This window comes from Streptomyces sp. NPDC048192 (assembly GCF_043202415.1).
Taxonomy (GTDB): Bacteria; Actinomycetota; Actinomycetes; order Streptomycetales; family Streptomycetaceae; genus Streptomyces.
This window is the reverse complement of sequence record NZ_JBIDAL010000009.1, coordinates 114755-172425: the sequence shown is the minus strand read 5'-3', so window position 1 is coordinate 172425 and position 57671 is coordinate 114755. Positions and strand designations below refer to the sequence as shown.

The following is a 57671-nucleotide window of genomic DNA, read 5'->3' as shown; positions in this document are numbered from 1 at the left end:
ACGACCATTCCGGTGACCGATTCACTCCGGTAGGGTTTGTATGTATGAATACGCGGAGTGACGGGCGGAACGAGGCCGCCGTGGCGGCCGGTGGCGAGCACCCCGACGGCCCTCGCGGAGAAGCCCGCGAGGGCGCCGCACCCGAGCCCGCCACCCGCCGCGGGCTCGGCTCCCGGGCGCCGGAATTCATCAGGGCCCGCCCGCTGCTGCACCTCGGCTGGCAGGTCTGCGTGTTCCTGGTCGGCCTGGCCGTCGTCGCCGCCGGGATCGTCATGCTGCCGTTGCCGGGACCCGGCTGGGTGGTGATCTTCGGCGGCATGGCGATCTGGGCGACCGAGTTCGTCTGGGCGCAGCTCGTGCTCCGCTGGACCAAGCGCAAGGTCACCGAGGCCGCCCAGCGCGCCCTCGACCCCAGGGTGCGCCGCCGCAACATCGCCGTGACCGTGATCGGGCTGGTGATCGTGGCCGTGCTGGTCGCGGTCTACACGTGGAAGTTCGGCTTCGTCATGCCGTGGAAGATCAAGCACCAGTGACCCCGGCTGCTCCGCCCGGCCGCCCACCGCTCCGGCCCCTGGTCGGAGGCACCCGCTGACATGGGGTAATGTTCTTCCTGAGCCCGGGCGATTAGCTCAGTGGGAGAGCGCTTCGTTCACACCGAAGAGGTCACTGGTTCGAACCCAGTATCGCCCACCCGAACCGACGGCCCACCTGCGACAGAGCGGGTGGGCCGTCGGCGTATGCGGGCCGTGGGACTCGGGGCCGGCGCTGCCGTGCCGGTCGCCCGCCGCGGGCTTGTGCGGCTCGGCGGCGTCCCGCAGAGCCTCGGGCCCTGGCAGGGCGTGTGCGGGTCCGTGGAGGCCTGTCGTGCCGGTCGCCCGTCGTGGCTGTGCTGCTCGGCGGCGTCCCGCAGAGACTTGGCCCGCCCTGGCAGGGCCTGTGCAGGTCCGTCGAGGCCTCTCGTGCCGGTCGCCCGTCGGGGGCGCGTGCGGCTTGGTGGGCGCCTGCCGCGTCGGCTCGGCTCTGCGGCCCCTTTGCGGCTCGCGAACCCTGTCTGCCGGTCCGCTGCTGCATGTCCTTGTGGCTCGCTGGAGGCCTGGGTGTCGACCCGCCTCTGCCGTCCGTGTGCGGCTCGGCGGAGGCCTGCCGCCCGTCGGCTGCAACGGTTGTCGCGGCTCGCTGGAGGCCTGCCGCCGGTCGGCTGCGGCGGTTGTCGCGGCTCGCTCGAGGTCTGCCATCGATCGGCTGCTGCGGGCTCTCGCGGCTCGATGGAGTCCCGTCGCGCCGGATCGCCAGGTCACCCGTGTGGGCGCGGGCCGCAGAATGCCGGCGCCTGCGGCCTCCGTCCGCCGAGGCCCCGGCGCGGACCCTCCCTTTTGCCGAACCGGCAACATTCCTCGTGCCCACCGGGCCGCCCACCGCACCATCGTCGACATGGGCCACCACGGGCCGACGCCCTCCGCCGATCACTCCGGCCGGGCAGCCGCGAGCCACCCCTGCCCCGCCCCTCCACGCCACCTGATCAGTGCATCAGCGAGAGCACTCCGGCCCACGAGTCGTCCGGCAGAGGCGACAGGGCGACAGATCGGCAAGCCGACATACCGACAGGAGCGACGCCCCACCGCCGTACGCAGGCTCCATGCCCGCCCGGCCGCCACCCGCCTGCGGGCGATGTCCCGCACGCCGGAACCTGGCAAGCCGGTACACCGGCAACCCCGCATCACCGGCCATCCGCCGCCCCCTCCCACCAGCCCGTCAGCCCTTCCGCACACCCATCCGCCTCGGTAGTCCGTGCCCTTGAGCGCCCAGACTCAGAGCCCTCTGCAGGAGACCCCGTGCCCGAGACACCCGCAGCAGACGCCACGCCACACGAGAACCCAGAGCTCGTCCACCGCCTGGTGCCCGCCCCGGCAGGCCGTGTGCACCTCGTGGAGCAGGGCCGCGGGCCCCTCGTGCTGCTGGTGCACGGTTTCCCCGAGTCCTGGTACTCCTGGCGGCACCAGCTGCCGGCCCTGGCTGCCGCCGGTTACCGGGCCGTGGCCGTCGACGTCCGGGGCTACGGCCGTTCGTCGAAACCGGCGGCCGTGGAGGCGTACCGGATGCTCGACCTGGTCGCCGACAACGTCGCCGTGGTGGAGGCGCTGGGGGAGGACTCCGCGGTGGTGGTGGGGCACGACTGGGGTGCCACGATCGCCGCCACGTCCGCTCTGACCAGGCCGGACGCCTTCCGGGCCGTGGCTCTGCTGGGTGTGCCGTACAGCCCTCCCGGCGGTCCCCGGCCCAGCGAGGTCTTCGCGGGGATGGGCGGGGAGGAGGAGTTCTACGTGGCGTACTTCCAGCAGCCGGGCCGGGCCGAGGCGGAGATCGAGCCGGATGTGCGCGGCTGGCTCGCCGGCTTCTACGCGGCCCTGTCCGCCGGCACCATGCCCGGGCCGGGCGCCCCGAACCCGTACTTCACCGGCCGTGGCGGCACCCTGCGGGAGCGTTTCCCCGCCGGTCCGCCGCCCGCCTGGCTGGGCGAGGAGGTCCTGGACTTCCTCGCAGGGGAGTTCGAGCGGACGGGGATGACCGGGGCGCTGAACCGGTACCGGAACATGGACCGTGACTGGGCTGACCTGGCAGGGCACGCGGGCGCGCCGATCCGGCAGCCCTCGCTGTTCGTCGCCGGAGCCCTCGACCCCTCGCTCGCCTGGCTGGCCGACGCGGTCGCGGCGTACCCCGATACCCTGCCCGGCCTGCGCGGCTCGCACCTCCTCGACGGCTGCGGTCACTTCGTCCAGCAGGAGCGCCCGGAGGAGACCAACCGTCTCCTGCTCGACTGGCTGAGGGGTCTGCCCGCCTGAATCCCGGGTGCTCCTTTCCCGTCGACCTGGGTGCCTCCGCCCGCCTGACCCCAAGCGCCCCTGCCCGAATCGGCACCCGCACACCCGCACCCACCCGAACTCACCGCTCCCACCCCCTCACCTGCGCCAACGCCCCGCACCCCCCCCACCACCGCCCCGACCCGTCGGAAGAAAATCCTGTCCGACGCATTGACGCACCCCACACCCCTCCGTAACTTGTGCCAGCAAGCGCTTACTTGAAACGATTCATGAGGCGGCGGAGCGACCTGCGGGGAGGGCCCGACCTATGGGAACCAGCAGAAATCTTGAGCGGCGTACGATCCTGAAGGCGGCCGGGGCCTCGGCGGCCGTGCTCGGGCTCGCCGCGACGACCGGGTGCGGTGGCGGAAGCGGTTCCGGGGACGGGACGGTGACGATCCGTTACTCCTGGTGGGGTGCCGAGGAGCGGGCCAAGAAGATCAACCAGACCATCGCGCTCTTCGAGAAGAAGTATCCGAAGATCAAGGTCAAGACCGACTTCCAGACGTACGCGTCCTTCTGGGAGAAGTTCCAGACGCAGGCCGCCGGCGGAAATCCCCCGGACGTTTTCCAAAACGCCGTCACTTTTCTCCGGAAGTACGACAAGCGCGGAATTCTCCTCGACCTCAAAACTCAGGTGCAGGCAGGTAATCTGACTCTGGATCACTTCCGGTCCGGAGTGACGAAGGTCGGCGAGGTCGACGGAAAGCAGCTCGGAATTCCGGTCGGCTCCAACACCATGGCGCTCGTCATCGACAAGAAGGTGTTCCAGAAGGCCGGCGTCGAGCCGCACCCTGGCTGGACCTGGGACGACCACTTCAAGGCCCTGAAGACCGTCCACGACCGGACGAAGGTCCCCGGGGACACCGGCTACTTCACCATCATGTACCTGTACGACCTCTACCTCCGGCAGAACGGCAAGGCGTTCTTCACCAAGGACGGGCTCGGCTTCGACAAGGCCGATCTGACGGAGTGGTGGACCGACGGCTACAACCGCGTCAAGGCGGGCATCGTCACCGACCCGAAGGTCGTCCAGCAGGACCTGCCCAAGTCCTCCCTGTCCGCCGGCCACGGCGCCTCCGAGTTCACCTGGGACAACTTCACCGTCCGCTACGAGAGCGAGGGCGACAGCACCTACGGCCTCGCGCCGATCCCCACCACGGACGGCAAGCACACCGGGCAGTACCTCGCCTCCCTGATGCTCAGCGCCTCCGCCCGCACCGCACACCCGAAGGAGGTCGCCCAGTTCATCGACTTCATGGTGCACGACCCCGAGGTCGGCAGGATCATGGGCTACGACCGGGGCATCCTCGCGAGCACGGAGCAGTACGCGGCGTACAAGCCGACGGACGCGGTCAACAAGGAGATCGCGCAGTACGAGGCCGACACCGCCGAGGCGGGCGTCCTCGGCACGATCACCCCGCACCCCTCCGGCGCCGACACCGTCGAGGCCGCCTTCCTGCGCATCGGCGGCGACCTCGGCCAGGGCAAGACCAAGGTCGCGGACGCGGTGAAGCAGTTCTTCACCGAGTCCGAGGCCGCCTTCCAGGCCTGATGGGAACCGCCGTGACGCTCGTCAAGGACTCCGTGCCCGCGACCCGCGGGACGCGCCCGGCCGCCACCGCCGCCCCGGGGCGGCGGGGCCGCCGGCGGGAGAACCTCGCCGGTTACCTCTTCATGTCCCCGTGGATCGCCGGCTTCCTGCTGCTGACCGCGGGCCCGATGGTGGCCTCGCTGTACTTCGCGTTCACCGACTACAACCTCTTCAACACCCCGAAGTGGGTCGGTCTGGACAACTTCACGAAGATGTTCCACGACCCCCGCTGGCAGAAGTCGGTGGAGGTGACCGCCAAGTACGTGGTCATCGGCACCCCGCTGAAGCTGCTGCTCGCCCTCGGGGTGGCCCTCCTGCTCGCGCAGAGCCGCCGCGGCCAGGCCTTCTACCGGGCGGCCTTCTACGCCCCCTCGCTCATCGGCGCGAGCGTCTCGGTCGGCTTCGTCTGGCGGTCCCTGTTCTCCGACGGCGCGATCGTGGACCGTACCCAGACGTTCTTCGGCTGGCACGTCGGCGGCTGGGTCGGCAACGCCGACTGGGTGCTGTACTGCCTGGTCGCGCTGACGGTGTGGCAGTTCGGCGCGCCGATGGTCATCTTCCTGGCGGGCCTGAAGCAGGTGCCGAGGGAGCTGTACGAGGCGGCCGAGATGGACGGCGCAGGAACGTTCCGCAAGTTCTGGAACATCACCCTGCCGATGATCTCCCCGGTGCTGTTCTTCAACGTGCTCCTGGAGACCATCCACTCCTTCCAGATCTTCGGCTCGGCCTATGTCGTCTCCAACACCTCCTGTGGCCCGGCCGACGCCACGCTCGTCTACACCTGCTACCTGTACCAGCAGGGCTTCAGGAACGCCCAGATGGGCTTCGCCTCCGCCATGGCCTGGATGCTGCTGCTCGCCGTGGCCCTGGTGACGGCCGTCCTCTTCTGGTCCCAGAAGAAGTGGGTGCACTACGAGGAGGACGCCCGATGAGTACGACCACACCCGCCAGGACCCTCGGCCGCGGCCCGGGAGGCAGGCGCACCGGCTCCCTGGCCTGGCACCTCGGCGCCCTGGTGCTCCTGGCCGTCATCCTCTACCCGGTCGTCTGGGTGATCGGCGCGTCGTTCAAGCCCAGCAAGGACATCATCAACAGCCTCACGCTGGTCCCGTCGCACCCGGTCCTGGCCAACTTCAAGGGCCTCGCCGACGGCATCGCGGACGTCCGGATCTGGACCTTCTTCGAGAACTCCCTCTTCTACGCCCTCGGCGCCGTCGTCGGCGTCCTGGTCTCCTGCTCGCTGACCGCGTACGCGTTCGCCCGCATCCGGTTCGCCGGCCGCAACCTGCTGTTCTCCCTGATGATCGGCACCCTGCTGCTGCCGTACCACGTGCTGCTGATCCCGCAGTACGTGATGTTCCAGAAGCTGGGCTGGGTCAACACCTACACCCCGCTGCTGATCGGCAAGTACCTCGCCACGGACGCGTTCTTCGTCTTCCTCATGGTGCAGTTCATGCGGGCCCTGCCGCGCGAGATGGACGAGGCGGCGCGGCTCGACGGCTGCGGCCACCTGCGCATCTTCTGGTCGATCGTGCTGCCGCTGTCCCGGCCCGCGCTCATCACCAGCGCGATCTTCACCTTCATCAACGCCTGGAACGACTTCATGGGCCCGCTGATCTATCTCAACGAGCCCGGCAAGTACACGGTCTCCCTGGGCCTGATGATGTTCCGCGACTCCGACGGCGTGGCCGCCAACTACGGCGGCATGATCGCGATGTCCCTGGTCGCGCTGCTGCCGGTGCTGCTGTTCTTCCTCGCCTTCCAGCGCTACCTCATCGACGGCATGGCGACCTCCGGACTGAAGGGCTGAGGCGACCGGCATGGCCGAAGCACGCGTGAAACCACGCAAGGAGTCCGTGTTCGCCGAGAGGTTCGCCCTCTTCGCCGAGTCCCTGCTGACCGGCGTCTGGATCGCGGTGGCCTCGCTCGGAGTGGTCACCTGTCCGGCCGCCTTCGCCGCCGGCGCCCGGCATCTGCGCCGCCATGCCGGCCACCGGGCGGGCGGTCTGCGGGAGTTCGCCGCCGACTTCCGGGCCGCGCTGCGCGGGGGCTGGGCGGTGGGCCTGGCCGGCTGGGTGGTGGCGGCGCTGGCCTGGGTGGATGTGCGGGCCGTACGCGCCGGACTGCCCGGCGGGCCGCTGATGGGGGCCGTCGGGCTGTTCGCGCTGATCGGGGTCGCCGTGGCCGGACTGCGCGCGGCGGCCCTGTGGGCGCCGGGGGAGCGGTGGCGGTCGCTGCTCGCCGCGGCCGGGCGCCGTACCGTGCGCGACCCCGCGGGCTCCTTCCTGCTGGTCGGCGGGGCCGTCCTCGTCGTCTGCTCCGCCCTGCTCATCGCCCCGCTGGCGGTCCCCGTGCTCGGGGCCGTCGCGGCGGCGGCCGTCGCCGTGGAGGAGCGGTACCGGCGCCGCTGAGCCGGCGGTGCCCATATCCGGGCCGGCGCCCCGAGCGCCGCGCCTCTCTCTGTCATGCCCCTGACCATCTCTGGAAGGACGGCCATGTCTCCCATCCCGCGCAGATCCCTCCTCAAGGCGGCCGCCGCGGCCGGTGCCGCCGCCCAGTTCAGCTGGGCGCTCGGCGCCCAGAACGCGCAGGCGGCGCCCGCCGCGGCGGACGGCGGCGCCGACCCCGTGACCCTGGACTGGCTGGAGGACGGCGGCCTCGGCGCCGCGCCCGGCTCCACGGTCGGCGTGCCCTGGCCCATGGGCGCCCACCAGGACGGCCAGGCCTTCGCGCTGACCGACGAAGGCGGCAAGGCCGTCCCCGTGCAGACCTGGCCGCTCGCCTACTGGCCCGACGGCTCCCTGAAGTGGACGGCGCACGCGGTCGGTTCGGGCAGCGGCAAGCTGACCCTGACCCCCGGCGCACCCGCCGAGCCCGCCCGAAAGGTCACCGTCGACTCCGGTGGCGGCACCATCGACGTCTCCACCGGGGTCATCACCGCCAAGATCGGCAAGAACGGCGCCACCCTGATCAAGTCCGTCACCCGCGGCTCCACCGAGATCGCCAAGGACGGAAGGCTCGTCCTCCTCCGGCAGCCCGAGATCGAGGACGAGGACCAGGGCACGGTGAAGACCGAACGGTTCGACGGCGCCGTCGACGCGGTGACCGTCGAACAGGACGGCCCGGTCCGCGCGGTCGTCCGCATCGACGGCAAGCACCGCAAGGGCGACCGGAGCCGGCTGCCGTTCTCCCTCCGCCTGTACTTCTACGCCGGCGCCGACTCCTTCCGCATGGTGCACACCATCACCTACGACGGGAAGCAGGAGCCCGGCGAGAGCAGCGGCGACTTCGTCCGCGGGCTCGGCGTCCGCTTCACCGTACCGATGCGGGACGCGGCGTACGACCGGCACATCCGCCTCGGCGGCGAGGGCACCGGCCTGCTGCGCGAGGCCGTCCAGGGCATCACCGGGCTGCGCCGCGACCCGGGCGCCGCCGTGCAGAGCGCCCAGTACGAGGGCAGGAAGCTGCCCGACCCCGCCACCTGGGACCAGCGGGTCACCACCCGCCTGCAGTACATCCCGCACTGGGGCGACTACACCCTCTCCCAGCTCTCCGCCGACGGCTTCACCGTGCGCAAGCGGACCAGGAAGGGCTACGGCTGGATCGCCGCCGGCGGCGGCAGGCGGGCCTCCGGCTTCGGGTACGTCGGCGGCGCGAGCGGCGGACTCTCCTTCGGCCTGCGGGACTTCTGGGAGAAGTTCCCCGCCCAGCTCGACATCCGCGACGCCCACACCGACGCGGCCACCGCCACCCTCTGGCTCTGGTCGCCCGAGGCGCAGCCGATGGACCTGCGCTTCTACCACGACGGCATGGGCCAGGACACCTACGCCGAGCAGCTCGAAGGCCTCAACATCACCTACGAGGACTACGAGCCCGGGTTCGGCACCCCCTACGGCATCGCCCGCACCTCCGAACTCCTCTTCTGGGCCAACGCCTCCACCCCCGACGCCGGCACCCTCGCCTCACAGGTCCAGGCGGTGCGCGTGCTGCCGCAGCTCGCCGCCCCGCCCAAGCAACTCATCAAGGCCCAGGTCTTCGGCCCCGGCCTGTTCTCCGAGCCGGACCGCTCCACCCCGGCCAAGGCGAAGATCGAGGACCACCTGGACTTCCTCTTCTCCTACTACAGGGAGCAGGTGGAACAACGCCGTTGGTACGGCTTCTGGGACTACGGCGACTTCATGCACACCTACGACACCGTGCGCCACCAGTGGCGCTACGACGTCGGCGGCTACGCCTGGGACAACTCCGAGCTCTCACCGGACCTCTGGCTCTGGTACGCGTACCTGAGAAGCGGCCGCTCCGACCTGTTCCGCTTCGCCGAGGCGCTCACCCGGCACACCGGCGAGGTCGACGTCTACCACCTCGGCAAGTGGGCCGGCCTCGGCACCCGGCACGGTGTGCAGCACTTCGGCGACAGCGCCAAGCAGCAGCGCATCGCCAACACCACCTACCGGCGCTTCTACTACTTCCTCACCGCCGACGAACGCGTCGGCGACCTCATGCACGCCAACGTCGACTCCGACGAGACCTTCCTCGTCCTCGACCCCCAGCGCAAGGTCCGCACCGACCCCTACACCCCCGACCGGCACGCCCTGTCCATCGGCTTCGGCACCGACTGGAGCGGTCTGGTGTCGGCCTGGCTGACCGAGTGGGAACGCAAGGGTCCCAAGTGGGAGAAGGCCAAGGCCCGCGTGCTGTCCACGATGGAGGGCATCGCCGCCCAGCCCAACGGGTTCGTCCAGGGCAGCGGGCTGTACGACCTCGACACCGGAAAGTTCGCCGTCGCCGACCAGCCGGTGGTCTCCGTGTCCCACCTCTCGGCGGTCTTCGGACTCAACGAGCTGTGCGCCGAACTGATCCACCTGGTCGACATGCCGAAGTTCAAGGAGGCCTACCTCGACTACTGCCGCTACTTCAACGCCACCAAGGCCGAGCAGAAGGCACGTTACGGCTCCGACTTCGGCACCCTGCTGCTCTTCCAGGGCCACTCGCGCCTGGACGCCTACGCCGCCGCGCAGACCGGCGACGCGAGCCTCGCGAAGCGCGCCTGGAGCAAGTTCTACACCTCGGACGGCTACACCGAGTCGGCGCCGTGGAAGACGGAGAAGCTGACCGGGCCCGTCACCCTGGTCGAGGGCAGCGAGGCGAGCTGGGTGTCCAGCAACGACACCGCGCTGTACGGCCTCGCGGCGATCGAGAACCTGGCGCTGCTCGGCGACAGGATGCCGTCGTAACGGCTGACCTGGGGGGAGCGCCGGCGCACGGGCGGCGGCGCTCCCCGAAGAGTGTGGCCCGCGTCACGGTACGGCGCATGAGTATCCCTACTCAGATTCACCCGCCCGGCCGGGCACACTCCCGGCATGGACTGGAACCACTACCGCTTCCGCAGCCTGTGGCCCCTGCCCGCGTCCCCGGCCGCCGTGTACGCGGTGCTGGAGCGGCCGGAGGACTATCCCGGCTGGTGGCCGCAGGTGCGGTCGGTGACCAGGCTGGACGCCGACACCGGCGTGATCACCATCCGGTCCGTGCTGCCGTACGCCATGACCTTCACCGCACGGCGGATCCGCCGCGACCCCGACGCCGGTGTGCTGGAGGTCGCCCTGTCCGGTGACATCGAGGGCTGGGCGCGCTGGACCGTCACCGCCGAGGGGCCGGGGACCCTCGTCCGGTACGACCAGGTCGTCGACGTGACCAAGCCCCTGCTCAGGCGGCTGGCCGTGCCCGGACGCCCGGTCTTCCGCCTCAACCACCGCCTGATGATGCGGTCCGGGCGCAGCGGGCTGCTGCGGCACCTGCAAGCGGTTTGAAGGATCGGCGCCCGGACCTGTATTGTTCAGTGCGTTCCCGGGCGATTAGCTCAGTGGGAGAGCGCTTCGTTCACACCGAAGAGGCCACTGGTTCGAACCCAGTATCGCCCACGTTCGCGAGAGCGACGTGTGTCCGCCAAAGGCGCGGACCGCGTCGCTCTCGTCGTGTTGTGTGCGGCTTCGCCGCACTGTGTGGGGGCTCCGCCGCCCACACCCCCGTCCCCGGTGTCGCCGTCGGCCGGAGTCGCCTGGGTCACGCCGCGGCCGGCAGCTCCGGCCGGAGTGGCCAGTCCGTGCTGACGATCTCGTCCGAGCCGCTGCGCGCGAACCACGCCTGGAGGCCCCGGGCCTGCGCCGCGTGCCAGTCGGCCTGGAGTGTGTGCAGCTCGGCGGGGGTCAGGCGCTCCAGCCGGGTCGCGAACCGGCGGCCCAGGGCCCGTACGACGTCCAGCGCGGCCAGCGCGTCCGCCGCCGCGTCGTGCGCGCCCTGCAGCGTCACGCCGTAGTGCTCGCACAGGTCGGTCAGGGTGCGGCGGCCCTTGCGGTAGCGGTCCAGGTGCTTGTCCAGCACCCGCGGGTCCAGCACCCTGAGCGGCACCGACGGGAACCACCGGTCCAGCGAGGACGCCCGGTGCCGCCGCAACTCCCGGTCCAGCAAGGTGAGATCGAAGGGCGCGTTCATCACCACCAGCGGGCGGCCCATCGCCGCGTGCTCCGCCAGCTGCTCGGCTATCTCGTACATCACCGGCGCCGGCCAGCGGCCGTTGCGCTGCAGGTGGTCCTCCGTCAGCCCGTGCACCGCCGTGGCCTCCTCGGGCACCGGCACGCCCGGGTTCACCAGCCACCGGCTGATCCGGGGCCGGGTGCCCGGCGCGTCCTGGACGACGACGGCGGCCGACACGATCCGGTCGGTCTCGACGTCCACGCCCGTCGTCTCCGTGTCGAAGGCGGCCAGCGGCCCCTCGTACCAAATCGTCATCCCGACCCAACTCCTCGTTCACCCACGGCAGGTGACATCCCGTCTTCTGCCCGTTTGGTGATACCCGGGCTGTTTGCGCCGTACGCCGGGAGGAGACAACAGGAGTACGGGTCTTTGCAGTTCAGCGGCCCTCAGTGGGGAAACACTTGGCTTGGAAGGCTGTTGGTCATGGCCATAGCGCAGCCCGAGCGGGGCGGGCTGCTGCCCGATCGCACGGGCCCCCTTCGCGGCACGCTCGCCACCACCGCCTGCATGGAGACACTGCAGGTCGGCTATCTCCACGCGGTCGCCGCCGCGGCGGGATGCTCGCTGTCCCAGCCCTTCCCGGACAACGGCATCGACTGGCACGTCAGCCACAGCGCGCCCGGACACACCGTCGACGACGAGGTCACCATCAAGGTGCAGCTCAAGGCCACCTACCAGGTCGCGCCGAACCCTCCGGGACGCTCCTTCTCCTTCACCCTCGACAACGACCACCTGCGCAAGCTCGCCCGCACACCCGTCTCGGTGCACAAGATCCTGGTCGTCATGCTGGTCCCGCGCTCGCAGGACGACTGGCTGCGCGCCAGCCACGACCGGCTCGACCTCAGGCACTGCTGCTACTGGGTCAACCTGGCCGGCCACCCCGTCACCGGACGGCACCGGACCACCGTGCGGATCCCGACCTCGCGCATCTTCGACGACCGGGCGCTGTGCGAGATCATGACGCGGGTCGGGACGGGAGGCAGGCCATGAGGAGCCGTCCGTACGAGGAGCTGCCGCGCCAGGTCCGGCCGCATCCCGACGACCCCGCCTGGCAGCGGCCGCCCGACCCCGCCCGGGTCGACCCCGCCGTGCTCGGCGCCCTGCTGCACCGGCACGGCTGGCAGCGGCGCGGCGGGGCCCCGGGACGCTACGGCCGCTGGACCCCGCCCGGGCCGGGCGGCGGCGGGACCAGCCTGCTGGTGCCGGAGAGCCGGGCCTTCCCCGACAGCGACGACCTGCTCGGCGAGGCCCTCGACGCCCTCTCCCGCAGCACGACGCCCGCCGCCCGCGAGGTGCTGATCCAGCTCGCCGTCCCCAGCGACGAGATCCGCTGGTGGCGCGACACCCCGAGCGGACCCGTCGGCACCGCGCCCTGGGCGGCGGACGAGCAACTGCGCGGCGCCGCACGGCAGATGCTGCTCGCCGCGGCGCTCGCCACCCGCGCGCGTGCCGGCTACCACGGCGCCCGCCACCGCCGCGCGGCCGCCGCGCTCCTGGACGACGTCCTCGTCGGCCCCGCCGCAGAGGGCCGGAGTCTCACCGCCTTCGTGCCCGTGCCCACCGGCCGCCCGCTCGCCGTCCGCCTCCACCAGGCCCTGCACGCCGCCCGGGAGGCCGTCGACTACCGGCGCGCCACCGGCGGCATGGACGCCTTCGACGGCGCCGTCGAGGCCGGTGTCAGCCGTGAGCTGACCGAGGCGCTGTCCGTGCTCGTCCGGGGCACCGAGGGCGCCCGGATCGCCGTCGCCTGGGCGCCCGGCGCCGGGGTGCCCGAGGGCTGCGCGGCCACCTGTGAACCTGTCGAGTTCTCACCCGGTGACCTGCCCGTCCTGCGCGAGGCCGCCGCCCGCTACCTGCGCGAGGAACCGTCCGTGCCGGTCCGGATCACCGGCGCCGTGGTCCGCATGCGCCGCTCCGGACCCGGCGGCGAGGGCACGGTGCGGCTGCGCGTCCTCGCGGGCGCCGACGTGCCCCACGTGCGCGTCACCCTGGACGAGGAGGACTACCGCATCGCCGGCCACGCCCACCTCGTCGGACTCCCGGTGCGGGTGCACGGCCGGCTGGAGCGGCGCGGCGGTTTCCGCCGGCTCACCGGCGCCTCCGGCGTCGTGCCCGTGCAGGTCGACGAGGGGGAGCGGGACCGACTGATGAAGTCCCTGCAGGAGAACCTCGACTTCTTCGAGGAGGCCTGCGGGGAGTCGTACGGGGACGAGGACTGAGACCGTAGGGGGACGGGGACGGAGGGTGACCGTTTAGCGGTCGGCGCCGTCGGGTCGGTACGATCGCCTGTGCGCGCGCTCCTGGTACGGCGCCGCAACCACCTTCAGGCAGGAGAGACCGGTGTCAGACGTCCGTGTGATCATCCAACGCGATTCCGAGCGGGAAGAACGCGTGGTGACGACGGGCACTACGGCCGCCGACCTCTTCGCGGGCGAGCGCTCGATCATCGCCGCGCGCGTGGGCGGCGAGCTGAAGGACCTGGCGTACGAGCTGGCCGACGGCGACGAGGTCGAGGGCGTCGAGATCTCGTCCGAGGACGGCCTGAACATCCTGCGCCACTCCACCGCGCACGTCATGGCGCAGGCCGTGCAGGAGCTGTTCCCCGAGGCCAAGCTGGGCATCGGCCCGCCCGTCAAGGACGGCTTCTACTACGACTTCGACGTCGAGAAGCCGTTCACGCCCGAGGATCTCAAGGCCATCGAGAAGAAGATGCAGGAGATCCAGAAGCGCGGGCAGCGCTTCTCCCGCCGCGTCGTCACCGACGAGGCCGCCCGTGCGGAGCTGGCGGACGAGCCGTACAAGCTGGAGCTGATCGGCCTCAAGGGCTCCGCCGCCTCCTCCGACGACGGCGCGGACGTCGAGGTCGGCGCCGGCGAGCTGACGATCTACGACAACCTGGACGCCAAGACCGGCGAGCTGTGCTGGAAGGACCTGTGCCGCGGTCCCCACCTGCCCTCGACCCGGCTGATCCCGGCGTTCAAGCTGATGCGCAACGCGGCCGCCTACTGGCGCGGCAGCGAGAAGAACCCGATGCTCCAGCGCATCTACGGCACCGCCTGGCCGTCCAAGGACGAGCTCAAGGGCTACCTGGACTTCCTCGCCGAGGCCGAGAAGCGCGACCACCGCAAGCTCGGCAGCGAGCTGGACCTGTTCTCCATCCCGGAGCAGATCGGCTCCGGCCTCGCGGTCTTCCACCCCAAGGGCGGCATCGTCCGCCGGGTCATGGAGGACTACTCGCGCCGCCGGCACGAGGAGGAGGGCTACGAGTTCGTCTACACCCCGCACGCCACCAAGGGGAAGCTCTTCGAGACCTCCGGGCACCTGGACTGGTACGCCGAGGGCATGTACCCGCCCATGCAGCTCGACGAGGGCGTGGACTACTACCTCAAGCCCATGAACTGCCCGATGCACAACCTGATCTTCGACGCGCGCGGCCGCTCCTACCGCGAACTGCCGCTGCGCCTCTTCGAGTTCGGGACCGTGTACCGGTACGAGAAGTCGGGCGTCGTGCACGGCCTGACCCGCGCCCGGGGCTTCACGCAGGACGACGCGCACATCTACTGCACCCGTGAGCAGATGTCCGAGGAACTGGACAAGACGCTCACCTTCGTCCTCGGTCTGCTGCGCGACTACGGCCTGACCGACTTCTACCTGGAGCTGTCCACCAAGGACCCGGAGAAGTTCGTCGGCTCCGACGAGGTCTGGGAGGAGGCGACCGAGACCCTGCGCCAGGTCGCCGAGAAGCAGGGCCTGCCGCTGGTCCCGGACCCGGGCGGCGCCGCTTTCTACGGCCCGAAGATCTCCGTCCAGGCCAAGGACGCCATCGGCCGGACCTGGCAGATGTCGACCATCCAGCTCGACTTCAACCTGCCCGAGCGGTTCAACCTGGAGTACACCGGCCCCGACGGCTCCAAGCAGCGCCCGGTGATGATCCATCGCGCCCTGTTCGGCTCCATCGAGCGGTTCTTCGCGGTCCTGCTGGAGCACTACGCGGGCGCCTTCCCGGCGTGGCTGGCGCCGGTGCAGGCGCTGGGCATCCCGATCGGCGACGCGCACGTGGAGTACCTGGAGAAGTTCGCCGCGGCCGCCCGCAAGAAGGGCCTGCGCGTCGAGGTGGACTCCTCCTCGGACCGCATGCAGAAGAAGATCCGCAACGCCCAGAAGCAGAAGGTGCCCTTCATGGTCATCGCGGGCGACGAGGACATGTCGAACGGCTCGGTCTCCTTCCGCTACCGCGACGGCTCCCAGGAGAACGGCATCCCCTTCGACGAGGCCATCGCCAAGATCGTGAAGGTCGTGGAGGACCGGGTCCAGGTCTGACCCACCCTGTGTGAAGAGGGCGAACAGGCCCCCGGGACCCCAGCGGATCCCGGGGGCCTTTCCCGGTCGGCGGGGATGACGCCATATGCTGCACAGCATGACGAGTGAGCCGGAGCAGCAGATCGGAGTGGGGACGCAGGACGCGTTCCAGCGCCTGTGGACGCCCCACCGGATGGCCTACATCCAGGGCGAGGGCAAGCCGACCGGTCCCGGGGCCGACGACGGCTGTCCCTTCTGCACGATCCCGGCCAAGTCCGACGAGGACGGACTGATCGTCCGGCGCGGCGAGCACGTCTACGCGGTGCTCAACCTCTACCCGTACAACGGCGGCCATCTGATGACGGTCCCGTACCGCCATGTCGCCGACTACACGGAGCTGACCGGTCCGGAGACCGCCGAGCTGGCCGAGCTGACCAAGCAGGCCATGACCGCCCTGCGCACCGCGTCCGGCGCGCACGGCTTCAACATCGGCATGAACCAGGGCACGGTCGCGGGCGCCGGCATCGCCGCCCACCTGCACCAGCACATCGTCCCGCGCTGGGGCGGCGACACCAATTTCATGCCGGTGGTCGGCCACACCAAGGTGCTGCCGCAGCTGCTGGCGGACACCAGGAAGATGCTGGCGGAGGCCTGGCCGGCGTAGTCGCTTCGGTGCCCTCTGCCGAGGGCACCGCTCACGCGTCGTACAGGTCGGCCTTCTTCGGTGTCGGGTCCTGCACCAGCCCGCTCAGGACGCCCGAGCGCGTGCCGAACTTCTCCGTGTCCACGCCGTTCTCCTCCAGCACCCTCATCGCCGCCGCGTGCACCACCCGCAGCACCGGCGTGGCCGCGCGCAGCGCGTCGTCGGCCATGAAGCGGTGCCGCCACGGCTGGTCGGCCCAGGCGTGCCGCAGGCCGAACGGCTCGGGCAGGACGAGCTGGCCGCCCAGCCAGTTGAGCAGCGGGGGATACCAGGTCAGCGGGGCGCGCGTGGCCAGCCGGACCACCTCGTCGGTGGTGACCAGCGGCAGCATCACCTTCCGGGTCTCCCACGGCTTGAGGGACTTGGCGACCTCCTTGCTCGGCGGCTCCGGCCGGGAGGTGAACAGCGGGTTCACCGGCCCCAGCGCGTGCCCGGTCACCTCGATGCGCAGCGTCTCGTGCAGCACCGTCACCGTGATCAGCATGGTGATGACCAGCTGGCCGTCCCACAGCGTCCACTGCACGCCCAGGTAGTGCCGGTCGCCGCTGCCGAACTGCTGCTTGTTGCAGATCTCCTGTATCGCGTGCGGCTTGACCTGGAAGGCCTCCACATCGGTGCCCTGCGGGCGGGACACCTCCGTGGCCTTCTCGCCGATCGGCGTGACGATCCAGTGCTTGATGGACGGCTTGGGGAAACCGCCGGTGTTCAGCGGGCCGCGCTCCAGCAGGGCGAGCTGGTCGTGGATCGCGCGTATGACGTCCCAGCTGCGGAAGGGGTGGATCTCCCGGGACGGGTCGGCGGGCACCAGGTCCTCGGCGAGCTGCCAGGAACCCCAGCGGGTGCCCATGCCGAGTATGCCCTTGGGCCCCGCGTAGAAGACCGAGTTGGACTGCTGCTCGGCGCTGAGCCGGGCCAGTGACTGGCGCAGCTCCTCGGCCGCCGTCTGGTTCGGTCCGCGCGGCACCGCCTCCGGCACCTTGGCGCCGACGCTGGTGCCCGACAGCAGGCCGTCCCAGCGGGCCCGCAGGTCTCTGGCCGTGCGCTCGCAGATCTGCTTGGCCCAGAACCAGCCGAGGACGGGCGCCACCACGCACGCGCGCGCGTACCACCCCCAGAATCCGCCGAACGGCATCTTGATCAGGAACAGCGCGGCGAGCAGGCCGACACCGAGGAGGAGGACGGTGGCGAGCGCCCCCGCCCGTCTGTCCTCGCGGGTGGCGACGAACGTGCGCAGCTGGAAGACGAGCAGCCAGCCCAGCAGCCCGGGCAGGAAGAGCACCCCGCACAGCAGCGTCACGGCGGTCAGCCGGTTGTCGCGCTCCCGGCGGATGTTGTTGGCCGCGAGGCAGTGCTCGACGACGAACTGGGGCTCGGAGCCGAAGGACTGGATGAGCGGCTTGCGGCCGGGTGCGAGCATCCGGGTGATCACGGCGCGTGAGAAGGCCTCACCGAGATTGGGCCGCAGCAGCGCGATTCTGCCGGGCTTGAGGGTCGACTCGTGCCATTCGTTGTCGGCCTTCTTGATCTCCTCCATCGGGCTGTCCCGGTACGCCGCGGAGGCCAGCGCGGCGGTCGCCGCCTGGCCCTCGTCGCCCGAGACGGGCACCTGGGGCCCGTCCCACTCCGTTCCCAACGACATTCCCGCCCCCATCGCCACCGGTGTCGCTTCTGCGGCCTTCCCGACTTCCTCGCTCCGCACACCTGTTGAACAGGCCGTCGCGTCGATTACCCGTCACAACCGGACGGCTGCGGCACGACGCGATCAGGTGATCAGCGTAGTCGCCGCCACCGACAACCGGCGGGCGGACGGCCGAAGCCGCCCGCCCGCACACCCGGCCCGGATGCCGGACTACCCGTTGTCTCCGGCCTGTTCACGGATCCTCTCGGCGATCTGCGGCGGCATCGGCTCGTGCCGGGCGTACGCGCGGTCGAACCGCGCCGTGCCGTGCGACAGCGAGCGCAGGTCGACGGCGTACCGGCCGATCTCGAACTCGGGCACCTCGGCCCGGATCAGGGTCCGCCCGGAGCCCACCTGCTCGGTGCCGAGCACCCGGCCGCGGCGGCCGGACAGGTCGCTCATCACGGCGCCCACGTAGTCGTCGCCGACCAGCACGGACACCTCGGCCACCGGCTCCAGCAGATGGATCCTCGCGCCCGTCGCGGCCTCGCGCAGCGCCAGCGCGCCCGCCGTCTGGAAGGCGGCGTCGGAGGAGTCCACCGAGTGCGCCTTGCCGTCCACCAGCGTGACCCGCACGTCCACGAGCGGATACCCGGCGGCGACGCCCTTGGCGGCCTGCGCCCGCACGCCCTTCTCCACGGACGGGATGAACTGGCGCGGCACCGCGCCGCCGACCACCTTGTCCACGAACTCGATGCCCGAGCCGCCGGGCAGCGGCTCCACCTCGATCTCGCAGATGGCGTACTGCCCGTGCCCGCCGGACTGCTTCACGTGGCGCCCGCGCCCGGTCGCCCTGTTCGCGAACGTCTCCCGCAGGGAGACCTTGTGCGGCACCACGTCGACCTGGACGCCGTAGCGGCTGCGCAGCCGTTCCAGGGCGACGTCCGCGTGGGCCTCGCCCAGGCACCACAGGACCACCTGGTGGGTGTCCTGGTTCTGCTCCAGGCGCATCGTGGGGTCCTCGGCCACCAGCCGGGCCAGGCCCTGGGAGAGCTTGTCCTCGTCGGCCTTGCTGTGCGCCTGGATGGCGAGCGGCAGCAGCGGGTCGGGCATCCGCCAGGGCTCCATCAGCAGCGGGTCGTCCTTCGCGGAGAGCGTGTCCCCGGTCTCGGCCCGGCCCAGCTTGGCCACGCACACCAGGTCGCCGGCGACGGCGTGCGTCACCGGGCGCTGCTGCTTGCCGAACGGCATGGACAGCGCGCCGACCTTCTCGTCGACGTCGTGGTCCTCGTGCCCGCGGTCGGCGAGCCCGTGCCCGGAGACGTGCACCGTCTGGTCGGGGCGCAGGGTGCCGGAGAAGACGCGGACCAGCGAGATCCGGCCGACGTACGGGTCGGAGGAGGTCTTGACCACCTCGGCGACCAGCGGACCGCCGGTGTCGCACGGCTTCAGCTCGCGCGGCTTGCCGTCGACGGTCGTGACCTCGGGCAGCGGGTGCTCGAACGGCGTCGGGAACCCGCCGGTGATCAGCTCCAGCAGCTCCACCGTGCCGAGTCCCTGCCGGGCGCCCTCGGCCGCGGGGGCGGCCGCCAGGACGGGGAAGAACGAGCCGCGCGCCACGGCCCGCTCCAGGTCCTGGATCAGCGTCCTGACGTCGACCTCCTCGCCGCCGAGATAGCGGTCCATGAGGGTCTCGTCCTCGCTCTCGGCGATGATGCCCTCGATGAGCCGGTTGCGGGCCTCCTCGATGTCCGGCAGCTGGTCCTCGCCGGGGTCGGACTCCTCGCGCTTCCCGGCCGAGTAGTCGAACAGCTTCTGCGTGAGCAGTCCCACCAGCCCCGTCACGGGCGCGTGCCCGTCGGGGCCCTCGGGGCCGCGCAGCGGCAGATACAGCGGCAGCACCGCGTCGGGGTCGTCCCCGCCGAAGGCCTCGGCGCAGACCCGGGTCATCTCCTCGAAGTCCGCGCGCGCCGCCTCCAGGTGCGTGATCACGATCGCGCGGGGCATGCCGACGGCCGCGCACTCCTCCCACACCATCCGGGTGGAGCCGTCCACGCCGTCCGAGGCCGAGACGACGAAGAGGGCCGCGTCCGCGGCGCGCAGACCGGCCCTGAGCTCACCGACGAAGTCGGCGTATCCGGGGGTGTCCAGCAGGTTGATCTTGATGCCGTCCCATTCGACCGGCACCAGGGAGAGCTGCACCGAGCGCTGCTGCCGGTGCTCGATCTCGTCGTAGTCCGAGACGGTACCGCCGTCCTCCTTGCGGCCCGCCCGGTTCACCGCCCCCGCGGTCAGCGCGAGGGCCTCCACCAGAGTCGTCTTGCCCGATCCGGAGTGGCCGACCAGCACCACGTTCCGTACGGACGCGGGCTGGTCGGCCTCCAGAGCCCTGCCGGCGGCTCCGGGGTGTGTCTGAGTCTTGTCGCCCATGATCCTGCCTCCCGTGCACGGTGAGGTCACTGTGGGCGCGGACACGCGGGACCCGCGTGCACTGGCGGCTCCGGCGACGCCCGCGGTTATTCGAGCTTTCCACTCCCGTCACGCTGCGTCCATACGAACGACAGCCGCGGCCATTGCGACGGCCCCCGGGCCCGCCCCGTGCGCCCCGTGCACGGCGGCGCGCGCCGGTCCGCGGGACCGGGTGCGGGTGCCCGCCCGTCACGCACACGCGCGCGTGGCTACGATGGGCCAGCCGGAGGCCACCAGGGGCCACGGCGACACGACCGTCGGGAAGGCCATGCTGAACAAGTACGCGCGTGCATTCTTCACGCGTGTCCTCACGCCGTTCGCCGCGTTTCTCATCCGCCGGGGCGTGAGCCCCGACACGGTCACGCTCATCGGCACCGCCGGTGTGGTCGCGGGAGCGCTGGTCTTCTACCCCCGGGGCGAGTTCTTCTGGGGCACGGTCGTGATCACCCTGTTCGTCTTCTCCGACCTGGTCGACGGCAACATGGCCCGCCAGCTGGGCCGCTCCAGCCGCTGGGGTGCCTTCCTGGACTCCACTCTCGACCGGGTCGCCGACGGCGCGATCTTCGGCGGGTTCGCGCTCTGGTACGCCGGTCACGGGAACAACGACGTGCTGTGCGCCGTCTCGATCTTCTGCCTGGCCAGCGGCCAGGTGGTGTCGTACACCAAGGCGCGCGGCGAGTCCATCGGGCTGCCGGTCGCCGTCAACGGCCTCGTCGAACGCGCCGAACGACTGGTGATCTCCCTGGTCGCTGCCGGATTCGCGGGCCTGCACAAGTTCGGTGTGCCCGGCATCCAGTGGCTGCTGCCGATCGCGCTGTGGATCGTCGCCGCCGGCAGCCTGGTCACCCTGGTCCAGCGCGTCGTCACCGTCCGCCGCGAGTCCGCCGAGGCGGAGGCGGCGGCGCAGCACAGCGCCGAGGCGGCGAAGTGAGCACCGGGGAACGGCTCACCGACGCGCTGTACGGGCTCGGCTGGAGCACCGTGAAAAAGCTCCCGGAACCCGTCGCGGTCCGCCTCGGCCAGACCATCGCCGACGCCGCCTGGAGGCAGCGCGGCAAGGGCGTACAGCGCCTGGAGTCCAACTACGCGCGCGTGCTGCCCGACGCCGGCCCCGAGCGCCTGCGCGCGCTGTCCCGCGCGGGCATGCGCTCCTACCTGCGCTACTGGATGGAGTCCTTCCGGCTGCCGGCCTGGAGCCGCGAGCGCGTGAAGTCCGGCTTCGACCCCAAGGACCTGCACTTCCTCACCGACGGTCTTGCCGCCGGCAAGGGCGTGGTCCTGGCCCTGCCGCACATGGCCAACTACGACCTCGCCGGAGCCTGGGTCACCACCGCGCTGGAGACGCCGTTCACGACGGTCGCCGAGCGGCTGAAGCCCGAGACGCTGTACGACCGCTTCGTCGCCTACCGCGAGGGCCTGGGCATGGAGGTCCTGCCGCACAGCGGCGGCTCCGCGTTCGGCACCCTGGCCCGCAGGCTGCGCGACGGCGGCCTGGTCTGCCTGGTCGCCGACCGCGACCTGTCCGCCTCCGGCGTCGAGGTCGAGTTCTTCGGCGAGCGGACCCGGATGCCCGCCGGACCGGCCCTGCTCGCCCAGCAGACCGGCGCGCTGCTGCTGCCGGTCACCCTCTGGTACGACGGCTCACCCGTCATGCAGGGCCGTGTGCATCCCCCGGTCGAGGTACCCGAGTCAGGTACGCGCGCCGAGAAGACGTCTGTCATGACACAGGCGCTGGCCGACGCCTTCGCCGGCGGCATCGCCGAGCACCCGGAGGACTGGCACATGCTCCAGCGGCTGTGGCTCGCCGACCTCGACCCCGCGAAGGGACCCGCGTGAGAATCGGGATCGTCTGCCCGTACTCCTGGGACGTGCCCGGTGGCGTCCAGTTCCACATCCGCGACCTCGCCGAGTACTTCCTGCGGCTCGGCCACGACGTCTCCGTCCTCGCCCCGGCCGACGACGACACCCCGCTGCCGCCGTACGTCGTCTCGGCCGGCCGCGCGGTCCCGGTGCCGTACAACGGCTCCGTGGCCCGCCTGAACTTCGGCTTCCTGTCGGCCGCGCGGGTACGGCGCTGGCTGCACGAGGGCGCCTTCGACGTGGTCCACATCCACGAGCCGACCTCGCCCTCGCTGGGCCTGCTGACCTGCTGGGCGGCCTCCGGCCCGATCGTGGCCACCTTCCACACCTCCAACCCGCGCTCGCGCGCGATGATCGCCGCGTACGCGATCCTGCAGGCCGCCCTGGAGAAGATCAGCGCGCGCATAGCGGTCAGCGAGTACGCCCGCCGGACGCTGGTGGAGCACCTGGGCGGGGACGCGGTGGTCATCCCCAACGGCGTCGACGTGGACTTCTTCGCCGAGGCCGAGCCGAAGCCGGAGTGGCAGGGCGACACGATCGGCTTCATCGGCCGCATCGACGAGCCCCGCAAGGGCCTGCCGGTGCTGATGAGGGCCCTGCCGAAGATCCTGGCGGCCCGCCCGCGGACCCGGCTGCTGGTCGCGGGCCGGGGTGACGAGGAGGCGGCCGTCGCGGACCTCCCCGCCGAGCTGCGCACGCGGGTGGAGTTCCTCGGCATGATCAGCGACGAGGACAAGGCCCGCCTGCTGCGCAGCGTCGACCTGTACGTCGCCCCCAACACCGGCGGCGAGAGCTTCGGCATCATCCTGGTCGAGGCGATGTCGGCGGGCGCCCCCGTGCTCGCCTCCGACCTGGACGCCTTCGTGCAGGTCCTCGACCAGGGCGAGGCGGGCGAGGTGTTCGCCAACGAGGACGCCGACGCGCTCGCCGAGGCCGCCGTACGGCTCCTGGAGGACCCGGCCCGCCGCGCGGAGCTCCGCCGGCGCGGGAGCGCCCATGTGCGCCGCTTCGACTGGGCCACGGTCGGCGCCGACATCCTCTCCGTCTACGAGACGGTCACGGCCGGCGCGGCGGCGGTCGCGGCGGACGACCGGACGACGGGGCTGCGGGCCCGGTTCGGACTGGCCCGCGACTGAGGCCGCGGGAACGCTGCCACCGCACCCGGAGCCGGGGCCGGACGCGACGCCCGCCGAAGGGGCCGGAATCGGTGCGGGATCGCCCTGAAGGGCGGGCGGCGGCAGCCGGTAGCCTTCGGCCGTGACCGCAACCCTGATCTGGATCGTCGTCGTGCTCGTCGCGATAGGCGTGTACCTGAGCTGGACCGCCGGGCGGCTGGACCGGCTGCACGTGCGGATGGACGCCGCACGGGCCGCGCTCGACGCCCAGCTGCTGCGCCGGGCCTCCGTCGCGCAGGAACTGGCCACCTCGGGCGTGCTGGACCCGGCCGCCTCGATCGTGCTGTACGAGGCCGCGCACGCGGCCCGGCAGGCAGAGGAGGAGCAGCGGGAGGTCGCCGAGAGCGAGCTGAGCCAGGCGCTGCGCGCGGTCTTCGGGGAGCCGGCCCAGGTGGAGGCCGTACGCGAGGCCCCAGGAGGCGAGGAGGCGGCCCGTGAGCTGGCGGAGGCGGTCCGCAGGGTCCCGATGGCCCGCCGCTTCCACAACGACGCCGTGGGAGCCGCCCGCAGGCTCCGCGAGCACCGCAAGGTGCGCTGGTTCCGGCTGGCCGGGCACGCGCCGTTCCCGCTGGCCTTCGAGATGGACGACGAGCCGCCGGCCGCCCTGGTCGAGCGGGTCTCCTGAACGCCGGGCGAACCCGCCCGGTCCGAAAAGGATCCACCGGCTTGCCATTGGCCCTTGCTGTGGCCTGGTCCACTCGCGTTTCCTCGTCAGTGCAGCAAACCCTCTTCCCATCAGTGAGGTCACCCGTGTCCACCATCGAGAACCAGGCTCCCGAGACCGGCACCGCGCGCGTGAAGCGCGGCATGGCCGAGCAGCTCAAGGGCGGCGTGATCATGGACGTCGTCACGCCGGAGCAGGCGAAGATCGCCGAGGACGCGGGCGCCGTCGCCGTCATGGCCCTGGAGCGGGTCCCGGCCGACATCCGCAAGGACGGCGGCGTGGCCCGCATGTCCGACCCGGACATGATCGAGGGCATCATCGACGCCGTCTCGATCCCGGTCATGGCCAAGTCCCGCATCGGCCACTTCGTCGAGGCCCAGGTCCTGCAGTCCCTCGGCGTCGACTACATCGACGAGTCCGAGGTGCTCACCCCGGCCGACGAGGTCAACCACTCCGACAAGTGGGCCTTCACCACCCCGTTCGTGTGCGGCGCCACCAACCTGGGCGAGGCCCTGCGCCGCATCGCCGAGGGCGCCGCCATGATCCGCTCCAAGGGCGAGGCCGGTACCGGCAACGTCGTGGAGGCCGTCCGCCACCTGCGCCAGATCAAGGGCGACATCGCCCGCCTGCGCGGCCTGGACAACCACGAGCTGTACGCCGCCGCCAAGGAGCTGCGCGCCCCGTACGAGCTGGTCAAGGAGGTCGCCGAGCTGGGCAAGCTCCCGGTGGTCCTCTTCTCCGCCGGCGGCGTGGCCACCCCGGCCGACGCGGCCCTGATGCGCCAGCTCGGCGCCGAGGGCGTGTTCGTCGGCTCCGGCATCTTCAAGTCCGGCGACCCGGCCAAGCGCGCCGCCGCCATCGTGAAGGCCACCACCTTCTACGACGACCCGAAGATCATCGCGGACGCGTCCCGCAACCTCGGCGAGGCCATGGTCGGCATCAACTGCGACATCCTCCCCGAGTCCGAGCGCTACGCGAACCGCGGCTGGTAACTCCCACCCTCAGAGGACTGCGCGACACACATGACTGACGCACCCGTCATAGGCGTCCTGGCTCTCCAGGGCGACGTACGGGAGCACCTCATCGCCCTGGCCGCGGCCGACGCCGTGGCCAGGCCGGTGCGGCGCCCCGAGGAACTCGCCGAGGTCGACGGCCTCGTGCTGCCCGGCGGCGAGTCCACCACCATCTCCAAGCTGGCCGTCCTGTTCGGCGTGATGGAGCCCCTCCGCGCGCGTGTGCGCGACGGCATGCCCGTCTACGGCACCTGCGCCGGCATGATCATGCTCGCCGACAAGATCCTCGACCCGCGCTCGGGCCAGGAGACCATCGGCGGCATCGACATGATCGTGCGCCGCAACGCCTTCGGACGGCAGAACGAGTCCTTCGAGGCCGCGGTGGACGTGAAGGGCGTCTCCGGCGATCCCGTGGAGGGCGTCTTCATCCGCGCCCCCTGGGTGGAGTCGGTGGGCGCCGGGGCCGAGGTGCTCGCCGAGCACGACGGCCACATCGTCGCCGTCCGCCAGGGCAACGCGCTCGCCACCTCGTTCCACCCGGAGCTGACCGGTGACCACCGCGTGCACTCCCTGTTCGTCGACATGGTGCGCGCCAACCGGACGGCGGAGTCCTTGTAGGATCTCTGGCGTTCGTTCAGAGATGGGTTACGCGAAGGAGACAGGCAGATGTCCGGCCACTCTAAATGGGCCACGACGAAGCACAAGAAGGCCGTGATCGACGCCAAGCGCGGCAAGCTCTTCGCGAAGCTCATCAAGAACATCGAGGTCGCGGCCCGGATGGGCGGCGCGGACCCGGACGGCAACCCGACGCTGTACGACGCCATCCAGAAGGCGAAGAAGTCGTCGGTCCCGAACAAGAACATCGACTCCGCGGTCAAGCGCGGCGCGGGCCTGGAGGCCGGCGGCGCCGACTACGAGACGATCATGTACGAGGGCTACGGCCCGAACGGTGTCGCGGTGCTCATCGAGTGCCTCACCGACAACCGCAACCGCGCCGCCTCCGACGTCCGCGTCGCCATGACCCGCAACGGCGGCTCCATGGCCGACCCGGGCTCGGTGTCGTACCTGTTCAACCGCAAGGGTGTGGTCATCGTCCCCAAGGGCGAGCTGACCGAGGACGACGTGCTCGGCGCCGTCCTGGACGCCGGTGCCGAGGAGGTCAACGACCTCGGCGAGAACTTCGAGGTCATCAGCGAGGCGACCGACCTGGTCGCGGTCCGCACCGCGCTCCAGGAGGCCGGCATCGACTACGAGTCCGCCGAGGCCAACTTCGTCCCGACCATGCAGGTGGAGCTGGACGAGGAGGGCGCCAAGAAGATCTTCAAGCTGATCGACGCGCTCGAGGACAGCGACGACGTGCAGAACGTCTTCGCCAACTTCGACGTCAGCGACGAGATCATGGAGAAGGTCGAGGCGTAGCACGCACGGCTTGCGGCGGGCCGACGGGACACACCCCGTCGGCCCGCCGCTTTGTCAGTGCCACCCGATAGCCTGCACGAACAGGCGATCGGCAGGGGATCGGCAGGCCGTCGGAGGGAGGGGCGCGTGCGCGTACTGGGGGTGGACCCGGGACTGACCCGGTGCGGTGTCGGCGTCGTCGAGGGCGTCGCCGGCCGCCCGCTCACCATGCTCGGCGTCGGCGTCGTCCGCACCCCCGCGGACGCCGACCTCAGCCACCGCCTCCTCGCCGTCGAGCAGGGCATCGAGCAGTGGCTGGAGGAGCACCGGCCCGCGTTCGTCGCCGTCGAGCGCGTCTTCAGCCAGCACAACGTGCGCACGGTGATGGGCACCGCCCAGGCCAGCGCCGTCGCCATGCTGTGCGCCGCCCGGCGCGGCATCCCCGTGGCGCTGCACACCCCCAGTGAGGTCAAGGCCGCCGTCACCGGCTCGGGCCGGGCCGACAAGGCGCAGGTCGGCGCCATGGTCACCCGCCTGCTCCGGCTCTCCGCCCCGCCGAAGCCCGCCGACGCCGCCGACGCCCTCGCGCTCGCCATCTGCCACATCTGGCGCGCCCCCGCCCAGAACCGGCTGCAGCAGGCGGTCGCCCGCCACACACTCCACGCAACGAAAGGCCGTACGGCATGATCGCCTTCGTCAGCGGCACGGTCGCCGCGCTCGCCCCCGACGCCGCGGTCGTCGAGGTCGGCGGCGTCGGCATGGCCGTCCAGTGCACGCCGAACACCCTGTCCACACTCCGCGTCGGCCAGAGCGCCAAGCTGCACACCTCGCTCGTCGTCCGCGAGGACTCGCTGACGCTGTACGGCTTCGCGGACGACGACGAGCGCCAGGTCTTCGAACTGCTCCAGACCGCCAGCGGCGTCGGCCCGCGCCTCGCCCAGGCCATGCTCGCCGTGCACACCCCCGACGCGCTGCGCCGCGCCGTCGCCACCGGTGACGAGAAGGCGCTCACGGCCGTCCCCGGCATCGGCAAGAAGGGCGCACAGAAACTGCTGCTGGAGCTGAAGGACCGGCTCGGCGAACCCCTCGGCGCCCCCGCCATCGGCACCCCGGTCACCCAGGGCTGGCGCGACCAGCTGCACGCGGCCCTCATCGGTCTCGGCTACGCCACCCGCGAGGCCGACGAGGCCGTCGCCGCGGTCGCCCCCCAGGCCGAGGCCGGGGGCGGCACCCCGCAGGTCGGCCCGCTGCTGAGAGCCGCGCTGCAGACCCTGAACCGCGCCCGCTGACCCCGAGCCGAAGGCACACGCACATGAACTGGGACGACACGACCGGCACGCCCGCCCCCGAGCGGCTGGTGGGCTCGGTCGCCGACCGCGAGGACCAGGCCGTCGAGGCCGCGCTGCGGCCCAAGGACCTCGGCGAGTTCATCGGCCAGGAGAAGGTCCGCGAACAGCTCGACCTCGTGCTGCGGGCCGCACGCGCGCGGGGCGCCACCGCCGACCACGTCCTCCTGTCCGGCGCGCCCGGCCTGGGCAAGACCACCCTGTCGATGATCATCGCGGCCGAGATGGGCGCGCCCATCCGCATCACCTCTGGACCCGCCATCCAGCACGCCGGCGACCTCGCCGCGATCCTGTCCTCCCTCCAGGAGGGCGAGGTCCTCTTCCTCGACGAGATCCACCGCATGTCCCGGCCCGCCGAGGAGATGCTGTACATGGCGATGGAGGACTTCCGGGTCGACGTCATCGTCGGCAAGGGCCCCGGCGCCACCGCCATCCCGCTGGAGCTGCCCCCCTTCACCCTGGTCGGCGCCACCACGCGCGCGGGCCTGCTGCCGCCCCCGCTGCGCGACCGCTTCGGCTTCACCGCGCACATGGAGTTCTACGAGCCGCACGAGCTGGAGCGGGTCGTGCACCGCTCGGCGAGCCTGCTCGACGTCGAGATCGAGCCGGACGGCGCCGCCGAGATCGCCGGCCGCTCCCGCGGCACCCCCCGCATCGCCAACCGCCTGCTGCGCCGCGTCCGCGACTACGCGCAGGTCAAGGCGGACGGCCTGATCACCCGCGAGATCGCGGCGGCGGCCCTCGCCGTGTACGAGGTCGACGCGCGCGGCCTCGACCGGCTCGACCGCGCCGTCCTCGAAGCCCTGCTGAAGCTGTTCGGCGGCGGCCCGGTCGGCCTGTCCACGCTGGCCGTGGCGGTGGGGGAGGAGCGGGAGACCGTCGAGGAGGTCGCCGAGCCGTTCCTGGTCCGGGAGGGGCTGCTCGCCCGCACCCCCCGCGGCCGGGTCGCCACGCCCGCCGCCTGGGCGCACCTCGGCCTCACCCCGCCCCGCTCGGCGACCGGCGGAAACGGGCAACAGGACCTGTTCGGGAGCTGACCGCGCAATGATGGAAGTGGGACGGCGCAGGCATTGGCCCCGGCAGGAACTCAGGTGCCATGCTGAGCGTTGTTCCATGCGCGTGGACTCGCTTAGACTCCGCCGATGCCGCCCATGCGGGCGGCGCCGACCCACACCCCCATCAACAGGCCGCTCTCCGTCGCGGTCGCGCGAAGGAAACCCCGTCCCGTGAATGCCTTTACCCTTCTCCCCTTCATCGTGCTCATCGCGGCCATGTTCCTCATGACGCGCTCGGCCAAGAAGAAGCAGCAGCAGGCCGCCCAGATGCGCAACGAGATGCAGCCCGGCTCCGGTGTGCGCACGATCGGGGGTATCTACGCGACGGTCAAGGAGGTCAACGAGGAAACCGTCCTCCTCGACGCCGGGCCGGGCGTCGAGCTCCTCTTCGCCAAGAACGCGATCGGCGCCGTCCTCAGCGACGACGAGTACAACCGCATCGTCCACGGCATCGAGCACGACCTGAAGTCCGACACCGACATCGTCCCGGACGACGCCTCCTCCCTCACCGAGACCGACGACTCCGACTCGCCCGCTGCCGCCGCCTCCGACGACAAGGCCGTCGACCTCGGTAAGAAGGACGCCGACGAGGGCGACACCGACGCGGCCGAGGCCGCCGAGGCCAAGGCGGAGGACGCTCCGAAGAAGACCGAAGGCGACTCCGACGCGAAGTAGTCACGCCCCGGTGGTGCGTTGCGCGGCATAATCACGCCCCGCGCACCACCGGGCGTGTGTTTCCCGTACGGGACAGCCCGACACCATGTCATGGCCGACCGCGCCCACCGGCGCGAGCGGCCCGAGAGGGAGTACGAGAAGGTGGCAGCACCTAAGAGGGGCCGGAGCGCGAGCGCCCAGAGCAAACCAGGGCGCTCGCTGGCCCTCATCCTGATCGCCATCGTGGCGCTCACCGGAGGCATGTTCCTCTCCGGAAACACCACTCCGCGTCTCGGCATCGACCTCGCCGGTGGTACGAGCATCACGCTCAAGGCGAAGGCCGATCAGGGGTCCGCGATCAACAAGGCCAACATGGACACCGCGGTCGACATCATGAACCGCCGTGTCAACGGCCTCGGCGTCTCCGAGGCGGAGGTGCAGACCCAGGGGACCGACAACATCATCGTCAACATCCCCAAGGGCACCAACTCCAAGCAGGCCCAGCAGCAGGTCGGCACCACCGCCAAGCTGTACTTCCGCCCGGTCCTCGCCAGCGAGCCCAGCGGCGGCGCCGCACAGAGCCCCTCGCCGAGCGCCTCCCCGAGCGGCAGCGCCAAGCCGAGCCCCACCGCCTCCTCCACCTCCAAGGAGAAGGCGTCCTCATCCTCCACCGCGTCCCCCACGGCCTCGGCGACCTCCCGGGGCCGCGCCGTCACCGACGCGCTGAAGGCCGGCTCCACGCCGTCGCCGAGCACGTCGGCCTCGGGCGGCGCCAAGCCGTCGGCCACCCCCTCGGCCAACCCCTCGGCCTCCTCCAGCGCCTCCGCCGCCGCGGCGAAGCTCCAGGCCCAGTACGCCGCCCTGGACTGCACCAAGCCCGCCGAGCGGGCCAAGGTCGGAGGCGCCGCCAAGCCCGGCGAGCCCACCGTCGCCTGCGGCCAGATCAGGAAGGCCTGGTACAAGTACATCCTCGGCCCGGCCGCCGTCGACGGCACCGAGGTGAAGAAGGCGCAGGCCGTCTTCGACACCCAGGGCGCCTCCGGCTGGCAGGTCCAGATGAACTTCACCTCCGGCGGTGCCAAGAAGTTCGCGGACATCACCGGCCAGCTGGCGAAGAACCAGTCCCCGCAGAACGAGTTCGGCATCGTCCTCGACGGCGAGGTCGTCTCCAGCCCGTACGTCAGCCAGGCCATCACCGGCGGCCAGGCGGAGATCACCGGCAGCTTCACCCAGCAGGACGCCCAGAGCCTCGCCAACATGCTGTCGTACGGCGCCCTGCCGCTGTCCTTCCAGGAGCAGTCCGTCACCACCGTCACCGCCGCGCTCGGCGGTGAGCAGCTGCACGCCGGTCTGCTCGCCGGCGCGATCGGCCTCGCCCTGGTCGTGATCTACCTGGTCGTCTACTACCGCGGCCTGTCGCTCGTCGCCATGGCCTCGCTGGTGGTCTCCGCGATCCTCACCTACGTGATCATGTCGCTGCTCGGCCCGGCCATCGGCTTCGCGCTGAACCTGCCGGCCGTCTGCGGCGCCATCGTCGCCATCGGCATCACCGCGGACTCGTTCATCGTGTACTTCGAACGCATCCGGGACGAGATCCGCGAGGGCCGCTCGCTGCGCCCCGCCGTCGAGCGGGCCTGGCCGCGCGCCCGGCGCACCGTCCTCGTCTCCGACTTCGTGTCGTTCCTCGCCGCGGCCGTCCTGTTCATCGTGACCGTCGGCAAGGTCCAGGGCTTCGCGTTCACGCTCGGCCTGACCACCCTGCTCGACGTCGTCGTGGTCTTCCTGTTCACCAAGCCGCTGATGACGCTCCTCGCCCGCCGCAGGTTCTTCGCGAGCGGCCACAAGTGGTCCGGCCTCGACCCGAAGAGCCTGGGTGCCAAGCCGCCGCTGCGCCGCACCCGCCGTCCCGCCGGCCCCGCCGGCTCTGTCGACCCGAAGGAGGCCTGAGCGATGTCGAAACTGGGCAACCTCGGCGCTCGACTGCACCGCGGCGAGATCTCGTACGACTTCGTCGGCAAGCGCAAGATCTGGTACGGCGTCTCCATCCTGATCACCATCACGGCCATCGTCGGCCTGGCGGTGCGCGGCCTGAACATGGGCATCGAGTTCAAGGGCGGCGCGGTCTTCACCACGCCGACCCACATGAGCACATCGGTGACCCAGGCGGAGAACTACGCCAAGGACGCCTCCGGCCATGAGGCGATCGTGCAGAAGCTCGGCAACGGCAGCCTGCGCATCCAGATCGCCGGCATCGACACCGGCCAGTCCGACAGGATCAAGCAGGAACTGGCCAAGGACCTCAAGCTCGACCCCGAGAAGCTCGCCGCCGACCTGGTCGGCCCGAGCTGGGGGCAGCAGATCGCCGACAAGGCCTGGGAGGGCCTGGGCATCTTCATGGTGCTCGTGGTGATCTATCTGGCCATCGCCTTCGAATGGCGCATGGCCATCGCGGCCCTGGTCGCGCTGATCCACGACATCACCATCACCACCGGTATCTACGCCCTGGTCGGCTTCGAGGTCACACCCGGTACGGTCATCGGTCTGCTGACGATCCTCGGTTACTCGCTCTACGACACGGTCGTCGTCTTCGACAGCCTCAAGGAGCAGACGAAGGACATCACCAAGCAGACCCGCTTCACCTTCAGCGACATCGCCAACCAGTCGATCAACGGCACGCTGGTGCGTTCCATCAACACCACGGTCGTCGCGCTGCTGCCCGTCGCGGGCCTGCTGTTCATCGGCGGCGGGTTCCTCGGCGCGGGCACGCTGAACGACATCTCGCTGTCGCTGTTCGTCGGCCTCGCCGCCGGTGCCTACTCGTCCATCTTCATCGCCACCCCGCTCGTCGCCGACCTCAAGGAGCGCGAGCCGGCGATGAAGGCCCTCGCCAAGCGGGTCATGGCCAAGCGCGCCCAGGCCGCCGCGGAGGAGGACCTCGCCGCCGACCGCGGTGACGACCCCGAGGACGCGGCCGCCGCCGTCGTGGGCCCCCGCAACCAGCCCGCCTCCCGCAGCCGGGGCGGCCGCGGCCGACCGTCGGGGAAGCGCCGATGACGGAGATCAGGGACCTGCTGCTCAGCCGCATCCGGGACGTCGCCGACTATCCGGAGCCGGGCGTGATGTTCAAGGACATCACCCCGCTCCTCGCGGACCCGGCCGCGTTCACGGCGCTCACCGACGCGCTGGCCGAGATCGCCGCGAACACCGGCGCGACCAAGGTCGTCGGCCTGGAGGCCCGGGGCTTCATCCTGGGCGCCCCGGTCGCCGTCCGCGCGGGCCTCGGCTTCATTCCGGTCCGCAAGGCGGGCAAGCTCCCCGGAGCGACGCTGCGCCAGGCGTACGACCTGGAGTACGGCTCGGCGGAGATCGAGGTGCACGCCGAGGACCTCTCCTCCGGCGACCGCGTCCTCATCGTGGACGACGTCCTCGCCACGGGCGGCACCGCCGAGGCCGCGATCCATCTGATCCAGCGCGCCGGCGCCGAGGTCTGCGGGCTCGCCGTCCTGATGGAGCTGGGCTTCCTGGACGGCCGGGCCCGCCTGCAGCCCGCCCTGGGCGAGGCCCCGCTGGAGGCACTGCTCCAGGTCTGAACGAACGCTGCACAAAGCGGCGCGGGCCCTGGCCCGGGCCGCTTTGTCCATTCCCCCGCACCGAGCGGGGTCGGCGGGGGCGGCTCGCGTCCCCGGCGACGGTGGGAGGGTCCACAGGGATCCCGCACCGCGATCCCGCACCGCGCCGACCGCGAGGACCCCGGCGACGGCGAGGAGAGTGCGCCGGGACCCCGCGCCCTGCCGGTGGCCAGGGCGGCCCCGTAGGGCTCCCCGGGAGCCGCGGAAGGTCACCCGCGCGACGCCTGCCGCACGCCCCCGAATCACTCTGAGTCCACCTTCCGGAATCCGGTGGGAGTCTCTCGTGTTTCAGGGGTAGACGGTCCTCACTTCCGGCTGAGGGCGATGACCAGCCGCAGGATCGCTACCATGGGATCTCCGGAGCCTGACCGGGGGACCCGGATCGCGCACGAGGAGTCCTCTTGCCAGACGAGGCCCAGCACCTGACCGCCGCAAAGCCCGAGTCCGCCTCGGCCGCCGCGGCGAAGCCCGCGCAGAACGTGTCCAACGCGAAGAACGACACCCGCGGGCCGATCGAGCACGCCCAGTCCGCGCCCGTCGAAAAGGCAGCCGAGGCCTCGCGTCCCAAGCCGGCCCCGCCCGAGCGCCCGGCGCAGCCGCCCGTGGTCCGCCAGCCCGCCGGACAGCCCCGCACCGGCTCCTCCAACCGCGTCCGCGCCCGTCTGGCCCGGCTCGGCGTGCAGCGCGCGAACCCCTACAACCCGGTTCTCGAGCCACTGCTGCGGATAGTGCGCAGCAACGACCCGAAGATCGAGAACTCCACCCTGCGCCAGATCGAGCGCGCCTACCAGGTCGCCGAGCGCTGGCACCGCGGCCAGAAGCGCAAGAGCGGCGACCCGTACATCACGCACCCGCTCGCCGTGACCACCATCCTCGCCGAGCTGGGCATGGATCCGGCCACCCTGATGGCGGGCCTGCTGCACGACACCGTCGAGGACACCGAGTACGGCCTCGACCAGCTGCGCCGCGACTTCGGCGACACCGTCGCCCTGCTCGTCGACGGCGTGACAAAACTGGACAAGGTCAAGTTCGGCGAGGCCGCGCAGGCCGAGACCGTGCGCAAGATGGTCGTCGCCATGGCCAAGGACCCGCGGGTGCTGGTCATCAAGCTCGCCGACCGCCTGCACAACATGCGCACCATGCGCTACCTGAAGCGCGAGAAGCAGGAGAAGAAGGCGCGCGAGACCCTCGAGATCTACGCGCCGCTCGCCCACCGCCTCGGCATGAACACCATCAAGTGGGAGCTGGAGGACCTCGCCTTCGCGATCCTCTACCCCAAGATGTACGACGAGATCGTACGACTGGTGGCCGAGCGGGCGCCGAAGCGCGACGAGTACCTGGCCATAGTGACCGACGAGGTCCAGGCAGACCTGCGCGCCGCCCGCATCAAGGCGACCGTCACCGGCCGCCCGAAGCACTACTACAGCGTCTACCAGAAGATGATCGTCCGCGGCCGTGACTTCGCGGAGATCTACGACCTGGTGGGCATCCGCGTCCTCGTCGACACGGTCCGCGACTGCTACGCCGCCCTGGGCACCGTGCACGCGCGATGGAACCCGGTCCCCGGCCGGTTCAAGGACTACATCGCGATGCCCAAGTTCAACATGTACCAGTCGCTGCACACGACGGTCATCGGGCCCAACGGCAAGCCGGTCGAGCTGCAGATCCGCACCTTCGACATGCACCGCCGCGCCGAATACGGCATCGCCGCGCACTGGAAGTACAAGCAGGAGGCCGTCGCCGGCGCCTCCAAGGTCCGCACGGACGCGCCCAGGACGTCCGCGAAGGACAAGGACGCCATCAACGACATGGCGTGGCTGCGGCAGCTGCTGGACTGGCAGAAGGAGACCGAGGACCCGGGCGAGTTCCTGGAGTCCCTGCGCTTCGACCTGTCCCGCAACGAGGTCTTCGTCTTCACCCCCAAGGGCGATGTCATCGCGCTGCCCGCGGGCGCCACCCCCGTCGACTTCGCGTACGCCGTCCACACCGAGGTCGGCCACCGCACCATAGGAGCGCGGGTCAACGGCAGGCTCGTACCGCTCGAATCCACCCTGGACAACGGCGACCTGGTGGAGGTCTTCACCTCCAAGGCGCCCGGCGCCGGACCCTCCCGCGACTGGCTAGGCTTCGTCAAGTCGCCCCGGGCGCGCAACAAGATCCGCGCCTGGTTCTCCAAGGAGCGCCGGGACGAGGCGATCGAGCAGGGCAAGGACGCGATCGTCCGGGCGATGCGCAAGCAGAACCTGCCGATCCAGCGCATCCTCACCGGCGACTCCCTCGTCACGCTCGCGCACGAGATGCGGTACTCGGACATCTCCGCCCTCTACGCGGCGATCGGCGAGGGCCATGTCTCCGCGCAGAACATCGTGCAGAAGCTCGTCCAGGCACTCGGCGGTGAGGAGGCGGCCACCGAGGAGATCGACGAGACCGTCCCGCCGTCCCGCAGCCGGGGCCGCAAGCGCCGCTCCAGCGCCGACCCCGGCGTCGTGGTCAAGGGCGTCGAGGACGTGTGGGTCAAGCTGGCCCGCTGCTGCACGCCGGTGCCGGGCGACCCGATCATCGGGTTCGTCACCCGGGGCAGCGGCGTCTCGGTGCACCGCAGCGACTGCGTGAACGTCGAGTCGCTGTCCCGTGAGCCGGAGCGCATCCTCGACGTCGAGTGGGCGCCCACCCAGTCCTCGGTCTTCCTGGTCGCCATACAGGTCGAGGCGCTGGACCGCTCCCGGCTGCTGTCGGACGTCACCCGCGTGCTGTCCGACCAGCACGTCAACATCCTCTCCGCGGCCGTCCAGACCTCCCGCGACCGGGTCGCCACCTCCCGCTTCACCTTCGAGATGGGCGACCCCAAGCACCTCGGGCACGTCCTGAAGGCCGTCCGGGGCGTGGAGGGCGTGTACGACGTCTACCGCGTGACGTCGGGACGCAGCCGGTCGTAAACCGTCAGCCAGTTCCGTGGACAGGCACGGAAAAGGCCCCGTACGCGCCGTACGGGGCCTTTCACCTGAGGACCGGGGGATCAGCCGCCGAACTCCTGCAGGCCCTTCAGAGCCTGGTCCAGGAGCGCCTGGCGGCCCTCCAGCTCACGCTCCAGCTTCTCGGCCTTGGCGTTGTTGCCCTGGGCGCGAGCCTGCTCGATCTGCGTCTTCAGCTTGTCGACGGCGGCCTGCAGCTGACCGGTCAGCCCCTCGGCACGCGCGCGTGCCTCCGGGTTCGTGCGGCGCCACTCGGCCTCCTCGGCCTCCTGCAGGGCCCGCTCGACCGCGTGCATCCGGCCCTCGACCTTGGGACGCGCGTCGCGCGGCACGTGGCCGATGGCCTCCCAGCGCTCGTTGATCGAACGGAAGGCGGCCCGCGCGGCCTTCAGGTCGCCGATCGGCAGCAGCTTCTCGGCCTCCTCGGCCAGCTCCTCCTTCAGCTTCAGGTTCTCCGCCTGCTCCGCGTCCCGCTCCGCGAACACCGAGCTGCGGGCCGCGAAGAACACGTCCTGGGCGCCGCGGAAGCGGTTCCACAGGTCGTCCTCGTGCTCGCGCTGGGCGCGGCCCGCGGCCTTCCACTGCGCCATCAGCTCGCGGTAGCGGGCGGCCGTCGGACCCCAGTCCGTCGAACCGGACAGCGCCTCGGCCTCCGCGACCAGCCGCTCCTTCGTCCGGCGGGCCTCCTCGCGCTGCGCGTCGAGCTGCGCGAAGTGCGCCTTGCGCCGCTTGGAGAACGCCGACCGGGCGTGCGAGAAACGGTGCCAGAGATCGTCATCCGACTTGCGGTCCAGACGCGGCAGACCCTTCCAGGTGTCCACCAGCGCCCGCAGCCGCTCACCGGCGGCCCGCCACTGGTCGGACTGCGCCAGCTGCTCGGCCTCGGCGACCAGGTCCTCCTTGGCCTTGCGGGCCTCGTCGGACTGCCTGGCCCGCTGCGCCTTGCGCTCCTCGCGGCGCTTGTCGACGGTCTCCACCAGCTTGTCCAGCCGCGCCCGCAGCGCGTCCAGGTCGCCGACCGCGTGGTGCGCGTCCACCTGCTCGCACAGGTGGTCGATCGCGGCCATGGCGTCCTTCGACGACAGGTCGGTGGTCCGCACTCGCTTCTCGAGGAGGCCGATCTCGACAACCAGGCCCTCGTACTTGCGCTCGAAGTAGGCCAGTGCCTCCTCGGGGGAGCCGGCCGCCCAGGAGCCGACGACCTTCTCGCCGTCGGCCGTACGCACGTACACGGTCCCCGTCTCGTCGACGCGGCCCCACGGGTCGCTGCTCACAGCGCCTCCTCCACATGATGCCTGCGCAGGGCCTCAGCGCCCCGGGGCATCGTCCACAGTTTCGTCACGGCCAACATAGGCGACCGGCGGGTTGCCTGTCCGCATCCAGCGCGACCGAAATTCCGCAGTTGGCCGTCCTTGGCCGTCCTCGCGGTCAGGACTTCGTCACCGTCGCCTTGTTGATCACCACGGTCGCGTTGGGAGCGGTGTTGCCGGAGGTGGGATCGGCCGGCTGGGCGCCGGCGGCGGCGATCTTCTGGAGCACCTTCATGCCGGCCGGCGACACCGTGCCGAACGGGGTGTAGCTGGGCGGCAGCGGGCTGTTCTTGTAGACCAGGAAGAACTGGCTGCCGCCGGTGTGCTTCTGGCCGGTGTTGGCCATCGCCACCGTGCCCGCCGGATAGGTGTTGCCCTTCAGGCTCTTGTCCTTCAGGTTCTCGTCCGGGAGCGTGTAGCCCGGCCCGCCCATGCCGGTGCCCTGCGGGTCGCCGCACTGCAGCACGAAGATCCCGTCCGTGGTCAGGCGGTGGCACTTCGTGTGGTCGAAGAAGCCCTGGCCCGCCAGGAAGTTGAACGAGTTCACCGTGTGCGGGGCCGCCGCCGTCTTCAGCGCGATGTCGATGTCACCGCACGTCGTGGCGAGCTTCATCGTGTACTTCGCCGACGTGTCGATCGTCATCGCCGGCTCCTTCTTCCAGCTCAGCTTCTTCGCCGAGCCGGCCGCCGGCTTCGCGCACGGGTCCGGGGCCTTGCTGGTCGGCGAGGCGCTGGGCGTGACGTCCGCTGCGGTGTTGGTCTTCTTGTCGTCGCCGCCCTTGAACACATCGGTCGTGTACAGCACGACACTTCCGATGACGACGATGCCCAGTACCGACGCGATCACGGAGTTGCGCACGCGGGCCTTGCGGCGCGCCTGGGTGCGCCGCTGCTGCTGCCGCAAGAACTTCTCCCGGGCGAGCTGACGCCGCCGCTGCTCCTGGCTGACCACCGGGTTCTCTCCTCATGCGTGTCGATGCGTGTCGTGTGCCGACCGGTACGCGTGCGTGCTCGTGAGCCGACCGCTGTGTGTAGCCCCGTACCGTATATGGGTTAGCTGAGGAAACGGCAGCGCCGGTAGGCTCTGGACCACAGCTTGTGGTCACCCGTATCGACACAACGAAGGACGATCGTGCTCATTGCCGGGTTCCCCGCCGGGGCCTGGGGGACGAACTGTTATCTCGTCGCCCCCGCCGCCGGTGAGGAGTGCGTGATCATCGACCCCGGCCACCAGGCCGCCGAAGGCGTCGAGGAAGCACTGAAGAAGCATCGGCTCAAGCCCGTCGCCGTCGTCCTCACCCACGGGCACATCGATCACGTGGCCTCGGTCGTCCCGGTCTGCGGCGCGCACGACGTGCCGGCCTGGATCCACCCCGAGGACCGGTACATGATGAGCGACCCCGAGAAGGCGCTCGGCCGGTCCATCGGCATGCCGCTGATGGGCGAGCTGACCGTGGGGGAGCCGGACGACGTCCGCGAGCTGGCGAACGGCACCACCCTCGACCTGGCCGGCCTGGAGTTCTCCGTCGCGCACGCACCGGGCCATACCAAGGGGTCGGTGACCTTCCGGATGCCCGAGACCGCCGACGTCCCGTCGGTGTTCTTCTCCGGGGATCTGCTGTTCGCCGGCTCCATCGGACGCACCGATCTGCCGGGCGGATCCATGGCGGACATGCTCGAGTCGCTGGCGCGCGTGTGCCTGCCGCTCGACGACTCCACCGTGGTGCTGTCCGGCCACGGCCCCCAGACGACCATCGGCCAGGAGCGCGCCACCAACCCCTATCTGCGGCAGGTGGCGGCCGGCCAGGGAGCGGACGCGAGCACCGCTCCCCGACGAGGAATGTGACGAGAGAGCCTTTCGTGAGTACCTTCCAGGCCCCCAAGGGCACCTATGACCTGCTGCCGCCGGACTCGGCCACGTATCTGGCGGTCCGCGAGGCGATCGCCGCCCCGCTGCGCAACTCCGGATACGGCTACATCGAGACGCCCGGCTTCGAGAACGTCGAGCTGTTCGCGCGCGGGGTCGGCGAGTCCACCGACATCGTGACCAAGGAGATGTACGCCTTCGAGACCAAGGGCGGCGACAAGCTCGCCCTGCGCCCCGAGGGCACCGCCTCCGTGCTGCGCGCGGCCCTGGAGGCCAACCTGCACAAGGCGGGCAACCTCCCGGTCAAGCTGTGGTATTCGGGGTCGTACTACCGCTACGAGAAGCCGCAGAAGGGCCGTTACCGGCACTTCTCCCAGGTCGGCGCCGAGGCGATCGGCGCGGAGGACCCGGCGCTGGACGCCGAGCTGATCATCCTGGCCGACCAGGCGTACCGCTCGCTCGGTCTCAGCCGGTTCCGGATCCTGCTCAACAGCCTGGGCGACAAGGAGTGCCGCCCGGTGTACCGGACCGCGCTGCAGGACTTCCTGCGCGGCCTGGACCTGGACGAGGACACCCGGCGCCGTGTCGACATCAACCCCCTGCGGGTGCTGGACGACAAGCGCGAGTCGGTGCAGAAGCAGCTCACCGGCGCCCCGCTGCTGCGCGACTACCTGTGCGACGCCTGCAAGGCCTACCACGAGGAGGTCCGCGAGCTGATCACGGCGGCGGGCGTGGCCTTCGAGGACGACCCGAAGCTGGTGCGCGGCCTGGACTACTACACCCGCACCACCTTCGAGTTCGTGCACGACGGGCTGGGCTCGCAGTCCGCGGTCGGCGGCGGCGGCCGCTACGACGGCCTGTCCGAGATGATCGGCGGCCCCGCGCTGCCGTCGGTCGGCTGGGCCCTCGGCGTCGACCGCACGGTCCTCGCCCTGGAGGCGGAGGGCGTTCGGCTGGACCTGCCGTCCACCACGTCGGTCTACGCGGTCCCGCTCGGCGAGGAGGCCCGCCGCGTGCTGTTCGCGAAGGTCACCGAGCTGCGCAAGGTCGGCATCGCGGCGGACTTCAGTTACGGCGGCAAGGGCCTGAAGGGCGCCATGAAGAACGCCAACCGCAGCGGCGCCCGGTACACGATCGTGGCCGGCGAGCGCGACCTCGCCGAGGGCGTCGTCCAGCTCAAGGACATGGAGTCCGGCGATCAGACGGCGGTCGGCGTGAACGAGATCGTGGCGGAACTGGAATCCCGTCTCGGCTAGCGAGCGCAACGAGAGGGCGCCGGAGACCCGGCGCCCTCTCAGGGTTCGCCCTCCGGGCGGCCGTCAACTCCGCGGGCGCCGCTTCCCTCTGCCGGACGGTTTTCCGCCGAGGGCGTTCGTTCACGCGGGCCGGTGTCCCCACCGATCAGCGGCCGGAACCGAACGCCGCGGGGCCGCCGTGCGTACGTCCTTATGTGCTCCGAACGGTGCCCCTACACATGTGTGCGGCACAATGAGCCGTGCCCGAAGATGGTCCAGCTCTCAAGTGACGGAATCGGCGTGATGAGCAAGACGACAGTCAACGACGTCTCCACGGAGTCGGGTCCCGAGCGTGCCGCCGACGGCCCGCGCACGGTGGGCGGCAGCCGTGCCTTCGCCCTGCTGCTCGTGATCACCGGAGCGGCCGGACTGCTGGCCGCCTGGGTCATCACGCTCGACAAGAACAAGATCCTCGAGGCGAAGCTCGCCGGGAAGACGTTCACGCCGGGGTGCAGCGTCAACCCGATCGTGTCCTGCGGCAGCGTCATGGAGAGCAAGCAGGCGGCGGCCTTCGGCTTCCCGAACCCCTGGCTCGGCCTGGTCTGCTACGGCATCGTCATCTGCGTCGGCACGAGCCTGCTCGCCCGCGCCCGCTTCCCCCGCTGGTACTGGCTGACCTTCAACTTCGGCACGCTGTTCGGCGTCGGGTTCTGCACCTGGCTGCAGTTCCAGTCCCTGTACCGGATCAACGCGCTGTGCCTGTGGTGCTCGCTGGCCTGGGTCGCCACGATCACCATGTTCTGGTTCGTCACCTCGTTCAACGTCCGCAACGACTTCCTGCCCGCACCGCGCTGGCTGAAGTCGTTCCTCGGCGAGTTCACCTGGGTGGTGCCGGTCACGCACTGCGGCATCATCGCCATGCTGATCCTGACCCGGTGGGGCAGCCAGCTCTGGGCCTGACCGGGCCGCGCGGCGTTGTCAGTGCCGTGATTTAGGGTTTCAGCGTGGAACCCGACCTGTTCACCGCCGCAGCAGAAGAACGCCAGGAGAAGGACCCGGCCGCGAGTCCCCTGGCGGTGCGGATGCGCCCGCGCACGCTGGACGAGGTGGTGGGCCAGCAGCATCTCCTGAAGCCCGGCTCGCCGCTGCGCCGGCTGGTCGGCGAGGGCTCCGGCGGCCCCGCCGGACCCTCCTCGGTGATCCTCTGGGGCCCGCCCGGCACCGGCAAGACCACGCTGGCGTACGTGGTCTCCAAGGCCACGAACAAGCGGTTCGTGGAGCTGTCCGCGATCACCGCCGGCGTCAAGGAGGTCCGGGCGGTCATCGACGGCGCCCGCCGCGCCACCGGCGGCTTCGGCAAGGAGACCGTCCTCTTCCTGGACGAGATCCACCGCTTCAGCAAGGCCCAGCAGGACTCCCTCCTGCCCGCGGTGGAGAACCGCTGGGTCACCCTGATCGCGGCCACCACCGAGAACCCGTACTTCTCGGTGATCTCCCCGCTGCTCTCCCGCTCGCTCCTGCTCACCCTGGAGCCCCTCACCGACGACGACATCCGCGGCCTGCTCCGCCGCGCCCTGACCGACGAGCGCGGTCTGAAGAGCGCCGTCGGCCTCCCCGAGGACACCGAGGCGCACCTGCTCCGCATCGCCGGCGGCGACGCCCGCCGCGCCCTGACCGCGCTGGAGGCCGCCGCCGGAGCCGCCCTGGACCAGGGCGAGAGCGAGATCAGCCTGGAGACGCTGGAGCAGACGGTCGACCGGGCCGCGGTGCAGTACGACCGCGACGGCGACCAGCACTACGACGTCGCCAGCGCCCTGATCAAGTCCATCCGCGGCTCCGACGTGGACGCGGCCCTGCACTACCTGGCCCGCATGATCGAGGCCGGCGAGGACCCGCGCTTCATCGCCCGGCGCCTGATGATCTCCGCCAGCGAGGACATCGGGCTGGCCGACCCGCACGCGCTGCCCCTCGCGGTCGCCGCCGCCCAGGCCGTCGCCATGATCGGCTTCCCAGAGGCGGCCCTCACCCTCAGCCACGCCACCATCGCCCTCGCGCTCGCCCCGAAGTCCAACTCGGCGACGACCGCGATCGGCGCCGCCCTGGAGGACGTACGCAAGGGCCTGGCCGGCCCGGTGCCGCCCCACCTGCGCGACGGGCACTACAAAGGCGCGGCGAAACTCGGCCACGCGCAGGGCTACGTCTACCCGCACGACCTGCCCGAGGGTATCGCCGAGCAGCAGTACGCCCCGGACGCCCTGAAGGACCGCGAGTACTACACCCCGGGCCGGCACGGCACCGAGGCACGGTACGCGGACGCGGTGGAGTGGACCCGCAAGCACCTCGGTCGCAGGCGGTCCTGAGCGCCCTGTAGACTTCCCCGAAGTGCTGAGTCCCGTGCTGTCAGAGCGGGACACCCAGCCGGAACCCACGGCCGTCGGGCCGCGCGGTTCCAGGAGCGTCGCGCACCGTCGAACGGTGTCGCGGGCAGCCCACCACCCCTCGGATTCCCGGGACGGTCGGTGGGCCACTCGCGTGCTGCACGTATGTGCCCAGACCAGGGGAGCGGCTGCCCGGCAGGTCCGAAAGGACCCTGCGGGTTTCCCCGGCTGCGGATGCGACCTCCCTCAACACTGACGAGCCGAACACTACGAAAGAGAATGAGACAGTGGCGAACCAGTCCCGCCCGAAGGTCAAGAAGTCGCGTGCCCTCGGCATCGCACTGACCCCGAAGGCCGTCAAGTACTTCGAGGCCCGCCCCTACCCGCCGGGTGAGCACGGCCGCGGCCGCAAGCAGAACTCGGACTACAAGGTCCGTCTGCTGGAGAAGCAGCGTCTGCGCGCGCAGTACGACATCTCCGAGCGCCAGCTGGTCCGCGCCTACGAGCGCGCGTCCAAGGTCCAGGGCAAGACCGGTGAGGCCCTGATCGTGGAGCTCGAGCGCCGTCTCGACGCCCTGGTCCTGCGTTCGGGCATCGCCCGCACCATCTACCAGGCCCGTCAGATGGTCGTCCACGGCCACATCCAGGTCAACGGCCAGAAGGTCGACAAGCCGTCCTTCCGTGTCCGTCCGGACGACGTCGTGCAGGTCCGCGACCGCTCCAAGGACAAGACGCTCTTCCAGATCGCCCGCGAGGGTGGCTTCGCCCCCGAGGGTGAGACCCCGCGCTACCTGCAGGTGAACCTCAAGGCCCTGGCGTTCCGCCTGGACCGCGAGCCGAACCGCAAGGAGATCCCGGTGATCTGCGACGAGCAGCTCGTCGTCGAGTACTACGCCCGCTGACCCAGGCGAGCGCGTACCACCGCAGCCCGCCGTCTCCCCGCCCTCCGGGCGAGGGAGGCGGCGGGTTTCGCATGGGGCGGACTTCCGGCGGTGCGCGCCGTCCACGCGGTGATCACGCGGACCGGCGTCACGGCGCGGGCCGGCGGGGACTCGGCGCGCCCCGCGGCGGCGCCGCGTCGTGGCGCGGCCCCGCGCCCCTTCGGGGCGCCCTGTCCGGCGGCGCCGCTCCCCGCGGCGCCGGCAGCGCCCCCAATGGCCGTACCGCGCCCCGCTGCAACGCACGGGCCACGGCCTCCGCGCGCTCCAGCCGGGCCCCTTCCCGTACGCACTCCTCGTACCGCGCGTCCCCCAGCGCCTGCCGGGCGAGCGCCTCGCAGTGTTCGTGCGGGGCGTTGAAGTACGCCGAGCCGAACAGCGGCAGCCCCACCGACGGCCACATCCGGCCCGCCGCGCCCTGCAGCCGCGCCGCCTCGGCCGGCTCGCCCTGAGCCGCCGTCACCAGCGCGAGCAGCTCCAGCGCCAGCACGGAGCCGAGCAGGTCCTGGAAGGCGTGGGCGTTGCGCAGGCACTCCCCGAGCAGCTCCCGCGCCCTGTCCTGGGCGCCGTCCCGCCAGGCCGCGTACGCCAGCACGTACAGCGCGTAGGAGCGGGCCCAGCGCTCCCCGTGGTCCTCGCACACCCGGCGCACGTCCTCGCACAGCCGGACCGCGTCCGCGAGATCGCCCTGGAAGGCCCGGGCCATCGCCAGCTCCACCTGGCCCATCAGCACATTGCTGTTGAGTTCGCCGATCTCGTGATAGCGCGCGAGCGCCGACCGCAGCAGCGTCTCCGCGCGGGCCATGTCATCGCCGACCAGCGCCAGACAGCCGGTGCGGTGCTCGGCGTACGCCACCGCCGTGGAGTCCGCGACCCGCTCGGCCTGCTCCCGGCACTCCCGCAGCGCCGTCAGCGCGGACACGGTGTCGCCCTGGAGGATCGCCACGTACCCGAGCACCCACAGCGCCTTCAGCCGCGACTGCTCGTACCCCGACTCCAGTTCCACGCTGCGCGCCAGCCAGCGGCGGCCCTCCGCGAGCCGCCCGCAGCCGACCCAGCAGAACCACAGCGACCCCGCCAGGTACTGCCCGAGATGGGCCTCGTCCGGCTCGGTCAGACAGAACTCCAGGGCGCCCCGCAGATTCGGCAGCTCCGCCTCGACGCGCGCGGCGACCTCGCCCTGCCGGGGCGAGAACCAGTCCAGCTCGCACCAGGTCGCCAGCCCCAGATACCAGTCCCGGTGCCGCCTGCGCAGCCGGCCGGCGTCCCCGACGGCCTCGAGCCACTCGGCGCCGTAGGCCCGGACCGTGTCCAGCATCCGGTAGCGGGGCCCGGCCGGGCTCTCCTCGCGGGTCACCACCGACTGGCACACCAGCTCCGACAGCACGTCCAGGACGTCCTCGGCGGGCAGCCCGTCCCCGCTACACACGTACTCGGCCGCCTCCAGGTCGAAGGTCTGCGCGAACACCGAAAGACGGGCCCACAGCAGCCGCTCGGCCGGCGTGCACAGCTCGTGGCTCCAGCCGATCGCCGTGCGCAGCGTCTGGTGGCGCGCCGGAGGCCCGCCGGGCACGGACGGCGGGCCGGAACCCGCCGTCAGCAGCCGGAACCGGTCGCCCAGCCGCTGCAGCAGCTGCTCCGGGGACAGCGCCCGCAGCCGCCCGGCCGCCAGCTCCACCGCCAGCGGGATCCCCTCCAGACGCCGGCACAGCTCCCGCACCGCGGGGCCGTCGGCGACCTCCAGGTCCTGCTCCCGGGCCCGGTCCGTGAACAGCCGCACCGCGTCGTCCTCGCCCAGCGGCGCCAGCGGGAACAGCCGCTCGCCCGCCAGCCCCAGCGGACGCCGCCCCACGCCCAGCACGCGCAGGTCCGGCAGCTTCCGCAGCAGCTCCGCCGCCAACTCGGCGCAGGCGTCCGCCAGATGCTCGAACCCGTCCAGCACCAGCAGCACCGGCCGGCCGGCGAGATGCTCCAGCAGCGCCCGCCGGGGCGGCCGGGAGGTGTGGTCGGTCAGCCCCAGCGCCTCCACCACCGCGTACTCCACGAACTGCGGATCGCGCACCGGGGCCAGCTCCACCCGCCCGGAGACGGACTCCCACCCGGCGGCGACCTGCGCGGCCAGCCGGGACTTGCCCACCCCGCCGACCCCGGTCACCGTGACGAGCCGCGCCCCGGCGAGCGCGTCCGCCAGTCCGGCCAGCTCGGCCGAGCGCCCGACGAAGGTGGTCAGTTCCAGGGGCGGATCGCCGTCGGAGAGGGGATCCGGGCGCTGAGGACCTCGCATGGGACACGGAGCGTACTGAACCGTGCGCACCGCGTACAATCGCTTCCCGCAACTCCGTCCCCGCCGCCCGGTAATGCGGTACGGAGCCCAGGCCCCGGCGCGATAGGCTCGGACTCGACTTTTTCGATGGTGAGGCACGTTTCAGGGAGCGGGTGCGCACAGTGTCCGGTGGAGAGGTGGCCGGGATCCTGGTGGCCGTCTTCTGGGCGATCCTGGTCTCCTTCCTCGCGGTGGCTCTCGCGAGGCTGGCCCAGACGCTCAAGGCGACCACCAAGCTGGTGGCGGACGTGACCGACCAGGCCGTCCCGCTGCTCGCCGACGCCTCCCAGGCGGTGCGGTCCGCGCAGACCCAGATCGACCGCGTCGACGCGATCGCCTCGGACGTCCAGGAGGTCACGTCCAACGCCTCCGCGCTGTCGACCACGGTCGCCTCCACCTTCGGCGGCCCGCTGGTCAAGGTCGCGGCCTTCGGCTACGGCGTCCGGCGGGCGCTCGGCGGCCGCAAGGAGGACGTGCCCGCGAAGGCGCCCCGGCGTACGGTGATCGTGGGCCGGACGGTCCCCGCCGCGCGACGCAAGCGGAAGTAAGGACTGAGACCGAGCGATGTTCCGCCGTACGTTCTGGTTCAGCACCGGTGTCGCCGCCGGTGTGTGGGCAACCACCAAGGTCAACCGCAAGCTGAGGCAGCTGACCCCGGAGAGCCTCGCCGCGACCGCGGCGAACAAGGCCCTGGAGACCGGTCAGCGGCTCAAGGACCGCGCGGTGGGCTTCGCGCTCGACGTCCGCGACAACATGGCCCAGCGGGAAGCCGAGCTGGAGGAGGCCCTCGGGATCCACGCGAACCCCGAACTGCCCTCGCCCCGCCGCCGCACCGCCATCGAGAACGACAGCGACAACCGCAGCACACCGAAGTACATCGAAGCCCCGATGCACTCGTACAACCGGAATGAGGACCACTGATGGAGTCGGCCGAGATTCGCCGCCGCTGGCTGAGCTTCTTCGAGGAGCGCGGGCACACCGTCGTCCCTTCGGCGTCGCTCATCGCGGACGACCCGACTCTGCTCCTCGTCCCCGCCGGCATGGTGCCCTTCAAGCCCTACTTCCTGGGTGAGGTCAAGCCGCCGTTCCCGCGCGCCACGAGCGTGCAGAAGTGCGTGCGCACGCCCGACATCGAAGAGGTCGGCAAGACCACGCGGCACGGCACGTTCTTCCAGATGTGCGGCAACTTCTCCTTCGGCGACTACTTCAAGGAAGGCGCCATCAAGCTCGCCTGGGAGCTGCTCACCAGCCCCCAGGACAAGGGCGGTTACGGCCTGGAGCCGGAGAAGCTCTGGATCACCGTCTACAAGGACGACGACGAGGCCGAGCGCATCTGGCACGAGGTCGTCGGCGTGCCCATGGAGCGCATCCAGCGCCTGGGCATGAAGGACAACTTCTGGTCCATGGGCGTCCCCGGCCCGTGCGGCCCCTGCTCCGAGATCAACTACGACCGCGGCCCCGAGTTCGGCGCCGAGGGCGGCCCCGCCGTCAACGACGAGCGGTACGTGGAGATCTGGAACCTCGTCTTCATGCAGTACGAGCGCGGCGAGGGCACCGGCAAGGACAACTTCGAGATCCTCGGGGACCTGCCGAGCAAGAACATCGACACCGGCCTCGGCCTGGAGCGGCTCGCCATGATTCTGCAGGGCGTGCAGAACATGTACGAGATCGACACGTCCATGGCCGTCATCGACAAGGCCACCGAGCTGACCGGCGTCCGCTACGGCGACGCCCACGCCTCGGACGTGTCCCTGCGCGTCGTCACCGACCACATGCGCACCGCCACCATGCTCATCGGCGACGGCGTCACCCCCGGCAACGAGGGCCGCGGATACGTGCTGCGCCGCATCATGCGCCGCGCCATCCGCAACATGCGCCTGCTCGGCGCGACCGGCCCGGTCGTCAAGGAGCTGATCGACACCGTGATCGGCATGATGGGCCGGCAGTACCCCGAGCTGATCACCGACCGCGAGCGGATCGAGAAGGTCGCCCTCGCCGAGGAGAACGCCTTCCTCAAGACGCTGAAGGCCGGCACCAACATCCTCGACACCGCCGTCACCGAGACCAAGCAGTCCGGTGGCACGGTCCTGTCCGGCGACAAGGCCTTCCTGCTCCACGACACCTGGGGCTTCCCGATCGACCTCACCCTGGAGATGGCCGCCGAGCAGGGGCTGTCCGTGGACGAGGAGGGCTTCCGCCGCCTGATGAAGGAGCAGCGGGAGCGCGCCAAGGCCGACGCCCAGGCCAAGAAGACCGGGCACGCCGACATGGGCGCCTACCGGGAGATCGCCGACACCGCCGGCGCGACCGACTTCATCGGGTACAGCGACACCGAGGGCGAGTCCACGATCGTTGGCCTGCTCGTCGACGGCGTCTCCTCCCCGGCCGCCACCGAGGGCGACGAGGTGGAGGTCGTCCTCGACCGCACCCCGTTCTACGCCGAGGGCGGCGGCCAGATCGGCGACACCGGCCGGATCAAGGTGGACTCCGGCGCGGTGATCGAGGTCCGCGACTGCCAGAAGCCGGTGCCGGGCGTGTACGTCCACAAGGGCGTCGTCCAGGTGGGCGAGGTGACCGTCGGCGCCAAGGCCCACGCCTCGATCGACGCCCGCCGCCGCAAGGCCATCGCGCGCGCCCACTCGGCCACCCACCTGACCCACCAGGCCCTGCGCGACGCTCTCGGCCCGACGGCCGCCCAGGCCGGTTCCGAGAACCAGCCCGGCCGCTTCCGCTTCGACTTCGGCTCCCCGTCCGCCGTGCCGCAGACGGTGATGACCGACGTCGAGCAGAAGATCAACGAGGTGCTCGCCCGCGACCTCGACGTCCGCGCCGACATCATGGGCATCGACGAGGCCAAGAAGCAGGGCGCCATCGCCGAGTTCGGCGAGAAGTACGGCGAGCGGGTCCGCGTCGTGACCATCGGCGACTTCTCCAAGGAGCTGTGCGGCGGCACCCACGTGCACAACACCGCCCAGCTGGGCCTGGTGAAGCTGCTCGGCGAGTCCTCCATCGGCTCGGGTGTGCGCCGTATCGAGGCCCTGGTCGGCGTGGACGCCTACCACTTCCTCGCCCGTGAGCACACGGTGGTCAACCAGCTGACCGAGCTGCTCAAGGGCCGTCCGGAGGAGCTGCCGGAGAAGGTCTCCTCGATGCTCGGCAAGCTGAAGGACGCCGAGAAGGAGATCGAGAAGTTCCGCGCCGAGAAGGTGCTCCAGGCCGCCGCCGGTCTCGCCGAGTCCGCCAAGGACGTCAGGGGCGTCGCACTGGTCACCGGTCAGGTGCCGGACGGCACCACGCCGGACGACCTGCGCAAGCTGGTCCTCGACGTGCGCGGCCGCATCCAGGGCGGACGCGCCGCCGTCGTGGCCCTCTTCACCGTCAACAACGGCAAGCCGCTGACCGTCATCGCCACCAACGAGGCCGCCCGCGAGCGCGGTCTCAAGGCCGGTGACCTGGTCCGCGCCGCCGCCAAGACCCTCGGCGGCGGCGGTGGCGGCAAGCCGGACGTGGCCCAGGGCGGCGGCCAGAACCCGGCCGCGGTCGGCGAGGCCGTGGACGCCGTCGAGCGCCTGGTAGCCGACACCGCCAAGTAGGACGGGGCCGGGAAGGAAGCGGTCGGACATGCGCAGAGGGCGTCGGCTCGCGATCGACGTCGGGGACGCCCGGATCGGGGTCGCCTCGTGCGACCCCGACGGGATCCTCGCCACCCCGGTGGAGACGGTCCCCGGCCGGGACGTTTCCGCCGCCCACCGCAGGCTGCGGCAGCTGGTGGAGGAGTACGAACCGATCGAGGTCGTCGTCGGGCTCCCTCGCTCCCTCAAGGGGGGCGAGGGCCCGGCCGCCGCCAAGGTCCGCGCCTTCGCCCAGGAACTGGCCAAGGGCGTCAAGCCGGTTCCGGTGCGCCTGGTCGACGAGCGGATGACGACGGTCACCGCCAGTCAGGGACTGCGCGCCTCGGGCGTGAAAACGAAGAAGGGCCGCTCGGTCATCGACCAGGCGGCGGCGGTCATCATCCTCCAACAGGCTCTGGAATCCGAACGCGTGTCAGGTAAAGCACCCGGCGAGGGCGTCGAAGTGGTCACCTGATCGCGATACGGTAACGTTCCGCGCGATGTGCCGGTGTTCGAACAGCGGGCGCACAGCAAGAGGCGGAACGGAAGCGGGCCGGCCGGCCACGTGACCGGTCGGCCTCGCGGCTCTAGGGGATCGATGACTGAGTATGGCCGGGGCCCAGGCCCCCAACCGTGGCATCCGGAGGACCCGTTGTACGGGGACGGCGGATGGGAAGGGCAGCAGGCCCCCGACGGCCATCAGCCTGCCTACGGCGGCCGGCCGCAGCAGTACTACCCGCAGCAGCCGCAGCACTACCCGCAGCACCCGGAGCAGTACTACCCGCAGCAGCCGCAGTACGACGACTGGCACCGGCAGCCCCAGCCCGGCTACGGGCACGAGCAGTACCCGTACTACGACGAACAGGGTCAGCAGCAGTACCCCGGCCACGCCCAGCAGCCGTACCCGCAGCAGGGTGGCTGGGACGCGTCCGCCGGCCACGGCCAGATGCCGTACGGCGCGGATCCGGGCGACCCGTACGGCCGGCCGCCCATGCCCCACGACGGGCAGCAGCCCGACTACTACGGCGCCGAAGAGCCCTACCCCGCGGCGCAACCGCCCGGCGGCACGAGCCCCCAGGCCGCACCGGAACCCGAGGCTGCGCCCGAGGAGGAGGACCACGCCTTCTTCGCGGGCGGCGACGACGAGGACGACGAGGAGCACGAGCTCCAGAGCCGCCGTGAGCGGCGCGGCAAGGGAGACAAACAGGGCAAGAAAGGCCGGAAGAGCCGCAACGGCTTCGCCTGCCTGGTCGTGGTCCTGGTCCTCGGCGGCGGCGTCGGCACCGTCGGCTACTTCGGCTACAAGTTCTACCAGAACCGTTTCGCCCCGGCTCCCGACTACCAGGGCGACGGCATCGCCCAGAAGGTGACGGTCGAGATCCCGAAGGGCGCGGGCGGCTGGGACATCGGCCGCCTGCTCAAGGACGCCGGGGTCGTCAAGAGCGCCGGGGCCTTCGTCCACGCGCAGAGCGAGGCTCCGGGCTCCGGCACGATCCAGGCCGGCGCCTATGTCCTGAACAAGCAGATGTCCGCCGCCAGCGCCGTGCGGCTGATGCTGGACCCGAAGAGCCACAGCTTCGTCCTGGTGCGGCCGGGCGACCGCAACGCGGGCGTCTACGAGGCGATCGACAAGAAACTCGAACTCGCCGACGGCACCACCGAGAAGGTCGCCGAGAAGGAATACAAGAGCTTCGGCCTGCCGTCCTGGGCCCGGAACACCCAGTACGCCGGCTCCATAAAAGACCCCCTTGAGGGGTTCCTCTTCCCGGGCACCTACGCGGCCGCCAAGGGCATGAAGCCGGACAGCATCCTCAAGCAGATGGTCGCCCAGGCCACGTCCAGGTACGACTCCTACGGCCTCACCTCCAAGGCCCGGTCACTCGGCCTCGACAACGCGTTCCAGCTGGTCACCGTCGCCAGCCTGGTGCAGGCGGAGGGAAAGACGAACGACGACTTCCGCAAGATGGCCGAGGTCGTCTACAACCGCCTCAAGCCCACCAACACCGAGACGAACCAGTACCTGCAGTTCGACTCGACCTACAACTACGCCAAGGGCACCAGCAACATCCATATCTCCGAAAAAGCGATCAACAGCGACCCGAGCCCGTACAACACGTACACCCACAAGGGACTTCCGCCCGGCCCGATCGGCAATCCCGGCGAGGACGCGCTCAAGGCGGCACTGAATCCCACCCACGACGGCTGGATCTATTTCGTGGCGACCGACGGCGTGAACAACACCGAATTCGCCAAGACCTACGCGGAATTCAAGCAACTCAAGGAAAAGTTCAATGCCAGCTCGGGCAACTGACGCCCGCCGGGCCGCCGTACTCGGCAAGCCCATCGCCCACTCCCTCTCCCCGGTGCTGCACCGGGCCGCGTACGACGAGCTGGGGCTCACCGGCTGGTCGTACGACCGCTTCGAGGTGGACGAGGCCGGGCTGCCCGGCTTCCTTCAGGAGCTCGGGCCCGAGTGGGCGGGCCTGTCGCTGACCATGCCGCTGAAGCGGGCGGTGATCCCGCTGCTGGACGAGATCAGCGAGACGGCCGCCTCCGTGGACGCGGTCAACACCGTCGTCCTCACCGAGGACGGCCGCCGGCTCGGCGACAACACCGACATCCCGGGCATGGTGGCCGCGCTGCGCGAGCACGGCATCGAGCAGGTCGGCTCCGCCGCCATCCTCGGCGCCGGCGCCACCGCCTCCTCCGCCCTCGCCGCCCTCTCCCGGATCTGCACCGGCGAGGTCGTCGCCTACGTCCGCAGCGAGGCCCGCGCCGCCGAGATGCGCCGGTGGGGCAGGCGGCTCGACGTGGACGTCCGTACGGCCGACTGGGCGGACGCCGCGCAGGCGCTGCGCGCCCCGCTGGTGATCGCCACCACGCCCGCCGGCACCACCGACGCCCTGGCCGCCGCCGTGCCGGAGCGGCCCGCCGCCCTGTTCGACGTGCTCTACGAGCCCTGGCCCACCGAGCTGGCGGCCCGCTGGTCCATGTTCGGCGGAGCCGTGGTCAGCGGCCTCGACCTGCTCGTCCACCAGGCCGTGCTCCAGGTCGAGCGGATGACCGGACGCTCTGAGGCCCCCCTGGACGCCATGCGCCGGGCCGGCGAGAAGGCGCTCGCCGCGCGCTGAGCGCCGCCCGCACGTCCGCCTTGTGGACCTGTGGCCGGTTTCCGGCCCCGGACGTGGGAGGATCGGAAGGTGGCGGGCCGGGGTCGCGCACCCGGTCGCGCCGTCGCCGTACGCGAGGACACGCGTACGCCGGGCAGTACCGGGCGCGAACACGGAGGAGCACCGTTGAGCAGGCTGCGTTGGCTGACCGCGGGGGAGTCCCACGGTCCGGCACTTGTCGCGACGCTGGAGGGCCTTCCCGCCGGCGTGCCGATCACCACGGAGATGGTGGCGGACCACCTGGCGCGGCGGCGGCTCGGCTACGGCCGCGGTGCCCGGATGAAGTTCGAGCAGGACCAGGTCACCTTCCTGGGCGGCGTCCGGCACGGTCTCACCCTCGGCTCCCCTGTCGCGATCATGGTGGGCAACACCGAGTGGCCCAAGTGGGAGCAGGTCATGGCGGCCGACCCGGTGGACCCGGAGATCCTCGCCGGACTGGCCCGCAACGCCCCGCTGACCCGTCCGCGCCCCGGCCACGCCGACCTCGCCGGCATGCAGAAGTACGGCTTCGACGAGGCCCGTCCGGTCCTGGAGCGCGCCTCCGCCCGCGAGACCGCGGCCCGGGTGGCGCTCGGCGCGGTCGCCCGCTCCTACCTGAAGGAGACCACGGGCATCGAGATCGTCTCGCACGTCGTCGAACTGTGCTCGGTGAAGGCCCCGCAGGGCGTGTACCCCACCCCGGCCGACGTGGAGAAGCTGGACGCCGACCCGCTGCGCTGCCTGGACGCCGACACCTCGAAGGCGATGGTCGCGGAGGTCGACCAGGCCCACAAGGACGGCGACACCCTCGGCGGCGTGGTCGAGGTGCTGGCGTACGGCGTCCCGGTCGGCCTCGGCTCGCACGTGCACTGGGACCGCAAGCTGGACGCGCGGCTCGCCGGCGCCCTCATGGGCATCCAGGCGATCAAGGGCGTCGAGATCGGCGACGGCTTCGAGCTGGCCCGGGTGCCGGGCTCCAAGGCGCACGACGAGATCGTGAACACCCCTGAGGGCATCAGGCGCGTCTCCGGCCGCGCCGGCGGCACCGAGGGCGGCCTGTCCACCGGCGAGCTGCTGCGGGTGCGGGCCGCGATGAAGCCGATCGCGACCGTGCCGCGTGCCCTGCGGACCGTGGACGTCACCACCGGCGAGGAGGCCCAGGCCCACCACCAGCGCTCCGACGTCTCCGCCGTCCCGGCCGCCGGCATCGTCGCCGAGGCGATGGTCGCGCTGGTGCTCGCGGACGCGGTCGCCGAGAAGTTCGGCGGCGACTCGGTGGCCGAGACCCGCCGCAACGTGCGCTCCTACCTCGACAACCTGCGGATCCGGTGAGCGCCGTGCCCGCCGTCGTACTCGTCGGCCCGATGGGCGTCGGGAAGTCCACCGTCGGCCGGATGCTCGCCGAGCGCCTCGGGCTCGGCTACCGGGACACCGACGAGGACATCGTCGCCGCCGAGGGCCGTACCATCGCCGAGATCTTCGTCGACGAAGGGGAGCCCGCGTTCCGCGCCGTCGAGAAGCGGGCCGTGCACACCGCGCTCGCCGAGCACGAGGGCGTCCTCGCGCTCGGCGGCGGGGCGATCCTCGACGCCGACACGCGCGCCCTGCTCGCCGGGCACCGGGTGCTCTACCTCTCGATGGACGTGGAGGAGGCCGTCAAGCGCACCGGCCTCAACGTGGCCCGGCCGCTGCTCGCGGTCAACCCGCGCAAGCAGTGGCGCGAGCTGATGGAGGCCAGGCGGCACCTGTACGAGGAGGTCGCCACCGCCGTCGTCGCGACGGACGGCCGCACCCCCGACGAGGTCACCCAAGCAGCGCTGGACGCACTGGAGTTGAAAGAAGCATGAGCGAGGCAGTCACCCGCATCCAGGTCGCCGGCACCGCGGGCACCGACCCCTACGAGGTGCTGGTCGGACGCCAACTCCTCGGCGAGCTGGCCGGGTTGATCGGCAGCAAGGCCAAGCGGGTCGCGGTGGTCCACCCCGAGGCGCTGGCCGAGACCGGTGACGCGCTCCGCGCGGACCTGGCCGAGCAGGGCTTCGAGGCGATCGCCATCCAGGTGCCGAACGCCGAGGAGGCCAAGACCGCCGAGGTCGCCGCCTACTGCTGGAAGGCGCTCGGCCAGTCGGGCTTCACCCGCTCCGACGTCGTCGTGGGCGTGGGCGGCGGCGCCACCACCGACCTCGCCGGTTTCGTCGCCGCGACCTGGCTGCGCGGAGTGCGCTGGATCGCCGTCCCGACGACCGTGCTGGCGATGGTGGACGCGGCCGTCGGCGGCAAGACCGGCATCAACACCGCCGAGGGCAAGAACCTCGTCGGCGCCTTCCACCCGCCGGCCGGCGTGCTGTGCGACCTCGCCGCGCTGGACTCCCTCCCGGTCAACGACTACGTCTCCGGGCTCGCCGAGGTCATCAAGGCCGGTTTCATCGCCGACCCGGTGATCCTCGACCTGATCGAGTCGGACCCCGAGGCGGCGCGGACCCCGGCGGGCCCGCACACGGCCGAGCTGATCGAGCGCTCCATCCGGGTGAAGGCGGATGTCGTCTCCTCGGACCTGAAGGAGTCGGGTCTGCGCGAGATCCTCAACTACGGCCACACGCTGGGCCACGCCATCGAGAAGAACGAGCGCTACAAGTGGCGGCACGGCGCGGCCGTCGCGGTCGGCATGCACTTCGCGGCCGAACTGGGCCGTCTGGCGGGCCGGTTGGACGACGCCACGGCGGACCGCCACCGTACGGTCCTGGAGGCCGTCGGCCTGCCGCTGCACTACCGCTACGACCAGTGGCCCAAGCTGCTGGAGGCAATGAAGATCGACAAGAAGTCCCGCGGCGACCTGCTGCGCTTCATCGTCCTCGACGGCCTGGCCAAGCCGACGGTCCTGGAGGGGCCGGACCCGGCCGTGCTGCTCGCCGCGTACGGCGAAGTGGGCCAGTAGGTCCCCGGCTGCCGCCCGCGTCCGAGGTGCGGTCTCGACTTCCTTTGCGGAACGGGCACTTCGGGCGGCCCCCGGCCGTTTCACCAGACGACGGCGGGGGACGGTACCGTTCGGTAGGCAGCCGGGCCCGGCCCTGCTGCCAGCACGAACGAGCCGCAACAGACGAGACGGAGTGGCCACGGATGCAGCACGCAGTGGGGTCTCCGCTGCCGCCGCCCCACCAGCCGGGGCAGGGGCCGCACGCCCGCTGGGCCTCGGCCGCACACCACCCGGGCCCGCACCCGGGAGCCCCCCAGGGGCCCGCCCCCGTGCCCCCGCCGCCGGGCTTCCCGGCCCCGGCGGGCGCCGTCCCGCCGACGCCCGCGCAGCCGCCGCTGCCCCAGCCCCCGGCCCCGCGGCCCGCCGCCGGACCGCCGGCCCCCGACACCACCGGTCATGTCCCGCTGCCGCCCGGCGGCCCGGTCGGCGTGCCCGCGGCGCCCCCGGCGCCCGCCGCGATACCCGACCCGACGACCACCACCCTGGCCGTCCTGCTGATCGGCCCCGCGGGCGCCGGCAAGACCAGCGTCGCCAAGTACTGGGCGGACCACCGCCGGGTGCCCACCGCGCACATCAGCCTGGACGACGTCCGCGAATGGGTCCGCTCCGGCTTCGCCGACCCCCAGTCCGGCTGGAACGACAACTCCGAGGCCCAGTACCGATTGGCCCGCCGCACCTGTGGCTTCGCCGCCCGCAACTTCCTCGCCAACGGGATCTCGTGCATCCTGGACGACGCCGTCTTCCCCGACCGCCCGGTCGTCGGCCTCGGCGGCTGGAAACGCCATGTGGGCCCCGGCCTGCTGCCCGTCGTCCTCCTGCCCGGCCTGGACATCGTCCTGGAGCGCAACGCGGAACGCACCGGCAACCGCCGCCTCACCGACGAGGAGGTCGCCCGCATCCACGGCCGCATGGCCGGCTGGTACGGCTCGGGCCTGCCGATCATCGACAACTCCCAGCTGGACATCCCGGGCACGGCGCGCCTCCTGGACGAGGTCCTGGCGAGGGCCATAGCGAGCCCCCCGAGCTGGTGAGCAGGGGCAGCCGCCGTGCCGCAGGGCGCGCCCGCACCGCCTCAGCGCCCGCGTCCGGCGCACCCCGGGCACCGGCCCCCACCTGCTCCGCAGCCCCACTCGGCCCCCACGAATCGGCATAACCGGCACAAAACTCCTACGCTCATCTCATGTCAGAGGTGTACGCGACCCGCCGATCCCGGCTGAGAGACCACTTCACCGCGGCCGGCACCGCGGCAGCGCTCGTCACCCGTCCCGCCAATGTGCGCTACCTCGCGGGCGCGGCCCCGCAGGGCGCCGTCCTGCTGGTGGGCAAGCGCGATGACCTGCTGGTCTGCACCGGTCCGCCCGAGGACCGGCCGTACGAGGGCCGGCCCGACGAGAACCTGCGACTGCACGTCCTGCCCGCGAACAACGGCGACCCCGCCGTCGAGGCGGCCGCCCATGCCGCGGGCCAGGACGCCGACTCCCTCGCCGTCGAGGAACACCACCTCACCGTGGCCCGCCACAGAGCCCTCGCCGAGGCGGCCCCGGCACTGCGCCTCACCGATCTCGGCGCGGCCGTGGAGCAGCTCAGGGTGGTCAAGGACGAGGAGGAGATCTCCTGCCTGCGGATCGGCGCCGAGATCGCCGACCAGGCCCTCGGCGAGCTGCTGGAGTCGATCCTGGTCGGCCGCACCGAACGGCACCTCGCGCTGGAGCTGGAGCGCCGCCTGGTCGACCACGGCGCCGACGGCCCGGCCTTCCCCACCTCCGTCGCCACCGGACCCAACTCCGGCCGCCGCGGGCACCGCCCCACCGACCGGCGGGTGGAGGAGGGCGACTTCCTCTCCGTGTGCCTGGGGGCGACGTACCGCGGCTACCGCTGCGAGATCGGCCGAACCTTCGTGATCGGCACCTCGCCCGCGGACTGGCAGGTCGAGCTGTACGACCTGGTCTTCTCCGCCCAGCGCGCCGGACGCGAGTCGCTGGCGCCCGGCGCCGCCTACCGCGACGTGGACCGCGCGGCCCGCCAGGTGCTGGACTCCGCGGGCTATG

General features: G+C 71.4%; 49 protein-coding genes and 2 tRNA genes (1 of these 51 cut by a window edge). 45 read left to right on the top strand and 6 right to left on the bottom strand.

The features are described 5' to 3' along the window. Window positions 1-44: 44 nt before the first annotated feature. From ACGFZN_RS20825 to ACGFZN_RS20780, 10 genes are all read left to right on the top strand, one after another. Window positions 45-533: a TIGR02611 family protein gene (locus ACGFZN_RS20825; RefSeq protein ID WP_393859947.1), complete on the top strand. Its 489-nt coding sequence runs from the start codon at window positions 45-47 to the stop codon at window positions 531-533. An 85-nt stretch (window positions 534-618) separates the two neighbouring features. Next, window positions 619-690: transfer RNA gene (locus tag ACGFZN_RS20820), tRNA-Val, on the top strand. Window positions 691-1832: 1142 nt separating this feature from the next. Further along, a complete protein-coding gene (locus ACGFZN_RS20815) occupies window positions 1833-2840 on the top strand; it encodes an alpha/beta fold hydrolase (RefSeq protein WP_393859946.1) in 1008 nt (335 codons plus the stop codon). 286 nt (window positions 2841-3126) lie between these two features. After that, a complete protein-coding gene (locus ACGFZN_RS20810) occupies window positions 3127-4413 on the top strand; it encodes an ABC transporter substrate-binding protein (protein ID WP_393859945.1) in 1287 nt (428 codons plus the stop codon). Window positions 4414-4424: 11 nt separating this feature from the next. Beyond that, window positions 4425-5384, top strand: coding sequence for a carbohydrate ABC transporter permease (locus ACGFZN_RS20805; protein WP_393859944.1), 960 nt, complete (start codon window positions 4425-4427; stop codon window positions 5382-5384). Beyond that, entirely contained in the window at window positions 5381-6262 is an 882-nt protein-coding gene (locus ACGFZN_RS20800) for a carbohydrate ABC transporter permease (protein WP_393859943.1), read from the top strand. The genes ACGFZN_RS20805 and ACGFZN_RS20800 overlap by 4 nt, the downstream gene beginning before the upstream one ends. 10 nt (window positions 6263-6272) lie before the next feature. Continuing rightward, window positions 6273-6863, top strand: a complete 591-nt coding sequence (locus ACGFZN_RS20795) for a hypothetical protein (protein WP_393859942.1) — start codon at window positions 6273-6275, stop codon at window positions 6861-6863. An 84-nt stretch (window positions 6864-6947) separates the two neighbouring features. Further along, window positions 6948-9686 carry a Tat pathway signal sequence domain protein gene (locus ACGFZN_RS20790; protein ID WP_393859941.1) on the top strand — a complete coding sequence of 913 codons (2739 nt, stop codon included), beginning with the start codon at window positions 6948-6950 and terminating at the stop codon, window positions 9684-9686. Window positions 9687-9812: 126 nt separating this feature from the next. Beyond that, window positions 9813-10259: an SRPBCC family protein gene (locus ACGFZN_RS20785; protein ID WP_393859940.1), complete on the top strand. Its 447-nt coding sequence runs from the start codon at window positions 9813-9815 to the stop codon at window positions 10257-10259. 39 nt (window positions 10260-10298) lie between these two features. Beyond that, window positions 10299-10370, top strand: a tRNA-Val gene (locus tag ACGFZN_RS20780). Between the two features lie 142 nt (window positions 10371-10512). Here the strand turns inward: ACGFZN_RS20780 and ACGFZN_RS20775 are convergent. Continuing rightward, window positions 10513-11238, bottom strand: coding sequence for a 3'-5' exonuclease (locus tag ACGFZN_RS20775; RefSeq protein WP_393859939.1), 726 nt, complete (start codon window positions 11236-11238; stop codon window positions 10513-10515). A gap of 168 nt (window positions 11239-11406) precedes the next feature. Between ACGFZN_RS20775 and ACGFZN_RS20770 the strand changes: the two genes are divergently transcribed. From ACGFZN_RS20770 to ACGFZN_RS20755, 4 genes are all read left to right on the top strand, one after another. Then, on the top strand, window positions 11407-11973 hold the full coding sequence (locus tag ACGFZN_RS20770) for a DUF4365 domain-containing protein (RefSeq protein WP_393859938.1): 567 nt from the start codon (window positions 11407-11409) through the stop codon (window positions 11971-11973). Beyond that, on the top strand, window positions 11970-13202 hold the full coding sequence (locus ACGFZN_RS20765; protein WP_393859937.1) for a hypothetical protein: 1233 nt from the start codon (window positions 11970-11972) through the stop codon (window positions 13200-13202). The genes ACGFZN_RS20770 and ACGFZN_RS20765 overlap by 4 nt, the downstream gene beginning before the upstream one ends. A 121-nt stretch (window positions 13203-13323) precedes the next feature. Continuing rightward, the gene (thrS, locus tag ACGFZN_RS20760; protein WP_393859936.1) at window positions 13324-15303 is read left to right on the top strand and encodes a threonine--tRNA ligase; all 1980 of its coding nucleotides are present in this window, start codon (window positions 13324-13326) and stop codon (window positions 15301-15303) included. Between the two features lie 85 nt (window positions 15304-15388). Next, window positions 15389-15946 carry an HIT domain-containing protein gene (locus ACGFZN_RS20755; RefSeq protein ID WP_360157377.1) on the top strand — a complete coding sequence of 186 codons (558 nt, stop codon included), beginning with the start codon at window positions 15389-15391 and terminating at the stop codon, window positions 15944-15946. 31 nt (window positions 15947-15977) lie between these two features. Here the strand turns inward: ACGFZN_RS20755 and ACGFZN_RS20750 are convergent, their stop codons facing one another. Continuing rightward, window positions 15978-17624 (bottom strand): hypothetical protein, encoded by a 1647-nt coding sequence (locus ACGFZN_RS20750; protein ID WP_393859935.1) that lies wholly within the window; start codon window positions 17622-17624, stop codon window positions 15978-15980. 210 nt (window positions 17625-17834) lie between these two features. Next, window positions 17835-20033: an elongation factor G-like protein EF-G2 gene (locus tag ACGFZN_RS20745; protein ID WP_393859934.1), complete on the bottom strand. Its 2199-nt coding sequence runs from the start codon at window positions 20031-20033 to the stop codon at window positions 17835-17837. A gap of 253 nt (window positions 20034-20286) precedes the next feature. Here ACGFZN_RS20745 and pgsA point away from each other — a divergent pair, with 253 nt between their 5' ends. The 15 genes from pgsA to ACGFZN_RS20670 all read left to right on the top strand — a co-directional run bounded on the left by pgsA (window position 20287) and on the right by ACGFZN_RS20670 (window position 35802). Next, the gene (gene pgsA, locus ACGFZN_RS20740; protein WP_393859933.1) at window positions 20287-21003 is read left to right on the top strand and encodes a phosphatidylinositol phosphate synthase; all 717 of its coding nucleotides are present in this window, start codon (window positions 20287-20289) and stop codon (window positions 21001-21003) included. After that, entirely contained in the window at window positions 21000-21908 is a 909-nt protein-coding gene (locus tag ACGFZN_RS20735; protein WP_393859932.1) for a phosphatidylinositol mannoside acyltransferase, read from the top strand. Before pgsA ends, ACGFZN_RS20735 begins: the two co-directional genes overlap by 4 nt. Beyond that, entirely contained in the window at window positions 21905-23068 is a 1164-nt protein-coding gene (locus ACGFZN_RS20730) for a glycosyltransferase family 4 protein (RefSeq protein ID WP_393859931.1), read from the top strand. Before ACGFZN_RS20735 ends, ACGFZN_RS20730 begins: the two co-directional genes overlap by 4 nt. A gap of 121 nt (window positions 23069-23189) precedes the next feature. Next, window positions 23190-23732, top strand: coding sequence for a hypothetical protein (locus ACGFZN_RS20725; protein WP_393859930.1), 543 nt, complete (start codon window positions 23190-23192; stop codon window positions 23730-23732). Between the two features lie 125 nt (window positions 23733-23857). After that, a complete protein-coding gene (gene pdxS, locus ACGFZN_RS20720; protein WP_393859929.1) occupies window positions 23858-24763 on the top strand; it encodes a pyridoxal 5'-phosphate synthase lyase subunit PdxS in 906 nt (301 codons plus the stop codon). Between the two features lie 30 nt (window positions 24764-24793). After that, window positions 24794-25402, top strand: coding sequence for a pyridoxal 5'-phosphate synthase glutaminase subunit PdxT (gene pdxT, locus ACGFZN_RS20715; RefSeq protein ID WP_393859928.1), 609 nt, complete (start codon window positions 24794-24796; stop codon window positions 25400-25402). A 48-nt stretch (window positions 25403-25450) separates the two neighbouring features. Further along, on the top strand, window positions 25451-26203 hold the full coding sequence (locus ACGFZN_RS20710) for a YebC/PmpR family DNA-binding transcriptional regulator (RefSeq protein WP_393859927.1): 753 nt from the start codon (window positions 25451-25453) through the stop codon (window positions 26201-26203). Between the two features lie 126 nt (window positions 26204-26329). Continuing rightward, window positions 26330-26869: a crossover junction endodeoxyribonuclease RuvC gene (gene ruvC, locus ACGFZN_RS20705; RefSeq protein ID WP_393859926.1), complete on the top strand. Its 540-nt coding sequence runs from the start codon at window positions 26330-26332 to the stop codon at window positions 26867-26869. Continuing rightward, the gene (gene ruvA, locus ACGFZN_RS20700) at window positions 26866-27471 is read left to right on the top strand and encodes a Holliday junction branch migration protein RuvA (RefSeq protein WP_393859925.1); all 606 of its coding nucleotides are present in this window, start codon (window positions 26866-26868) and stop codon (window positions 27469-27471) included. Before ruvC ends, ruvA begins: the two co-directional genes overlap by 4 nt. Window positions 27472-27494: 23 nt before the next feature. Continuing rightward, the gene (gene ruvB / locus ACGFZN_RS20695) at window positions 27495-28565 is read left to right on the top strand and encodes a Holliday junction branch migration DNA helicase RuvB (protein ID WP_393859924.1); all 1071 of its coding nucleotides are present in this window, start codon (window positions 27495-27497) and stop codon (window positions 28563-28565) included. 189 nt (window positions 28566-28754) lie between these two features. Beyond that, window positions 28755-29258 (top strand): preprotein translocase subunit YajC, encoded by a 504-nt coding sequence (gene yajC / locus ACGFZN_RS20690; protein ID WP_393859923.1) that lies wholly within the window; start codon window positions 28755-28757, stop codon window positions 29256-29258. Between the two features lie 141 nt (window positions 29259-29399). Continuing rightward, a complete protein-coding gene (gene secD / locus ACGFZN_RS20685; protein ID WP_393859922.1) occupies window positions 29400-31184 on the top strand; it encodes a protein translocase subunit SecD in 1785 nt (594 codons plus the stop codon). A gap of 3 nt (window positions 31185-31187) precedes the next feature. Beyond that, window positions 31188-32291 carry a protein translocase subunit SecF gene (gene secF / locus ACGFZN_RS20680; RefSeq protein ID WP_393859921.1) on the top strand — a complete coding sequence of 368 codons (1104 nt, stop codon included), beginning with the start codon at window positions 31188-31190 and terminating at the stop codon, window positions 32289-32291. Beyond that, window positions 32288-32827, top strand: a complete 540-nt coding sequence (locus ACGFZN_RS20675; RefSeq protein WP_393859920.1) for an adenine phosphoribosyltransferase — start codon at window positions 32288-32290, stop codon at window positions 32825-32827. The genes secF and ACGFZN_RS20675 overlap by 4 nt, the downstream gene beginning before the upstream one ends. A 440-nt stretch (window positions 32828-33267) precedes the next feature. Further along, on the top strand, window positions 33268-35802 hold the full coding sequence (locus tag ACGFZN_RS20670) for a RelA/SpoT family protein (protein WP_393859919.1): 2535 nt from the start codon (window positions 33268-33270) through the stop codon (window positions 35800-35802). A gap of 80 nt (window positions 35803-35882) precedes the next feature. Here ACGFZN_RS20670 and ACGFZN_RS20665 read toward each other — a convergent pair whose 3' ends face one another. Both ACGFZN_RS20665 and ACGFZN_RS20660 read right to left on the bottom strand, forming a co-directional pair. After that, window positions 35883-37112, bottom strand: coding sequence for a DUF349 domain-containing protein (locus ACGFZN_RS20665; RefSeq protein WP_393859918.1), 1230 nt, complete (start codon window positions 37110-37112; stop codon window positions 35883-35885). 154 nt (window positions 37113-37266) lie between these two features. Next, a complete protein-coding gene (locus ACGFZN_RS20660) occupies window positions 37267-38100 on the bottom strand; it encodes a peptidylprolyl isomerase (protein ID WP_393859917.1) in 834 nt (277 codons plus the stop codon). Between the two features lie 180 nt (window positions 38101-38280). Between ACGFZN_RS20660 and ACGFZN_RS20655 the strand changes: the two genes are divergently transcribed. From ACGFZN_RS20655 to rpsD, 5 genes are all read left to right on the top strand, one after another. Further along, a complete protein-coding gene (locus tag ACGFZN_RS20655; protein ID WP_393859916.1) occupies window positions 38281-38994 on the top strand; it encodes an MBL fold metallo-hydrolase in 714 nt (237 codons plus the stop codon). Between the two features lie 14 nt (window positions 38995-39008). Then, window positions 39009-40271 (top strand): histidine--tRNA ligase, encoded by a 1263-nt coding sequence (gene hisS / locus ACGFZN_RS20650; RefSeq protein WP_393859915.1) that lies wholly within the window; start codon window positions 39009-39011, stop codon window positions 40269-40271. Window positions 40272-40553: 282 nt separating this feature from the next. Beyond that, window positions 40554-41210 (top strand): vitamin K epoxide reductase family protein, encoded by a 657-nt coding sequence (locus ACGFZN_RS20645; RefSeq protein WP_393859914.1) that lies wholly within the window; start codon window positions 40554-40556, stop codon window positions 41208-41210. A gap of 44 nt (window positions 41211-41254) precedes the next feature. Next, on the top strand, window positions 41255-42610 hold the full coding sequence (locus ACGFZN_RS20640) for a replication-associated recombination protein A (RefSeq protein ID WP_393859913.1): 1356 nt from the start codon (window positions 41255-41257) through the stop codon (window positions 42608-42610). 305 nt (window positions 42611-42915) lie between these two features. Next, window positions 42916-43530 (top strand): 30S ribosomal protein S4, encoded by a 615-nt coding sequence (gene rpsD, locus ACGFZN_RS20635; protein ID WP_028423045.1) that lies wholly within the window; start codon window positions 42916-42918, stop codon window positions 43528-43530. 127 nt (window positions 43531-43657) lie between these two features. Here the strand turns inward: rpsD and ACGFZN_RS20630 are convergent, their stop codons facing one another. Next, complete coding sequence (locus tag ACGFZN_RS20630) at window positions 43658-45850, bottom strand: ATP-binding protein (RefSeq protein WP_393859912.1); 2193 nt, start codon at window positions 45848-45850, stop codon at window positions 43658-43660. A gap of 152 nt (window positions 45851-46002) precedes the next feature. On the opposite strand from ACGFZN_RS20630, the gene ACGFZN_RS20625 reads away from it, so the two are divergent. The 11 genes from ACGFZN_RS20625 to ACGFZN_RS20575 form a co-directional block, all read left to right on the top strand. Then, window positions 46003-46437 (top strand): DUF948 domain-containing protein, encoded by a 435-nt coding sequence (locus ACGFZN_RS20625; RefSeq protein ID WP_209438828.1) that lies wholly within the window; start codon window positions 46003-46005, stop codon window positions 46435-46437. Window positions 46438-46453: 16 nt separating this feature from the next. Further along, window positions 46454-46810: a hypothetical protein gene (locus ACGFZN_RS20620; RefSeq protein ID WP_393859911.1), complete on the top strand. Its 357-nt coding sequence runs from the start codon at window positions 46454-46456 to the stop codon at window positions 46808-46810. Further along, a complete protein-coding gene (gene alaS, locus ACGFZN_RS20615; RefSeq protein WP_393859910.1) occupies window positions 46810-49482 on the top strand; it encodes an alanine--tRNA ligase in 2673 nt (890 codons plus the stop codon). The genes ACGFZN_RS20620 and alaS overlap by 1 nt, the downstream gene beginning before the upstream one ends. A gap of 28 nt (window positions 49483-49510) precedes the next feature. Then, window positions 49511-49975, top strand: coding sequence for a Holliday junction resolvase RuvX (gene ruvX / locus ACGFZN_RS20610; protein WP_393859909.1), 465 nt, complete (start codon window positions 49511-49513; stop codon window positions 49973-49975). Between the two features lie 177 nt (window positions 49976-50152). Further along, on the top strand, window positions 50153-51811 hold the full coding sequence (mltG, locus tag ACGFZN_RS20605) for an endolytic transglycosylase MltG (protein WP_393859908.1): 1659 nt from the start codon (window positions 50153-50155) through the stop codon (window positions 51809-51811). Then, the gene (locus ACGFZN_RS20600; RefSeq protein WP_393859907.1) at window positions 51792-52631 is read left to right on the top strand and encodes a shikimate dehydrogenase; all 840 of its coding nucleotides are present in this window, start codon (window positions 51792-51794) and stop codon (window positions 52629-52631) included. Before mltG ends, ACGFZN_RS20600 begins: the two co-directional genes overlap by 20 nt. A gap of 165 nt (window positions 52632-52796) precedes the next feature. Then, the gene (gene aroC, locus ACGFZN_RS20595; protein WP_393859906.1) at window positions 52797-53981 is read left to right on the top strand and encodes a chorismate synthase; all 1185 of its coding nucleotides are present in this window, start codon (window positions 52797-52799) and stop codon (window positions 53979-53981) included. Between the two features lie 32 nt (window positions 53982-54013). Then, the gene (locus tag ACGFZN_RS20590; RefSeq protein ID WP_393860200.1) at window positions 54014-54496 is read left to right on the top strand and encodes a shikimate kinase; all 483 of its coding nucleotides are present in this window, start codon (window positions 54014-54016) and stop codon (window positions 54494-54496) included. Next, window positions 54493-55584 carry a 3-dehydroquinate synthase gene (gene aroB / locus ACGFZN_RS20585; RefSeq protein WP_393859905.1) on the top strand — a complete coding sequence of 364 codons (1092 nt, stop codon included), beginning with the start codon at window positions 54493-54495 and terminating at the stop codon, window positions 55582-55584. The genes ACGFZN_RS20590 and aroB overlap by 4 nt, the downstream gene beginning before the upstream one ends. A gap of 182 nt (window positions 55585-55766) precedes the next feature. Continuing rightward, entirely contained in the window at window positions 55767-56654 is an 888-nt protein-coding gene (locus ACGFZN_RS20580) for a Pro-rich N-terminal domain-containing protein (protein WP_393859904.1), read from the top strand. Between the two features lie 149 nt (window positions 56655-56803). Beyond that, window positions 56804-57671: the 5' portion of an aminopeptidase P family protein gene (locus ACGFZN_RS20575; RefSeq protein WP_393859903.1), read on the top strand. The gene runs 239 nt beyond the window's last position; only the first 868 of its 1107 coding nucleotides appear in the window; it begins with the start codon at window positions 56804-56806; the stop codon falls past the right edge of the window.

Excerpts from the sequence above, each read along its gene's own strand:
- ACGFZN_RS20770 (WP_393859938.1), top strand. The coding sequence starts at position 11,407 with ATGGCCATAGCGCAGCCCGAGCGGGGCGGGCTGCTGCCCGATCGCACG.
- ACGFZN_RS20645 (WP_393859914.1), top strand. The coding sequence starts at position 40,554 with ATGAGCAAGACGACAGTCAACGACGTCTCCACGGAGTCGGGTCCCGAG.
- ACGFZN_RS20775 (WP_393859939.1), bottom strand. The coding sequence starts at position 11,238 with ATGACGATTTGGTACGAGGGGCCGCTGGCCGCCTTCGACACGGAGACG.
- ACGFZN_RS20800 (WP_393859943.1), top strand. The coding sequence starts at position 5,381 with ATGAGTACGACCACACCCGCCAGGACCCTCGGCCGCGGCCCGGGAGGC.
- ACGFZN_RS20620 (WP_393859911.1), top strand. The coding sequence starts at position 46,454 with ATGTTCCGCCGTACGTTCTGGTTCAGCACCGGTGTCGCCGCCGGTGTG.
- ruvB (WP_393859924.1), top strand. The coding sequence starts at position 27,495 with ATGAACTGGGACGACACGACCGGCACGCCCGCCCCCGAGCGGCTGGTG.
- ACGFZN_RS20600 (WP_393859907.1), top strand. The coding sequence starts at position 51,792 with ATGCCAGCTCGGGCAACTGACGCCCGCCGGGCCGCCGTACTCGGCAAG.
- ACGFZN_RS20785 (WP_393859940.1), top strand. The coding sequence starts at position 9,813 with ATGGACTGGAACCACTACCGCTTCCGCAGCCTGTGGCCCCTGCCCGCG.
- ACGFZN_RS20810 (WP_393859945.1), top strand. The coding sequence starts at position 3,127 with ATGGGAACCAGCAGAAATCTTGAGCGGCGTACGATCCTGAAGGCGGCC.
- aroB (WP_393859905.1), top strand. The coding sequence starts at position 54,493 with ATGAGCGAGGCAGTCACCCGCATCCAGGTCGCCGGCACCGCGGGCACC.
- secF (WP_393859921.1), top strand. The coding sequence starts at position 31,188 with ATGTCGAAACTGGGCAACCTCGGCGCTCGACTGCACCGCGGCGAGATC.
- ACGFZN_RS20765 (WP_393859937.1), top strand. The coding sequence starts at position 11,970 with ATGAGGAGCCGTCCGTACGAGGAGCTGCCGCGCCAGGTCCGGCCGCAT.
- ACGFZN_RS20675 (WP_393859920.1), top strand. The coding sequence starts at position 32,288 with ATGACGGAGATCAGGGACCTGCTGCTCAGCCGCATCCGGGACGTCGCC.
- ruvX (WP_393859909.1), top strand. The coding sequence starts at position 49,511 with ATGCGCAGAGGGCGTCGGCTCGCGATCGACGTCGGGGACGCCCGGATC.
- pdxT (WP_393859928.1), top strand. The coding sequence starts at position 24,794 with ATGACTGACGCACCCGTCATAGGCGTCCTGGCTCTCCAGGGCGACGTA.
- ACGFZN_RS20795 (WP_393859942.1), top strand. The coding sequence starts at position 6,273 with ATGGCCGAAGCACGCGTGAAACCACGCAAGGAGTCCGTGTTCGCCGAG.
- pgsA (WP_393859933.1), top strand. The coding sequence starts at position 20,287 with ATGGGCCAGCCGGAGGCCACCAGGGGCCACGGCGACACGACCGTCGGG.
- ACGFZN_RS20790 (WP_393859941.1), top strand. The coding sequence starts at position 6,948 with ATGTCTCCCATCCCGCGCAGATCCCTCCTCAAGGCGGCCGCCGCGGCC.
- ACGFZN_RS20590 (WP_393860200.1), top strand. The coding sequence starts at position 54,014 with ATGGGCGTCGGGAAGTCCACCGTCGGCCGGATGCTCGCCGAGCGCCTC.
- ACGFZN_RS20710 (WP_393859927.1), top strand. The coding sequence starts at position 25,451 with ATGTCCGGCCACTCTAAATGGGCCACGACGAAGCACAAGAAGGCCGTG.
- ACGFZN_RS20745 (WP_393859934.1), bottom strand. The coding sequence starts at position 20,033 with ATGGGCGACAAGACTCAGACACACCCCGGAGCCGCCGGCAGGGCTCTG.
- ACGFZN_RS20580 (WP_393859904.1), top strand. The coding sequence starts at position 55,767 with ATGCAGCACGCAGTGGGGTCTCCGCTGCCGCCGCCCCACCAGCCGGGG.
- alaS (WP_393859910.1), top strand. The coding sequence starts at position 46,810 with ATGGAGTCGGCCGAGATTCGCCGCCGCTGGCTGAGCTTCTTCGAGGAG.
- ACGFZN_RS20630 (WP_393859912.1), bottom strand. The coding sequence starts at position 45,850 with ATGCGAGGTCCTCAGCGCCCGGATCCCCTCTCCGACGGCGATCCGCCC.
- ruvA (WP_393859925.1), top strand. The coding sequence starts at position 26,866 with ATGATCGCCTTCGTCAGCGGCACGGTCGCCGCGCTCGCCCCCGACGCC.
- ACGFZN_RS20825 (WP_393859947.1), top strand. The coding sequence starts at position 45 with ATGAATACGCGGAGTGACGGGCGGAACGAGGCCGCCGTGGCGGCCGGT.
- ACGFZN_RS20755 (WP_360157377.1), top strand. The coding sequence starts at position 15,389 with ATGCTGCACAGCATGACGAGTGAGCCGGAGCAGCAGATCGGAGTGGGG.
- ACGFZN_RS20750 (WP_393859935.1), bottom strand. The coding sequence starts at position 17,624 with ATGTCGTTGGGAACGGAGTGGGACGGGCCCCAGGTGCCCGTCTCGGGC.